Raw genomic sequence first — 55656 nt, forward strand, 5'->3', positions numbered from 1 at the left:
TCGATACCGAGGCCCTCTATGACGAGGAGTCGGCCGAGGAGATGGCCGACCTGCTCGAACCCCGACGGGGTTTTCCCTGGGTAGCGACCCTGTTGGGTGTGGTGGCGGTCACCTGGGTCACCATCAACTGGTTGCAGGCAATCTGGTGGGCGCACGCCGCTCATCCGGCGCTGGGCTGGGTGATCTTCGCCATCGGGGTGGTCGTGGGCGGGGTTGTTCTGGCGCTGGTCTGGCGGGCCTGGCGCCAGCGCCACCAGATCGATGCCATCACCCGATTGAATCGTCGACTGGCGCAGGCCGAACGCGAGGGCGAGATGGGCGAGTCGGTGGTCGAACTGCGTGAAGCGGCCGAGCACCTGCTCGCCGACAACCCGCTACGACGGACCTTCGAGGGGGCCCTGCTCGGTATCGATGCCGGCAGCCACGCCACCGAACTGGTGGTGGCGCTCGAGCGCGCTTACGCCGACCAGGATGCCCGTGCACGAGCCCTGATCCATCGCGAAGTGGTGCGTACTGGCCTGTTCATTGCTGCCAGTCCCTATCCCGCGCTCGACTTGTTGTTGGTGGCTTGGCGCAATGCGCGAATGGTCAATGCCATCGCCCGCATCTACGGGCTGACGCTCTCGTTCCCGGCCCGCTTGCGCCTCTATCGCATGATCCTGCAGAACATGGCTTTTGCCTCGGCCACCGAGACCGTGCTCGATTCGGCCAGTGAAGGTTGGGCCTCCAACCTGATGGTCAACCTTGGCGCCAGGGCCGGGCAGGGCGTAGCTGTGGCGCTGTATTCGCTGCGCATCGGTCGGCAGGCCATGCGTGCGTCCCGCATCGCCCCGGAGCACAAGCCGCTGGTCGACCGCAACCTGGCGAAACTGATCCTCGGCGCAATCCGCGAGCGCTCGTCGTCGGCACGATAGCCGGCAATCATCGGAGGGCAGGGGATGGAACAGCGATTGAGCGTGATCACCCTGGGCGTGTCCGATCTGACCCGCTCACGGGCCTTCTACGAACAAGGGCTTGGCTGGACGGTCGGTAGTGCCGCAGAGCAGGCCGTGTTCTTCCAGCTCAACGGCCTCATCCTGGCGCTCTACCCGCGCGAGGCGCTGGCGATGGATGCTGATGTGGCGGCCGAGGGCCACGGTTTTGCCGGGATTGCCCTGGCGCACAACGTGCGTCGGCGGGAGGAGGTCGACACGGTGCTGGCCATGGCCGAGCGGGCCGGCGGGCGGATCGCCAAGCCGGCGCAGGCGACTTTCTGGGGCGGCTATTCGGGCTACTTCGCTGACCCGGACGGGCACCTCTGGGAGGTGGCCCACAACCCGTTCTGGGGGCTGGATGCGGCGGGCAACGTGTCGCTGGCACGGGGACGGGGACGGGACGAGTAATGGCGGCGGAGAACGGGTGGTGGCTGCTGATCGGCGGGACCGTGCTGGTACTCGTCGCCTTGCTGCTCTCGGGCATCGATCCCCATGATCGAGTCACCTGGGTGCTCGAAGTCGCCCCGGCGGTGATCGCGCTGCCGATCCTGTGGTTCACGCGCAGGCACTTCCCGCTCACCCCCTTGCTCTACACGCTCGTCTTCCTGCACGCCCTGGTGCTGATCTACGGCGGCGCCTACACCTACGCCCGCGTGCCACTGGGCTTCGAGATCCAGGCCTGGTTCGACCTGTCCCGCAATCCCTACGACAAGATCGGGCATTTCTTCCAGGGACTGGTGCCGGCGCTGCTGGCCCGCGAGATCCTTATCCGAGGCCGCTTTGCCACGGGTTCGTGGATGGTCGGTTTTCTCGCGATCTGCGTTGCGATGACGGTGAGTGCCGTCTACGAGCTGATCGAGTGGGGCGCCGCCATGGTCGCCGGTGGCGGGGCGGTCGAGTTTCTCGGCACACAGGGCGATCCCTGGGATGCCCAGTCGGACATGGCGTTCGCGCTGCTCGGGGCATTGGTGGCGCTCACCACCTTCGCCCGGTGGCATGACCGGCAGATCGGGCGGCTTGCCGGTCGCGGTGGCCGAGACCCGCTCGCTACTTGAGCTGGCGGGCGATGTCCATGGCCGCGTAGGTGAGCACGCCGTCGGCGCCGGCACGCTTGAAGCTGGTCATGGTCTCCATGATGCACTTGTCCCAGTCGAGCCAGCCGCGCTCGGCGGCGGCCTTGAGCATCGCGTACTCGCCGGAGACATGGTAGGCGAAGGTCGGGACCTCGAGTGTTTCCTTTACCCGGTAGATGACATCCAGATACGGCATGCCCGGCTTGACCATCACCATGTCGGCACCCTCGGCCAGATCGGCGGCGACCTCGTGGAGGGCCTCGTTGCCGTTGGCCGGGTCCATCTGGTAGGTGGTCTTGTCGGCCTTGCCCAGGTTGGCCGCCGAGCCGACCGCGTCACGGAACGGGCCGTAGAAGCTGGAGGCGTACTTGGCGCTGTAGGCCATGATGCGGGTGTGGATGTGCCCGGTCGCTTCGAGGTTCTTGCGGATCGCGCCGATGCGCCCGTCCATCATGTCCGAAGGGGCGACGATGTCCGCACCGGCCGCCGCGTGGGACTCGGCCTGGCGAATCAGCACCTCGACGGTCTCGTCGTTCAGCACGTAGCCGGAGGCATCGATGATGCCGTCCTGGCCGTGGGTGGTGTACGGATCGAGGGCGACGTCGGTCATGATGCCCAGTTCCGGGAAACGCTCCTTGAGTGTCCGCACGGTGCGCTGGACCAGTCCGTCCGGGTCGTAGGCCGCCTCGGCGTGCTCGGACTTGGCTTGCGGCGGGGTGACCGGGAAAAGGGCCAGCACCGGGATGCCCAGTTCCAGTGCCTGCTCGGCCAGCCGCGAGAGGTTCTCGATACCAAGTCGCTCGACGCCCGGCATCGACTCCACCGGTTCGCGCCCGTTCGGGTCCTCGAGCACGAACACCGGCAGGATCAGGTCGTTGCTCGAGACCGTGTGCTCCTGCATCAGGCGACGGCTGAAGGCATCGCGGCGCATGCGGCGTGGGCGATGGGCGGGGAAGGCGCGCGAGAACGTCATGGACGGCTCCGGTTGGCGTTGCTGAATGAAGGCCCGTTAGGATAGCAAAAGGGTCTCGTCGCTCGTGGCGAGGCCTGCGACAAGCAGGAGGGAGGCATGTACGAGTTCACGTTTCTGACGCCGGATCGCGGCGCGGGGTTCGTCAAGCGTCTCGAGGCCGAGGGACTGTCGGTTCGCATGGCGCGCGACCCGATGGCCGAGGAGGCCACGACCATCTCGATTCCCGATGACATCAGCGATGAGCTGGTCGATCGGATCGAGGGCTGGTACGAGGAGGAAACGCAGGCGGCCGAGGCCGAGTTGTTCCGTGACGGCCGGGCAGAGGCGGCCATCTCCGCAGGGGTATGGGTGACGCTGGCGGACGGCCGGTCGAGCTTCGCCCCGATCGAGCCCTCGATCATGAGCCGGATGCTGTCGGTTCTGAGCCCGGATGAAGTGGGCGAGTTCGTCGACCGGGTGGCCAAAGCGGTCGAGCATCCCGACGATACCCCGGCCTGCGCGCGCCGCGAGGACTGAAAGCCCACGAACAAATCGCAAGGCGTTGTTTTCCCGGCAACGTGGTGCGAATGATGGCCTACCCTTTAATCGAGGGACATCCGGACCTTCCCTCGTCGATGTGGCTAGGGCTCGATGTCGCCAGCCGGCACATCGACTGCGTGGTCCGGCACGACGAGAGGTGGCCGTCATGAAACGCACGATCCTCCCCGCCTGGCATCTCGCGGTGCCGGCACTCCTGATGTGGTTGGCCCTCGCTCTTGCGGCGCTGGGTTCATCCGCCGTCTGGGCGCAGGCGAAGGTCATCACGCCCGACTACGAGCCGCCACGAGTGGTCTACGACTTCTACCTGGACGATCCCGGCAAGATCAACGCCGCCCTGTATTGGGTGCGCTCCCTGATCAATCCGCTGCAGGCCAGTCCGTACAACATGGACCCCATGCTGGACATGGATATCGTGGTCGTTATCCACGGCACCGAGATCGTCACCGTGGCGAAGAAGAACGAGGCGAAGTACGAGGACGCGGTCGCCCGCATGCGCTATTACGCTAACCTCGGGGTGGATTTCCACGTCTGCGGTCTGGCCGCCGAGGACTACGACTACGACCGTGAGGACTTCCAGGATTTCATTACCCTGGTGCCGTCGGCCTTCACCGATCTGGTCCATTACCAGCAGCAGGGCTACGCGGTGATCAAGCCCGAGGTGTTCCTGCGCACCCAATCGATCGAGTCGATGCGTTAGTCCTTCGGCCTGTTGGCCGACCGGACCGCCGGGCTTTTGCCGTATCCTTGGGAAGCCAGCCATGTTTCCCGAGGACAGCCATTTGGACCCGCACCAGATCCAGTCGATCGACGAACTCGAGTCCCTGTTCGACACGCCCGGCGAGGCGGCGATCAAGAAGGAGGTCGACCGCCTCGTGCCGGTCTACCGCCGGCTGATCGAGGCCTCGCCGTTCTACGTGATGGCGACCGAGGGGCCGGGCGGCCTGGATTGCTCGCCGCGCGGTGATCCCGCGGGTTTCGTGCAGGTGCTCGATGATCGGCACATTGCGCTGCCCGAGCGCCGGGGCAACAACCGCATCGACAGCCTGCGCAACCTGATCGAGGACCCGCGCGTCGGGTTGCTTTTCCTCGTGCCCGGCAAGAACGAGACGCTGCGGGTCAACGGCCGGGCCCGGATAACCACCGATCGGTCGCTGATGGAGCGGACCGCCATGAAGGGCAAGCCGCCGCAGTGTGTGATCGTGGTCGAGATCGAGACGGTGTATTTCCAGTGCGCCCGGGCGTTGCTGCGTGCCAGTCTGTGGGATCCGGACAGCCGGCAACTCGCCGAACAGACGCCGACGGCCGGCGAGATGCTTGCCGGTGTGCCCGAGTCGAGCATCGATGGCGCGGCTTACGACGACGGGCTCGACGAACGCCAGGCCCGCACGCTCTACTGAACAACTCGCCATGTGCCGGGTCTGATCGGTCGCCTCGTGTCGCGGCAATGGACAAGGGCCTTGTCCGTCAACCTGTTAGAATCGCGCGCCAAACACGCACCCCAGAATTATTCGGAGCTCATCCATGACCCAGGCCTCCACCACCGGCGCGACTCGCCGAAAGGCCCCCGAGCTGCTTTCCCCGGCCGGGACGATCAAGTCGATGCGCTATGCCTTCGCCTACGGCGCGGATGCCGTCTACGCGGGTCTGCCGCGCTACAGCCTGCGCACCCGTAACAACGACTTCCTCGAGGACAACCTGCGCATCGGCATCGAGGAGGCGCACGCCGCCGGCAAGCAGTTCTTCGTCACGGTCAACCTCTCGCCGCACAACAGCAAGTTGAAGACCTTCATTCGCGACATGGAACCGATCGTCGCGATGAAGCCGGATGCCTTCATCATGGCCGATCCCGGCCTGATTATGATGGTGCGCGAGGCCTTCCCCGAGATGCCCGTTCACCTGTCGGTGCAGGCCAACACGGTCAACTGGGCGACGGTGAAGTTCTGGGAGTCGGTGGGCGTGAGCCGCGTGATCCTGTCGCGCGAACTGTCGCTCGACGAGATCCGTGAGATCCGGGAGAAGTGCCCGAACATGGAGCTCGAGGTATTCGTCCACGGCGCCCTGTGCATTGCGTATTCCGGGCGTTGTCTGCTGTCGGGCTACTTCAACCATCGCGACCCCAACCAGGGCACCTGCACCAACGCCTGCCGCTGGGAATACACGCCGCAGAATGCCTCCGAGGACATCTCGGGCGTGGTGCGCCCGGAGCCGGCCGCCGAGAAGGACGAGCAGCCCCAGGAGCAGCCCATATCGCTGGATGCGCTCAATGCCGCCAACCCGATGACGGATGGCGCCATGGGCGACCAGGAACGTCACCCGCTGGCCGACCAGGTCTATCTGCTCGAGGAGAAGAGCCGCCCCGGCGAGCAGATGCCGATCGAGGAGGACGAGCACGGCACCTACATTCTCAACTCGCGCGACCTGCGCGCCGTCGAGCACGTCCAGGCGCTGGTCGACATCGGCGTGGATTGTCTCAAGATCGAGGGCCGCACCAAGTCGCACTACTACGTCGCCCGCACCGCGCAGGTCTACCGCCAGGCGATCGACGATGCCATGGCCGGTCGACCGTTCAACGAGGAGCTGATTGCCGATCTCGACAACCTTGCCAATCGCGGCTACACCGACGGTTTCTACAAGCGGCACCACACGCAGGAATACCAGAACTACATCGAGGGCGTCTCCAAGAGCCGTCAGCAGCAGTTCGTCGGCGAGATCAACGAAGTCGATGGCGACTGGGCGCAGGTGGAGATCAAGAACAAGATCAAGCTGGGCGACGAGATCACCTTCCTGCTGCCGGACGGCAACCGGGTCGACCAGCTCGCCGAGATGCAGACGCTGGAGGGCCAGCCGCTCGACGAGGCACCGGGCAGTGGCTGGCAGGTACGCCTGCGCCTGCCGGAGGGCGCGCAGGGCTTCGGCGATCGGCTGCGCTACGGGCTGATCGCCCGCAACCTGGCCGACTGACGGCGTGCGGCTCGGCGGTTACCTGCGTCGCGAGGCGCTCATCTCCATCGGCGCGGTGACCACCGTGCTGATGCTGATCATGGCCACCAACCTGCTGGCCCGCGCGCTGTCGCTGGCCGCCGACGGCACGTTGCCGGCCGCGCTGGTACCGAACCTGCTGGGTTTCAACCTGGTCAAGATGCTGATGTACGTCATTCCGGTGGCCACGTTCATCGGCCTGATGTTCGCGTTGGGGCGGCTCAATCGCGACAGCGAACAGACCATCATGCGCTCAAGTGGCTTCGGCCTGTGGCGGATCACGGGGGCGTTGCTGCCCGTCGGCATTCCGCTGGCGCTGCTGACCGGCTGGATCGCGTTGTTCGGCTGGCCGATGGCCGAGCAGGCGCGTGATCGCATGGTCGAGGGCGCACAAACGGACTATATCGGTCAGCAGGTGCCGGTCGGACGGTTCATCGAGGCCAACGAGGGTCGGCTGGTCGCTTACGTGGGTGCGTCCGAGAACGGTGGCTACCAGCGCATCTTCCTCTTTGACCGGGCCGAGGATGGCTCGATCGCGGTCGAGAGCGCGCCGAGGGGGGTGATGGTCGAGGAGGACGGTCAGCGCTATGTCGCCCTTGAGGACGGGAGGCGCATCGGCGGGACCGTCGGCATGGCCGACTGGAACCGCCTCGACTACGATCGCCACCTGATGCGCCTGCCGGGGCAACCCGAAATGGAGGGCGGCGAGGTGAGCGTGCGCTCGTCCGGCTCGTTATGGGCCTCCGGCAACCCGAACGATCATGCCGAACTGTTCGAACGCCTCTCGCAGGGCATCATCGCTCTGGTGCTGGTGCTGATCGCAGTCCCGCTGGCGCAGGCGCCGCCGCGCAGCGGGCGTTACGGACGCCTGTTCTGGGCATTCCTGCTTTACGCCCTGTATTTCAACGTCGTGCCGCTGGTCTCCGATGGCATCGAGGCCAACCATTACGGGTTGGCCGGGGCCGTTGCCTTGGCGCACGGTGGGTTCCTGTTGCTGTGGGGCGCGCTGTTCTGGTCGGCGCGTGGTGGCTGGGGACGATTGCGCAGCTTGTGGAAGGGACGCCGTGAATACGCTTGATCGCTACCTGATTCGCAGTGTCGTCCTCGGCGGACTTGGGGCCTCGGCGGCCTTCGGCGTGCTGATCCTCGTCTTCGGCATGATCGACGAGTTCAGCAAGATCGGCCCGGGCTACACCACCTTCCAGGCGTTGCGGTTCGTGGTGATGAGCACGCCGGGATATCTCTACGAGCTCTTTCCGGTGACGGTGCTGGTCGGCGGGCTGCTGAGCCTCGGCGCGTTGGCGGCCCACTCCGAGTTGACGGTCATGCGTGCGACCGGCATGTCGCTGCTGCGCCTGGCCCGCCCGGTGCTGGTCGCGGGGATCATCCTCGCCGCCCTGGGCACGGTGATGGGCGAGACGATCGGCGCCTGGGGTCAGGCGGCGGCCAACGAAATGCGTGCGTCTGCCACGGAAAAGCAGGTGAGCACCGATCTTGCCAGCGGGTTCTGGTTGCGTGAGGGCGATCGGATCGTGAACGTCGAACGGGCGCTGGTCGACGGCCAATTGCTGGGCCTGCGGGTGTTCGAGCTGGGGGCGGACAGTCGACCGCAACGGGTGCTCGAGGCCACGCGGGCGGCAAGCCTGGGCGGCGATCGCTGGCGCCTCGATAACGTGGTGGATACGCAGCTGTCGATCGAGGAACCGGCCGAACCGGTGAGCGTCCAGCAACGTGGCGAGGACGAGATGCGCCTGTTCGACCGCGAGGTGCTCGAGATCGCCGCGCTCAACCCGCGCTACATGAACGTCGCGCAACTGTCCGATTACGTCGGTTACCTCGAGCGCAACCAGCTGGATGCCTCGGTGTACGCCACGGCGATGTGGTCACGCGTGGTCCAGCCAATCTCGGTGCTGGCGATGCTGCTGGTCACGCTGCCGTTCGTGTTCGTCGCCCAGCGGGGCGGCTCGGCGGGGCGCTGGCTGTTCATTGCCATCCTGCTGGGCGTGGCCTATATGACGCTCACCCAGATCGTCTCGGCACTGGCACCGGCCTACGATATTTCACCGATTCTCAGTACGATTCTGCCGCCGGCCCTGTTCTCGATCGCCGGGGTGGTGGCATTGTATCGAGCGACCCCTCGCGTCCGCCGGGCGACCGGCTGACCGGCGGGACCCCGCCGAGACGTCCACGCGGCGCGGTCGGATACCGGGGCACGACGACTTCAACAAGGGACTCGCATGTTCGAAGACCAGAGCAGCAACGAATTCGAGCGCCAGTCGATCGGCGCCTTCACGGAGAAGGCGTACCTCAACTACGCCATGTACGTCATCCTCGACCGGGCCCTGCCGCATGTTGCCGACGGCTTGAAGCCCGTCCAGCGGCGCATCGTCTACGCGATGAGCGAGCTGGGACTCTCGGCATTGGCCAAGCACAAGAAGTCCGCGCGCACCGTGGGCGACGTGCTCGGCAAGTACCACCCGCACGGGGATTCGGCCTGCTACGAGGCCATGGTGCTGATGGCCCAGCCGTTCTCGTATCGCTATCCGCTGATCGACGGGCAGGGTAATTTCGGCTCGCCGGATGATCCGAAGTCGTTCGCGGCGATGCGCTACACCGAGTCGCGCCTGACCCGCTATGCCCAGACACTCCTGGCCGAGGCCGACCAGGGCACGGTCGACTGGGTCGACAATTTCGATGGGACGCTCACCGAACCGTCGCTGTTGCCCGCGCGCCTGCCCAACGTGCTGCTGAACGGCTCGACCGGCATCGCCGTCGGGCTGTCCACCGACATCCCGCCGCATAATCTCAGGGAAGTGGTCAATGCCTGTGTGGCGCTGATCGAGAACCCCGAGGCCGATGTCAGGGCCCTGTGCAAGCACGTGAAGGGACCGGACTTTCCCACCGAGGGCGAGATCATCACACCGCCCGAGGACATCCGCCGGATGTACGAGACGGGCACCGGCAACGTGCGCCAGCGTGCTCGCTACGAGATGGAATCCGGGCAGATCGTGGTCACCGCGCTGCCGTTCCAGGTGTCGGGTAGCAAGATCCTCGAGCAGATCGCCGGGCAGATGCACGCCAAGAAGTTGCCGCTGGTGACCGACCTGCGCGACGAGTCGGATCACGAGTCGCCCACGCGGTTGGTGATCGTGCCGCGCAGCCGTCAGGTCGATGTCGAGGCATTGATGGCGCACCTATTCGCCACCACCGACCTGGAGAAGAGCTACCGGATCAACATGAATGTGATCACGGCCGACGGTCGGCCGCGGGTGCTCAATCTCCGCGAGATGCTGACCGAGTGGCTGGCCTTCCGTCAGACGACGCTGCGTCGCCGGCTCGAGTGGCGGCTGGCCAAGATCGAGCGCCGCCTGGAGATCCTCGCCGGTCTGTTGATCGCGTTCCTCAACATCGACGAGGTGATCGCGATCATCCGCGAGGCCGAGGATCCCAAGGCCGAGCTGATCGCCCGCTTCGAGCTCACCGAGCTGCAGGCCGACTCGATCCTCGAGATCCGACTGCGCCAACTGGCCAAGATCGAGGAGATCGCGGTCAAGAAGGAGCAGGCGGAGCTCGCCGAGGAGGCCGAGGGCATCCGGACGCTGCTGGCCGACGAGCAGGCCCTGCGTGGCCTGATGCGCGACGAACTAATCCACGATGCGAAGGAGTACGGCGATGTGCGCCGCTCGCGGCTGGTCACGCGCGAATCGGCCCAGCCGCTCGACGAGACCCGTCTGATGACCGCCGAGCCGGTGACCGTGGTGCTGAGCCACAACGGCTGGATCCGGGCGGCCAAGGGCCATGATGTGGACCCCGAGTCGCTGTCCTACAAGTCGGGTGACGGTTACCAGGCGCATATCGCCGGGCGCTCGACCCAACCGACGGTGGTCTTCGACGACACCGGGCGCGCTTACACGCTGGCCACCCATACCCTGCCATCGGCGCGGGGGCAGGGTGAACCGGTGACTGGCCGGGTGACACCGCCCTCCGGGGCACGCTTTACCGCGCTGGCGATGGGCGAGCCCGAGCAGCGTGTGGTCCTGTGGTCACCGGCCGGGTTCGGTTTTGTGACCTCGGTCGGCGACCTGGTAGGGCGCCAGCGAGCCGGCAAGAAGGTCTTCTCCCTGCCCAAGGGTGCCGTCCCCGGGCACCCGGCCCTGCCGGGCAAGGGGTTTGCCTACCTCGCCGTGGCCACCAGCGATGGTCATGTGCTAGTGGTGGAAGCCGACGAACTGCCGGTTCTGGCCAAGGGCAAGGGCAACAAACTGGTGGCACTGAAAGCCGGTGCGGAGATCGTCGCCGTGGCCGCGCTGGGCGAGGACGACGGCCTGCGCGTCACCGCCGGGGCACGCACCATGACCATCAAGCCGGCCGATCTGGCCCTGTATCGCGGCAAGCGGGCCGCGCGCGGACGCAGCCTGCCGCGGGGGCTGACCCGCGTCGATGCCCTGGCCGCGGCCTCGGCGAACGGTTAGTGATCAAGCGGTAACCGTCGGCCGGCCTGGCGCTGGCTGCAGAGATTGGCTAACCAGTAGCGCGGCGTTGCGAAAGCGGCTTGAAAAACCCACCACCGCACCCCAGATTGGGGTAGGCTTCCCCGGGCGTCGCGATGGCGTTCGGCCCCGGCGCGTGGGCGCTGAGTCCACCCGTTGACGACCAACCACTCATACCTGAGGTAGAGATGAAACGCATCGGCTTGTTCCTGCTGACCAACCTGGCCGTGATCGTCGTGCTGATGATCGTCTGGTTCGTGATTTCCAGCGTCTTCGGTCTCGGTCGGACGATGGATTACCAGGCGGGTACCATCAACCTGACGTCCACGCTGGTGCTGGCCGCGGTGTTCGGCTTCGGCGGCTCACTGATCTCGCTGTTGATGTCCAAGTGGATCGCCAAGAGGAGTGTCGGCGCGCAGGTGATCGAGCAGCCGAGCTCCGAGGGAGAGCGTTGGCTGGTCGAGACCGTCCAGCGCCAGGCCCGCGAGGCCGGCATCGGCATGCCCGAGGTGGCCATCTACGACTCGCCGGAGATCAACGCCTTCGCCACCGGCGCAAGCCGTAACAAGGCGCTGGTGGCCGTCTCCACAGGGCTGCTCTCCAACATGACCCGTGACGAGGCCGAGGCCGTCCTGGGCCACGAGGTCGGTCACATCGCCAACGGCGACATGATCACCTTGACGCTGATTCAGGGCGTGGTGAACACCTTCGTGATCTTCTTTGCCCGCATCGTCGGTTTTTTCGTCGATCGTATGATCCTCAAGAACGAAGAGGGGCCGGGTATCGGCTTTTTCGTCACCACGATCGTCGCCGAGATCGTCTTCGGCATCCTGGCGAGCACCATCGTGATGTGGTTCTCCCGTCAGCGCGAATTCCGTGCCGATGACGCCGGGGCCCGTCTGGCCGGTCGCGAGAAGATGATCGCCGCGCTCGAGCGCCTGAAGCTCAACTACGATCGCCCGTCGGACATGCCCGCGCAGATGCAGGCCTTCGGCATCTTCGGTCGCGGTGGCAACTTCGGTCGGCTGTTCATGTCGCACCCGCCGCTGGACGAGCGGATCGCAGCGTTGCGTGCGGCCAGTGGCCAGGCGCAGGTTGCCTGATCAGCTGCGCTAGATCGCGATTTGATCCCCCGCTGACGGCGGGTGACAATTGCCGGCCCCGCGGGGCCGAAACCGAAGGCCCGCCATCTGCGGGCCTTCTTGTCGTTTGGCAGTCGAGATCGACGCAATGGCAACGACACCCTGATGGAGCAACGTGATGGAAGTCCTGTTTCTGTTCGTGCCGTTGAGCATGCTGGTGGTCGCGGGCCTGGTCTGGGCCGCATTCTGGGCCATCCGGAACAACCAGTACGACGACTTGGAAGGTCCGGCGCATCGCATTCTCATGGACGATGACGACCCGAAGATTCCGACCAACCAGTCGACGGACGAACCGGATGCGCCCGAAGCCGGGACCGATGACCGGACGCGTCACGAAGCGGTGGAGAAGTCATCCCATTCGGGCAGGGAATAACCCTGATCTGACTAGTGACATCGCCGTACGGCTGGTTTACGATACGTCCATCAACGGGAGGAACCAGACATGAAAGACTTCTTCAACTTCGACAACTTCGCGTTCACGTTTATCGTCGGCCTGATCGTGTTTTCCTGGCTGAGCTTCCTGAGCGTCGTCTTCTTCGGCTGATCGCCCGCGCGGTCAACGCGCCTGATCAGCAACGAAAAAAGCCACCGTTTAAACGGTGGCTTTTTTGTTTTCCCGTCTGGGCCAGATCGAGATCAGGCCGGCTGGGGCAGGGCGGTGCGCAGTTTCTTGAGCGCCGCCGTTTCGATCTGGCGGATCCGCTCGGCCGAGACGCCGTACTCGTCGGCCAGCGTCTGCAGGGTGGCCTTGGGCTCGTCCAGCCAGCGACGGGACAGGATGTCCCGGCTGCGGTCATCGAGCGTCGAGAGTGCAGCGGTCATCGCCTCGACCCGATCATCATCGTCGCGCTGCGAGGCGATGTCCTCGACCGAGAGCGCGTCCTGATCGACCATGATCTGCTCGTAGGACGGCCCGTCGCCATCTTCCGAGCCATCGTACGCTGGTGTGTCGAGACCCATGTCGCGCCCGTAGAGACGGGCCTCCATGGTCATGACCTCGCGCTCGGGCACGTCGAGTTCTTCGGCCATCGCCTCGGCTTCCGACTTGCTCAGCCAGCCGATCGAGTTCTTCATCTGGCGCATCTTGAAGAACAGCTTGCGCTGCGCCTTGGTGGTCGCGACCTTGACGATCCGCCAGTTCTTGAGGATGTACTCGTGAATCTCGGCGCGAATCCAGTGCACCGCGAAGGTCACCAGACGGACCTTCTGGTCCGGGTCGAAGCGTTTGACCGCCTTCATCAGACCGATGTTGCCTTCCTGGATCAGGTCGGCCAGCGGCAGGCCATAGCCCCGGTAGCCCCGGGCGACGTGCACGACGAACCGCAGGTGACCGAGCACGAGCTTCTGCGCCGCCTCGATGTCACCGGTCTCTTTCAGCCGCCGGCCCAGCACCTGTTCTTCCTCGACGGAGATGACGGGCAGACGACGCACCTCGTTGAGGTATTGCGACAACGAATCGCCGATCACCGGCATGGTCATGCCGGCTGACGGGGTCTGAGCCGACAGAGTCGGGCCCCGCGATTTGCTGTCTGTCATCTGGTTGCCTGCTGTGTGCATTCTCTCGCCTCGCTGCAAGTATCCCAATCGTGTCGTAGCCTCGTATTTTAGCACTCGCGAGATGAGAGTGCTAAAAGCGGGGCAAGTTCCACCGACCGCGGGTCAGACTGGAAAGACTAATGCACCAATCGAAAAAAATCATGGCGTGCTCAGCCGACCGATATAGAACCGACCGATGACTTGGGCCGACAGCCAGCCGAGCAGGGCGCCGGCGGTCATCAGTAGCAGAACCAGCGCGGGGTCGATCTGGGGCGAGATGGCCGCGCCGTAGGAGGCGGCGAAGCGTTCGATCGGGCCCGAGGTGACCGAAAGGGCCAGGCCGACCAGCCCGCTGGCCACGACCCCGCCGAGCAGGCCGCTGAGCGTGCCGTCATACAGCAGAGGGCGCAGCATGTAACGTTCCGTGCCGCCGATCAGCGCGATGAGCGCGATCTCGCGGCGGCGCTCGTGTAGTTCGAGGCGCAGGGTGTTGCCGACGACGAATACCACGGTCAGGCCCAGCAGGCCCAGGAGCCACCAGCCGAGGTCGTCGAAGAAGGCCCGGATTTGCTCGAGGCGCTGAATCCAGTCGTCGCCGGAGGAAAATTCGGCCACCGCCGGCTGCTCGCGTAGCCCCTCGGCCAGGGCCAGGCGGGTGTCGGCGCGCGCGTCGCTTAGGGTCAGTTCGATCACCCAGGGCAGCGGGTTGGACTCGAGTGTCTCCAGGCCATCGATGTGCAGTCGTTCGGTCAGTGCCTCCAGGCCTTCTTCGGGCGGGATGACGCGTTGCTCGGCCACCGTCGCCTGCCGGTCGAGCCAGTCGCGCAAGGTCTGGCGGGCGGCCTCGTCGGCATCGGTGGCGAGGTAGATGTCCATGCGGGCGGCATCGCTCATCCAGATGGCCCCCAATCGCTCGACCTGGTGGCCGAGGGTCATCACCAAGGCGGGCAGGCTAAGCACCACGCCCAGTACCAGGATGGTGGCCCAGGCGCCGACCGGGCGGCGGATCAGTCGCGAAAAGGCCCCGCGCAGGCACTGGCGATGGTGGCGCCGCCAGGCCGCGAGCGGACGGCGAGCCTTCTCGCTGTTGGCGCGAGCTTCGTTGATTGTCGGCCCGCTCATGATTCGGCCTCCTCGAAGGCGCTGATGCGTCCCTCGTTGAGTGCGATGCGCGGCACCGGGTATTGCTTGAGCAACTCGACGTCGTGACTGGCGATCAGCACGGTCACACCGACGGCGTGGAATTCGAAGAAACGGTCGAAGATGTCGCGTGACAGGTCGGGGTCGAGGTTGCCGGTCGGCTCGTCGGCCAGCAGGATACGTGGCCGGTTGACCAAGGCGCGGGCGATGTTGACCCGCTGCTGCTCGCCGCCGGAAAGCTCCTCGATGCGGGCGCGTTGACGACCCAGCAACCCGACCTTGTCGAGTGCTGCATCCACGCGCCGTCGGACATCACCGGGCAGATAGCCGGAGACCTGCAAGGGCAGGGCGACGTTGTCGAACACGAGCCGGTCGGTCAGTAGGTGGTGGTCCTGGAACACCACCCCGATCTGCCGGCGCAGCTTGGGGTATTGGTGGCGCCCCATCTTGTTGAGATCGTAGCCGCCGATCAGCACCTTGCCCGAGGTCGGGCGGTCGAGCGCCGGGATCAGGCGCAGCAGCGTCGACTTGCCGGCCCCGGAATGGCCGGTAAGGAATGCCATGCGCCCGGTGGGCAGGCGGAAGTTGATGTCCTGCAGGCCGAATTGCCCGTTGGCGTAGCGGCGGGACACGTTGGCGAACTCAATCATTGCAGCGGGCACCTCGAAAACCTATTGCGCCGTTCGATTGCGGCGTCGCGTGCTCGTTCGCTCTTACCGCTTTGCGTGGAGCAAAAGCGGGGCGCGCGGGGCGCGTGCGAAGCAGGCAGGCCATGGAGGGCCTGCATCCGCCTATCAATTTGATATGTCTCGTCGCTCACTCCGCGGCTCCTTGCACTCGAACTTGCTCATGACGGTTTTGGAGGCACCCGTGCCTCAGTCCGGTTGACGGTCGAGCAGGGCGTCGACGAAGGCGCGCGGGTCGAATGGGCGCAGGTCCTCGGCCTTCTCGCCCACGCCGATGAAATGAATCGGCAGGCCGAGTTCGTCGGCGATGGCGAATACGATGCCCCCCTTGGCCGTGCCGTCGAGTTTGGTGACGATCAGGCCGGTGAGTTTCACCGCCTGGTTGAACTGGCGGGCCTGGACGAGCGCGTTCTGGCCGATGCTCGCATCGATCACCAGCAGCACCTCGTCGGGGGCCTCGGGTTCGGCCTTGGAGATCACGCGGATCAGCTTGCCAAGTTCGTCCATCAGGCCCGATTGCGTGTGCAGGCGCCCGGCGGTGTCGACGATCAGCAGGTCGCTGTTGCGGGCCTTGGCCGAGCTGACCGCGTCGAAGGCGACCGAGGCGGGATCGCCGCGGCCCGGTTCGCCGATCACGCGCACGTCATTGCGCTCGCCCCAGCTGATCAGTTGCTCGACGGCAGCGGCGCGGAAGGTGTCCGCCGCCGCCAGTGTCACGTCGCGGCCCTCGGCCTTGAAGCGATGCGCGAGTTTGCCGATGCTGGTGGTCTTGCCGCCGCCGTTGATGCCACAGACCACCATCACGTGCGGCCGACCCGGTTGCCGGCGTGCCGGCGGCTCGGCTGGCTGCACCGCCTCGAGGCGCTCGACCATCAGGCGGTAAAGGGTTTCGAACAGGTGTTCGGGGTCGTTGACGTGCTTGCGGCTGACCTCGTCGGTCAACTCGTCGATCAGGGCGGCGGTCGTGGCCTGACCGACATCGGCCATGATCAGGCGCGTTTCCAGTTCCTCGATCAGCTCATCGTCGATCTGTTTCTTGCCCAGGAACAGGTCGCCCAGCCCCTCGGTCAGTCCCGACCGGGTCTTGGCCAGTCGACTGAACAGCGAGCCGGACTGCTCCGGCTTGGGCGTCGCCATGGCGGGCGCTTTGCCGGCGGATGGCGACTCGGCGACGGATTCCTGACGCCCGCCGCTCTCTTCCGGTACCGGCGTGGCGGTCGGTTCCTCGGCGACGGCAGGCTCGGTCGGTCGGGCGGTTTCCGGCGCCGGCTCAGGTGCTGGCTGAGCTGGTTGATCGTTTTCGGTTGCTGGTTCGCCTGGGCCAGTGTTGTCGGCCCCGGCCGAATCGACCGCGGGGAGGTCCTGAGGGATGTCGTCATGGACCTTGGCGGCTTCGTTCTTGCGCTTTTTGCGTCTGAGAAATCCGAACATGAAATCGATGGTACCTAGGTTCGCGGCCGATGTTTGGCAGGGCGCAGCGGTGCCCCGCATGGCGCCGACGGAGTTTATCATGCAGGCCATGCCCGGCGGCTTCGGTCACCGGCCACCGGCGGCAGCCACCCGGCGTCGCCCCATCATCCATCAGTGATCGGCAAGGAGAGTCTTCATGCCCAGCACCCCCAAGGGGCGAGGCCCGGCACGCGGCGAGCAGGTGCGCATTATCGGTGGGGAGTGGCGCTCGCGGCGTCTGCGCTTCCCGTCGGCGCGTGATCTGCGCCCGACACCGGACCGCGTGCGCGAGACGTTGTTCAACTGGCTGGGGCAGAGCTTGCCGGGATGGCGGGTGCTCGATCTGTTTGCCGGCAGCGGCGTGCTGGGCATCGAGGCGCTTTCACGCGGAGCCGCGTGGGTGGGATTCGTCGAACGATCGGCGCGGGTGGCGAAAGCGCTGGAGGAAAACCTGGCCCGCATGGATGCTTCACCCGAGCGATTCTCGGTGTGGGCCATGAATGCCCGCCACTGGTTGTCGGCGGTGCCCGAGGCGCTGGACGGGCCGATCGACCTGGTCTTTCTCGACCCGCCGTTCCGTCAGCCCGAGTTGTTGCAGGGGGCACTGGACGCCCTGGCGGAGGCGCCCTGGCTGGCCGAGGATGTGCGGGTGTTTGTCGAGGGCGCGGCGCTCGAGTCGCTCAGGCTTCCGGATGGTTTCATCGTGAGCCGTGAGACGCGAGCCGGGGAGAGCCGTTCGCTATTGCTCGAACGGCGGGCCTGATGTCTCAGGCATCGCCCAGCGTCCGGCCACGGTTGCCGGCGTTGTGCTCGGTGCCGCCGGCGGTGTAGAGCGAGCCTGCCGGCTCGTCGCGCTGGGTCAGGAAATCGATCCGTTCACCGAGGAAATGATCGATGCGCCGCAGGGCCATCAGGTTGGTCTCCGAGAGGTCACGAAAGTGGCGGGCGGTGCTCTTGAGTTCGTCCCAGGTGGCGTTCGCGGATGCGTTCTCGCGTTCCAGTGCCGTTTGGGTGTCGGTCTCGCCCACAGCCGCCAACCACTCCAGCCGAGCCTGTTCGGCCTCGGCCAGTGCCTGATTGTGTTCGCGGATCTGGCGGAAGACCTCGTCGAACTCGTCGAGTGACGGGGTTTCCTGGCGTCGCAGCAGGGCGGCGAGTGCCTGGTGGTCGTCGAGCAGCGCCCGTGCCGGCTCGAGCATGTCGGCCAGCCAGCCGGTGGGCGAGGGGTTGTTATTGGCGGGGGCGCTGGTATCGAACTGGGTCATTTTGGGTGCCTGCTTGGCGTTCCTGCTTGATGTTCACGAATAACGGGAAGTCAGCATGAGCATACGAATTGTCCGCGCCCAATAGAAGCACCCCGGTCGGGTCATCCCGCCGGGGTGTCTTGTGCCGCGCCTGGCCGGCGCCCTGGTCATCCAGGGATTAGAGCGATTAGAGCGTCTCGAACTGGCGCAGCTTCTCGGCGATCCGGCCGGAATCGATCTGGTATTCGCCCTGGCTGATCAAATCCTTGATGCGATCGACCTTGGCTTGATCGAAGGGGGCGGATTCGGCCAGCGCCTGACCCATTTCCTGGAGCTGGGAAGCCCCGCTGGAGAGCGTCACGGCGTCATCCTCCTTGATGCCCGTCGTCGCGCTGCCGGCTGCTTGTTGGCCCTCGCCCTTGGCCTCGGCCCGATTACGGGACGAGTCCAGCGAGGAATTCGGGCCCAGATTGCGCGGGCCGAAGCCGTTGATTTCGTTTGCCATGGTGATTGATCCTTCCTGTCTCGGACAACGTGTCCGCGCCGTGGCACGGGCCCGACTGGCAGGCGTCTAGGTTAACTCAAAATGTCCCGTCGCCCTTGAGCATCGGCCGGTCAACGCAAAACTTTAGCGCCAACTGAAATACTTTTGAAAATTGACGATCATCGTCGGATTCCTGTCACCCGTTTAGCGGCCGATCGCCTCGACGGTGCGACTGTCGACCACGACGGTCTCGATCACGTTGCCGGAGCCGGTGTTCTTCACCTTGACTCGCTGCCCCACACCGGCGCGGCCCTGTACCTCGCCGGTCGAGCCGACCACGAACCCGCCATGGCCGACCTGGATGGAGACGATGTCGCCACGCTCGACCACCGCGTTGATGCCCAGGTTGTGCGCGGTCACCAATTGCCCCGACTGTAGAGGTTGAGTCGCCATCATGCCGACAAGTTCCGCCGGGTCGGTGTAGTACTGACGGCGGGCGCGGTTGGCATCTACGGTGGCCAGATCCAGATCCTCGATGCTCAGCACGTCACCGGCGGCCAGTGGCCGGGCGGCAACCACCGCCTGCTGACGGCGGGAGAGTTCGACCGGGACGTAGATGCGCCAGGGCGAGTTGCCGTGACAACTGACCTTCACCGTCTGGCGGCCGCGATTGAGGTTGAGCGGGCGGCCCTCGTTGATCTCCAGTGCCTGATCGCACACACCCAGGCGTAGCCGCGGATCGAGTCGCCCGGCTCGCAGGGTGAGCTGATCATTGCCGCTTTCCTGCGCGTCGAGGAACGCCTCCATGGCCTGGCTGACCTGCATCTGAACGGTCTCGGGGGCGTCGCCCGGCTCGGCTTGCGCCAAGACCGGTGCCAGTAACCAGCCGGCCAGCATCAGCATCGAACACAGCAAGGCCTTGCTGGCTGGTGTGCCTTTCGGTCGGGCGATAACGCGGGAATTACTCATCGGGATGCAATCATGACCTCGGGTTGCTTGCACCGCGTTGTTAAGCACTTACCATGCCACTCCCTGCGTCCGGCGTCCTTCTCTCCGACGCTGCGGCGGGGTGGGCGCAACCCTCGGACGACTGCGCTACCATGCCGGTACGACGTCGTTGCCGAATCGTTGAAGCGGATCGGTCAGATCAGCCCGGTCGAAGGGGCGGGATTGAGTGCGATGCTAAAGATTGCGTCGACCGGGCCGATACCACGTCTGATTAACAAAGACTCCCCGCCACTTTCTGCGTCACCAGGACAGGACTAGCCGTGAAAAGCAACGTGATGTCATCAGTCGATTCCCGTACCCAGCTGGCCGGTCGCAACCGACTGGAGTTGCTGGTGTTCGGTCTGGGCACCGATCAGCGTTTCGGGATCAATGTCTTCAAGGTCCGCGAGGTGATTCGTTGTCCCAAGCTGACTGACGTGCCGCACTCGGACAGCTCGATTCGCGGGATTGCCGACGTGCGCGGGCACACGATCACCGTCATCGATCTGTCGGAGGCGATCGGCAAGGGGCGCATGACCGACGAGCAGGTGCAGAACGCCTTCGTCATCATCACCGAGTACAACCGTGCCGTGCAGGGGTTCCTGGTGCATTCGGTCGACCGGATCGTCAACCTGTCCTGGAAGGAAGTGCTGACCCCGCCGAGCGGGACCAACAACTCAAACTTCCTGACGGCCGTGGCGCGGATCGACAAGCAGCTGGTCGAGATCATCGACGTCGAGCAGATTTTCGCGCGCGTCGTCGGCGTGGCCGATACAGTCTCCGACGACGTGATCGGCGAGTACGGCGAGATCGCCAAGGGGTCGGATCTGGTGCTGGTGGTCGATGACTCGGTGGTCGCGCGCAAGCAGGTGGAAAGTACGCTCGAGCAGATGCACTTGAAATCGGTGGTCACCAAGAACGGTCAGGAGGCGATCGACACGCTCCGGCGCTGGAAGGAGAAGCAGCCCGAGCAACTCGAGCGGCTGGCCATGGTGGTCTCGGACATCGAGATGCCCACGATGGACGGTTACACGCTGACCTCGCTGATCCGCCAGGACTCGCAGCTCAAGGGCATCTACGTGATCCTGCACTCCTCGCTCAGTGGCGTGTTCAACGAAAAGATGGTCAAGCAGGTCGGTGCCGACCGCTTTATCCCGAAGTTCCACCCGGATGACCTGGCCCGGGTCGTGGGTGAAGCGCTTCGCCGCCACGAGGTGCACCACGCCGTGGACGAGGCTTGACCCGCGGCATGAAGGCCGAAACGTTCGACCGGTTCTGCGCGTTCCTGGAGCAGCACAGCGGTATCCTGCTGAGCCGTGACAAGCAGTACCTGGTGGAAACCCGGCTCTCGCGCGTGGCCCGTTCCAAGGGTCACGCGTCGGTGGAGTCGCTGATCGAGACATTGCTCTCGCGGCGAGATCGCATGCTCGCGCGCGACGTGGTCGATGCCATGACCACCAATGAGACGCTCTGGTTTCGTGACGGCTATCCCTTTGCCGCACTGGAAAAGAAATTCTTCCCCGAGGCGGTCGCCGCAAAGAAAGCCACCTACCGGATCTGGTCGGCGGCCTGTTCCACCGGTCAGGAGGCGTTTTCGATCAGCATCATTGCGGACGAGCAGCGGGTGCCCTTCAATCTCGAGATCGTCGGCACCGACATCTCCGAGGCGGTGGTCGAGAAGGCCCGTCAAGGCGTTTTCGATGACCTTTCCCTGGGGCGTGGGCTGTCGCCGGAACGGAAGCGTCAATATTTCGTCAAGGCGAATGATGGCTGGAAGATCTCGCCCCAGATCAGCCGCCGGACGCAGTTTCGCGTCGGCAATCTGCTTGAGCTGCGTCCCGAATCCCGTCGCTACGACATGGTCTTCTGCCGCAATGTCCTGATCTATTTTTCCCGCGAAACCAAGGCCAAGATCATCGACCGCATCGCCGACACCCTGGTGCCGGGCGGCTATCTGATCCTCGGCGCCTCGGAGTCGCTCACCCAACTCTCCGACCGTTTCACCCCCGAGCGGTTACCCACCGGTGGCACCGCCTACCGACTCAAGAGTTGACACCAACGGACGGGTCCCCCTGTCGGTTATCCAAAAAACTGGCACGCTTATCGCATAAGCCCTCGGCACTGACATTGTGTCGAGGGTTTTTTCATGTCGATCATCAATGACCGCCTGCTTGGCATCCACGACGATGCCCTGATTTTCCAGGAGCGCAGCCTCAAGATGCGCGCCGAGAACATCGCCAATGCCGACACCCCGGGCTACAAGGCGCGGGCGATGTCGTTCGATCAGGCGATGGAGACCGCGTTGCAGAGCAAGTCCTCGTCTGCCGGTAGCGCCGGGCGCCTCAAGACCGAGGACCCGCGCCAGATCGGTGGCGGCGGCGTGTCGTCGGGGATCCGGGAGGGGTTTTCCGTGCCGGATGCGCCAGCACTGGATGGCAACACGGTCGATCTCGACAAGGAGCGGGTGGGCTTTACCCAGGACGCGGTGGGTTACCAGACGACGCTTTCGTTTCTCAACAGCCGTGTTTCCGGCATCAAGAAGGCCCTGAGTGGCCAGTGATGACTGCGCCGGATTTCCGCGAACTACACTTTTCAGTCAAGGCAGGTGAAGCATGAGCTTGTACGACGTTTTCAATATTTCTTCCTCCGCGATGGCGGCGCAATCGACGCGCCTGAACACCACCGCATCGAACCTGGCGAACGCCAACGTGGATGCCTCCTCGCCGGAGGAGGCCTACAAGGCGAGACAGCCGGTCTTTCAGACCGTGCTCGAGGCCAATGGCGGTCGCGGCGTGAAGGTGGTGGGGGTAACCGAGTCCCAGGCTCAACCGGCGCCGAAGCATGATCCCGGCAACCCGCTGGCGGACGAAAACGGCTATGTCTATAGCTCGAACGTCAACCCGGTCGAGGAGATGGTCAACATGTTGTCGGCCTCGCGCACCTACCAGACAAACGTCCAGGTAATGGATACGACCAAGCAGCTCGCCATGCGCACGTTGCAGTTGGGTCAGAGCCAGTAAGCCCTAGAGCGCAGGAGACACGACATGGCTAGTTCAGTGACCAGTGATATCTATTCCGATCTGGGGCTTGCGGCGAACAAGAGCAGCAAGGGCGAGGACAAGAAAAACCTCGATCAGACGGATTTCCTCAAGCTTTTGACGAAACAGATGGAGCAGCAGGATCCGTTCGAGCCGATGGATAACACGCAGTTCATCGCCCAGATGGCGCAATTCAGCTCGCTTGAAGGGATAAATCAGCTGAATGAGACGGTTTCCGGATTCGAGAATTCGGTGCAGTCCAACCAGGTAATGCAGGCCTCCTCGCTGGTGGGCAAGGCGGCTCTCGTCAAGGGGGACACCGCTCAGCTCTACCACATGCAGCAAGCGGACGGCAGCACAGCACCGTCCGGAGTGCTTGGCTCGGTCGATGTGCCCAGTGGGGCCTCGAAGATGAGTGTCGAAATCACGAACGCCAGCGGGCAGGTGGTCAAGAGCATCGATGTGCCCGTCGACGGTTCGGATCGTCCGTCCTTCTCCTGGGATGGGCGTTTGAAAGACGGGCGTATGGCGCCCGAGGGCAACTACAAGGTGAACGCGACGGCCACGGTGGATGGTAAGGGGCAGGCGCCCCAGACCTACGTCGGGGCGGTGATTAGCAGTGTGGGCGTGACCAAGAATGGTCCCGAATTGAATCTCGACGGTTTGTCTGCGGTCAAGCTCTCGGATATCGTTGAAATCATTAACTAATCGGAGGACGAGTCATGTCGTTCAATACCTCCATCAGTGGCCTGAACGCCGCACAGAAGGATCTCTCGGTAACGGGGAACAACATTGCGAACGCCAAGTCGACCGGCTTCAAGAAGTCGCGCGCGGAGTTTGGCGATATCTATGCGGTCAGTGCGTTCGGTAACAGCAAGACCGCCGTGGGTCAGGGTGTCATCAACCAAGCGGTGACCCAGCAGTTCTCCCAGGGCAACCTCGAGTTCACCGACAACTCGCTTGATCTGGCGGTTTCCGGTCAAGGGTTTTTCGCCTTCCAGCCGTCCCTGGATTCAAGTGAGTCAGTCTTCAGTCGGGCTGGGGCATTGGGCGTGAACAAGAATGGTTATCTGGTCAACCAGGCGGGTGAGTATCTCAAAGCATTGCCGGTGAACGAGAACGGGACACTGCAATCGACCTCGCTGGCAACTTCCAGCCCGGTGCAGTTGCCGGTTGCCGCCGGTGCCCCGCAGGCCACCACAGAGGGCAGTTTGTCACTCAACCTGCCCGCAGGTGCCGAAACCCCACCGGTGACTACCTTCGATCCGGACGATCCAGATTCCTACAATCAAGCTAACTCGCAGCGGATTTATGACTCCTTGGGCAATCCGCACACGATGACGAGTTATTTCGTGAAGACTGGGACGCCTAACGAGTGGGATGTTTACTACCAGATCGATGATCAGCCAGTAGCGGACATGACCCAGCAGACGGTGACATTCAACACGGATGGTTCGTTCGACACGGCTAGTGCCAACCCGGTTACCGTGACGGAGACCGGTGCGAATTTGGGCACGGGGGCTGGAGATCTGAGTATCGACATGACTTTCCGCACTGATTCGACTCAATACAATGGGCCGTTCAACGTCGCGGATCAGTCGGCCGACGGCAATACCACGGGTCAGTTGACCGGCATCTCGGTCGGGACCGATGGCCTGATTCGAGCCAGCTATACCAATGGTGAGTCGATCCCCTTGGGTAAGGTGGCCTTGGTGGATTTCCGTAATCCGCAGGGTCTCAAGCAGGTCGGTGACAACCAGTGGATCGAGTCGATTGATTCGGGCGAGCCCCTGGCGGGTGAGGCTGGTACCGGGACCTTCGGTGCCATTCAGGGCGGTGCCCTGGAAACCTCGAACACGGATCTGACCCAGGAGCTGGTCAACCTGATCACCGCGCAGCGGAACTTCCAGGCCAACTCGCGGGCGATCGAGGCCAACAAGGCATTGAGCGACACCATCATCGGCATCCGCTGATCACTCTCTGCGAGTGACCGACCCAAACGGGCGGCCTGCGGGCCGCCTTTTTCGTGCCCGCAAGTATTTCAATCGGCACGTCTTTCGCCAGTTTTCTTCTCTTGGCACACCTCCTGCATTACCCATGACAACGGGGCATTTTCCCCGGTTGTGATTCGTGAATCGTGGAGGTGTTGTGATGGATCGTTTGGCTTATATCGCCATGAGCGGTGCCTCGCAGACATTACGGGCCCAGGCCACCAACGCCAATAATTTGGCGAACGTGAACACCCAGGGTTTCAAGGCAGACATCGATGCCTTTGCCGCGCTACCGGTCTACGGCCCGGGTCAGGCATCGCGTGCCTATACCGAGGCGCAGGGCAAGGGCGCGGATTTATCCGCCGGTCCCCTGATGACCACCGGTCGGGATCTCGATATCGCCGTCAAGGGTGAGGGGTTCATGGCCGTGGAAGCGCCTGATGGCCGGGTGGCTTACACCCGCCGCGGTGATCTTCACCTGACGGCCAATGGCCAGTTGCAGACTGGGCAGGGCGATCCGGTCATGGGCAATGAGGGCCCGATCGCCATACCCCCGGCCGAGAAGATCGACATTCATGCCGACGGCAGCATCAGCATCATCCCGGTGGGTGGCCAGGCCAATGCCCCGGCGATGGTCGATCGCATCCGGCTGGTCAATCCGGACCAGGCCGATTTGACCAAGGGCCAGGACGGGCGCTTCTCGCTGCGTGAAGGCGCCGAGGAACCGCAGGCCGATGCCGCCGTGCAGGTGGCCAGTGGCGTGCTCGAGGGCAGCAACGTCAATGCCGTCGAGGCGATGGTCAACATGATCGAGTACGGCCGCATGTTCGAGACACAGAGCCGAATGATTCGCACGGCGGACGAGAACGGCGAAGCCGCAGACCGCCTGATGCGCCTCGGTTAATTCAGTTAGGGGAGAGACACCATGACCACACCCGCACTTTGGACCGCCAAGACCGGCCTGGACGCGCAACAGACGCGCATGTCGGTGATTTCCAACAACCTCGCCAACGTCAATACCACCGGCTTCAAGCGTGACCGGGCGGTGTTCGAGGACCTGATCTACCAGAACTACCGCCAGGTCGGCGCGGCGAACAACCAGCAGGACGAGGTGCCCACCGGCCTGAACGTCGGCACGGGTGTCCGCGTGGTGGCCACCGAGAAGCAGCACACCCAGGGCAATATCCAGCAGACGGACAACGCCCTGGACATGGCCGTCAACGGTCGCGGTTTTTTCCAGGTGCTCCAGCCGGACGGCAACATCGCCTACACCCGTGACGGCGACTTCTCGCTCAACAGCGATGGTCAGCTGGTCACTGCCAACGGTCAGCCGGTGCAGCCGGCGATCAACGTCCCGCAGGGTGCCCAGTCGATCACCATCGGCACGGACGGCACCGTCAGTGCGCAGCTGGCCGGCCAGGCCGAACCGGTCCAGTTGGGCAACATCCAGCTGGCGGATTTCGTCAACCCGGCGGGCCTGCAGCCGATCGGTAACAACCTGTTCGTCGAGTCCGGTGCCAGTGGGGCGCCGCAGTTGGACACGCCGGGCCTCAACGGGCTGGGCGCGATTCAGCAGGGGGCGCTGGAGAGTTCAAACGTCAACGTGGTCGAGGAGCTGGTCAGCATGATCGAGACGCAGCGCTCCTACGAGATGAACTCCAAGGCCATCTCCACGACCGACGGCATGCTCCAGTACCTCAACCAGAACGTCTGATGACGCCGATCCGCGGAGGCACGTCATGAAACCGTCAATCCAGTCGCTTTTCCGGGCACCGGTGCTGGTCGCATTCGCGCTGCTGGCCGGCTGCGCCAGTCAGCCGCCGATCAAACCCGATCCGCAGTTCGAACCCTCCATGCCGCCGGAGGCATCCCAGCACAACCCGGTACAGAGCAACGGCGCCATTTTTCAGACGGGGCAGGTGGACAACATGTTCGCCGACTCACGCCCTTACCGCGTCGGCGACATCTTGACGGTGGTTCTCGAGGAGCGCATGCAGGCTTCCAAGAGCGCACAGACCTCGACCGGCAAGAGCCAGGAGACGGGAATCACCCCGCCGAATGTGCTTGGGCTGACCGGCCCGGCGATCGAGCGGCTCAATGCCCAGATATCCGGCGAGCGCGACTTCGCCGGTGACGGCGAAAGCAGTCAGCAGAACACCCTCAACGGTCAAATTACCGTCACGGTGGCCCGCGTGCTCTCCAACGGCAATCTGGTGATCCGGGGCCAGAAGTGGATCGGTATCAACCAAGGTAGCGAGTTCATCAAGCTGGCCGGGATGGTCCGCCCGCAGGACATCGCGGCGGACAACACCATCATGTCCACGCGGGTAGCTAATGCCCAGATCGCCTATGGCGGTGAAGGCGTGATCAACGAATCGAACAACATGGGCTGGCTGGCTCGTTTCTTCAACAGCCCGGTCTTCCCCTTCTGATGGTGGGACGCATGAACATCAACACATCCATTCGAGCCTTCCTTGTCGGTTTTCTGCCCTTGCTGCTCGCGGCGGGGGCGACCGGCTTCGCCCCGCAGGCGGGTGCCGAACGCATCAAGGACGTGGCGAGCTTCGCCGGGGTGCGTGACAACCAGCTGATCGGTTACGGCATCGTGGTCGGCCTGGCCGGTACCGGCGATCAGACCACGCAGGTGCCGTTTACCCGCCAGAGCATCCAGAACATGCTCGAGCGTCAGGGGCTTTCCCCCGACGGGGGCAACGTGCAGTTGAACAACGTCGCGGCGGTCATGGTCACTGCCGACCTGCCGCCATTCGCCAAGCCGGGTCAGACGATCGACGTCACGGTCTCGTCGATCGGCAATGCCGACAGCTTGCGGGGCGGTGAGCTTCTGATGACGCCGCTGAAGGGCGCGGACGACAACATCTATGCCGTCGCCCAGGGCAGCCTGATCGTTGGTGGGCTGGATGCCTCGGGGCGCGATGGCTCGCGCGTGACCGTCAACATCCCCACGGCCGGGCGCGTGCCCAACGGCGCGACCGTCGAGCGCAGCGTGCCAAGCAAGATGGGCGGTGCCGGGGCGGTGTTCCTCAACCTGCACCAGCCGGACTTCACCACGGCTCGCCGCATGGAAGAGGCGATCAACGGGATGCTCGGCGGTGGTGTGGCCGAGGCGGTTGACGGGGGCACGGTCAAGATCCGTGCGCCGGATTCGCCCGACCAGCGTGTCGGCTTCATGTCGGTGCTGGAGAACGTCGAGTTCGAGCCTGGCGAGGGGCCGGCCCGCGTGGTGGTCAATTCGCGTAGCGGCACGGTGGTGATCGGTCAGAACGTGCGCATCGAGGCGGCCGCCGTCTCGCACGGAAATCTCACCGTCACCGTGGATGAGGATCTGGATGTTTCCCAGCCGGGACCGTTCTCGCAAGGCGAGACCGTGGTCACCCCGGATTCGGACGTGGCGGTTCAGGAGGAAAACAGCCGGGCCTTCCTGTTCGACCCGGGCGTGAAGCTCAACGACATTGTCAATGCCGTGAACGCGGTCGGCGCTTCGCCCTCGGATCTGGTCGCCATTCTCGAGGCGCTCAAGAGTGCCGGGGCGCTCAAGGCCCAGTTGATCGTGATCTGAGGTGACGTGATGGTCAGTCCCGCACAAATCAACTCGTATAGCGACTTCCAGGGCCTCAACCAGCTCAAGGCCCAGGCCGGCAACGATCCGGGCCAGGCGCTCAAGCAGGTCGCCTCCCAGTTCGAGACGCAGTTCGTCAAGATGATGCTCCAATCGATGCGCGAGGCCACGCCGCGTGATGGCCTGTTCAACAGCGAGCAGACCAAGACTTTCGAGGGCATGTTCGACCAGGAAATCGCGCAGAAGCTGTCCAGCCGCGCCGGCGGCATCGGGCTGGCCGAGATGATCGAGCGCCAGTTGTCCAAGCAGGCCGGTGGCATGGACGGCGAGCGGCCATCGGAAGGCTTTCCTTTGAAGGTCGCCGAGGACGGTGGCGTGGTCGAACAGGCGCCGCGTGCCTACCCGTTGCCCGATGCCTCCGAATGGACTCTGCGTCCGCACGCCTGGATGCAGAAGGACAAGGAGACCGACGGCGCCACCGCGGACGACGAGAAACTGGCGCAGCCTGGCCCGACGAAAGAGCGGTTGGCCGCGCTGAATTCCTCGGACGCTGCCGGCAGCAAGAAGCAACCGGCCTACTGGGAATCGCCGGAACGGTTCGTCGAGGCCATCCTGCCGCATGCCCGCGAGGCGGCGGAGAAGCTCGGCGTCTCGCCGAAGGTGCTGGTCGCGCAGTCGGCGCTGGAAACCGGCTGGGGCAAGCACGTGCCGCATGACGGCGGTGGCGCGGCGAGCAACAACTTCTTCGGCATCAAGGCCGATCGCAGCTGGGACGGCGAGCGTCAGGTCCACGGCACCCTGGAATTCGAATCCGGCAGCCTGGTGCGCCGACAGGCGGCCTTCCGCCAGTACGACTCGATGGCCGCCTCCTTCAACGACTTTGCCCGCTTCATCCAGGAAAACCCGCGCTACGGCAAGGCGCTGGAGGCCCGAGATGATCCCGAGCAGTTCGCCCGTGAGCTGCAGCAGGCCGGCTATGCCACCGATCCCAAATACGCCGACAAGCTGATCTCCATTATGAACTCGCCGGCGATGAAGGACGCGGTGTGATCGAGTCGAGTCGGCGCTCAAGTTTTCCCTCAATCGGCCGATAAGGTCGGCAGTAAACCCTTCGAGGCCTCAACATGGCGGACATCCTCAGCAACTCGGTCAGCGGCCTGCTCGCGGTGCAACGTGCACTGACGACGACCGGGCACAACGTCTCGAATGCCAACACCGAGGGCTACTCGCGCCAGACGGTCAACCTCAGTGCGCGCACACCGCAGTTCATGGGGAACGGTTACGTCGGCACGGGCACGCAGGTGCAGTCGATCACGCGAAGCTTCGACCAGTACGTCGAGAACCAGCTGCGCGATGTGACCAGTGACAACAGCCGTCTCCAGTTTGTCAGTGACATCGCCAGCCAGGTGACCACCGTGCTTGGGGATACCGAGTCGGGCATTGCACAGAGCACTCAGGCATTCTTTGGGGCGGCGAGCGACGTCGCGGCTAATCCGACCGACACTACCGCTCGACAGGCCTATCTCAACGAGGCCTCGGCACTGACCGACCGATTCAACCAGCTCGACGGGCGACTCGCGGATCTCAATTCGAGCATCGGCCAGCAGGCCAACGCGATCTCTCGCGAGGTAAATACCTTCGCCGAAGAAGTTGCGAATCTGAACGACAAGATCAGTCGGGCCTATGCGCAGGACCCGAACGCCTTGCCGAACGACTTGCTCGATCGTCGCGACCAGTTGATTCGCGATATCGCGGAACGCGTGAACATCCGTGTGACGGATGACAGTGCGGGCTCGCTGAACCTGGCGGTAGGCTCCGGACAATCCTTGGTCACGGGCAGCGCGGCTACCGAGCTCCAGGCGATCAACGGTGCGGCCGGCCTGACAGTCAAGATCGGTGACAAGACCATCACCGAGCGAGTCACGGGTGGTGAGTTGGGCGGCATGATCGAGACGCAGAAGGAGTTGGTCACGCCGCTGCGTAATGAATTGGGGCGTGCTGCCATGGTGCTGGCGCAGGAGGCCAATGCCATCCAGGAGGCTGGATACGATCTAGATGGCGATGCGGGGAAGCCACTGTTCACGGAAATCAGCAGTTTCTCACCCAGCGTTGCGGTGGATGGTAGGAATGATGGCGATGGTTCGGCGGCCGGCAGCGTCGTCGATGCCACGTTGCTCGAAGCGGCGCGTTATGAAGCGCGGTTCGATGGCACCAATTGGATTGTGCGCAGCCAGGATGATCCCGGTACGCAGATCGCTAGTGTCGGCTCCGGGGGGAACACCATGGCCATCCCCGGTCTCGATATAACGTTCTCCGGTACCCCGCAGGCGGGCGATGTGTTGTATATCGACCCAGCAGCCGGTGGCGCCGGTCAGATTGCGACCCAGTTGAGTGACGCGCGAGACGTGGCGGCAGCAGGTGATGACGGTGCTGGCAATTCACTGGGTAGTCGTGACAACACCCAGATCGAGGCGATGGCCGCGCTTGCCAATGAGCGCCTGGTTGGTCAGACGGATTCGGCCGGTCCTGGAGCGGATGGTACCGATGCCCTCGATGGGCAGACCATCGGCGGGGCGCTTTCTTCGGCCGTGAGCAATGCTGGTTCCGTGGCTCGAACCGCCCAAATGCAGGGAGAGTCGTCACAGGCCTCAATCGACAATCTGGTGGCGCGCCAGCAATCGGTTTCTGGCGTGAATCTGGATGAGGAAGCCGCCAACCTTCTCAAATACCAGCAGCAATACCAGGCGTTGGCGCGCTCCATTTCCATATCGGGCGATCTGTTTCAGTCCGTCCTCAATGCCGTGGGTTAAGGCCCGTGCGGGAGTAAGACGATGCGCGTTTCGACATCAATGATCTTTCAGCAGGGGCTGCAGAGCCTGCAGCGGCAGCAGTCCGAGATGATTCGGGCGCAGACGGACATTGCCACCGGCGTGAAGTTGCGCTCGGCGGATCGCGATCCGGTGGCATTCGGCCAAGCCAGCCAGCTGACCAGCCAGCAGGCGCGCGTGGATCAGTTCCTGCGTAGCAACGATATGGCGACCGGCAAGATCGAAGCCCAGGAGACGTCGCTGGCGGCGAGCACCGACATTCTGCAGCGGGTGCGCGACGTTGCGATCCAGGCGAACAACGGGGCGCAGGACGCGACGTCTCGTGCGGCGCTGGCCGACGAGCTCGCCTCGCTGCGCGAGGCGTTGGCGGGGCAAGCCAATGCCAAGGACGAGCGTGGCGAATATGTGTTTTCCGGCACGCAGGCGGGCCAGGTGCCTTACGCCCCCGACGGGGTCGGCCAGCTGGCTGATTCGGTCCAGGCAGTCGATCTGCAAGTTGGGGAAAGCGATTCGGTCGCCGTGAACCGGGTGGCAAGCGACATCTTCGACACCGCCGCGGGCTCGGGGCGTTCGGCGATGCAGGTGATCGACGATCTCGAAGCAGCCGTACGGGCGGGAGACGACACCGCCTACGGTGGCCTTCAGGATGAGGTGGATCAGGTGCTCGAGCGCGTGATCACCACACAGGGCGAGATGGGCAACGATCTCAACAAGCTCGAGCGCCTGCGCGATGACCAGAACGCCTGGAGCCTGAGCAACAAGGAATCGATCTCCAAGCTGCGGGACACGGACCTCGCCGAGGCGATCACGCGCCTCAATCAGAACTACCTGACCCTCCAGGCCACGCAGCAGAGCATGGCCAAGACCCAGCAGCTATCGCTGTTCAACAACCTCTAACCTGATCACGATTGTCGCCGACTTCTCCGGCTCCTTTTGGGGGAGCCGATTTGTCGCGTCTGGTTGTCCGTCGCTGTGGTCATCAATCGGCGTCTCGTGGCGCTGTGATACCATCCCCGCGATTTTCAATCGGCGAGACATGAATATGATTGCAGGGGTGTTTCCGGGGCAGGGTTCCCAGTCCATCGGCATGGCCAGCGGCTGGGGCGAACACGAGGATATCGCGCAGGCGGTCTTCGATCGCGCGGGTGATGTGCTCGGCTACGACCTCTGGGCGCTGGTCGCCGAGGGCGATCCGGCCCAGCTCAACCAGACGGAACGCACCCAGCCGGCCATGCTGGCCGCCGACGTGGCGGCCTGGCAGATCTGGCGTCACAACGACGGCGCCATGCCCGCCGCGCTCGCCGGCCACAGCCTGGGCGAGTACGCCGCGCTGGTGGCCGCGCAATCCATCGATTTCGAGGCGGCGGTCGCCCTGGTCGCCCGGCGTGGCCAACTGATGCAGTCGGCCGTGGCCGAGGGGCAGGGTGCCATGGCCGCCGTGCTGGGGCTGGAAGACGATGCCGTGCGTTCGGTCTGCGAGAAGGCTGCCGACGGCGAGGTCTGCGAGGCGGTGAACTTCAATGCCCCGGGGCAGGTGGTGATTGCGGGTGACCGCGCGGCCGTCGAGCGAGCCGAGGCGATTGCCGGCGAGGAGGGCGCCAAGCGTTTCGTCCTGCTGCCGGTGAGCGTGCCGTCGCATTCCTCGCTGATGCGCGAGGCCGGCGAACAGTTGCGTGACGAGATCGCGCAGGTCGACATTCGTCCCCCGCAGATCCCCGTGATCCACAACGTGGATGCCCTGACCCACGACAAGCCCGAAGCCATCGCCACCGCACTGGTCGAGCAGTTGTTCCGGCCGGTCCAGTGGGTGGCCTGCGTTCAAGCCATGCAGGCCATGGGTGCTGGCGACCAGGTCGAGTTCGGCCCGGGCAAGGTGCTCACCGGCCTGGCCCGCCGCATCGATCGCAAGATGGGCGCCAAGACCGTCTTCGACCAGGCCACGCTGGAAAAGGCACTGGGCGCCGAGTAAGGCAAGCCGATCGAACAAGAAACACCACGAGGAATATCCATGTCAGAACAAGCGACCCAATTTGCCAACCTCGACGGCCGTGTTGCCCTGGTCACCGGCGCATCGCGCGGGATCGGTGCAGCGATTGCCAACGCCCTGGTGGCAGCCGGGGCGACGGTCATCGGGACGGCCACCTCCGAGAAGGGCGCCGCCGCGATCGGCGAGCGTCTGGGCGAGAATGGCGCGGGCATGGCGCTGGACGTGACCGATGGCGCGCAGGTCGATGCGGTGATCAAGGAGATCGAGTCGCGCTTCGGGCCGGTCGCCGTGTTGGTCAACAACGCCGGCATCACCCGTGACACGCTGCTGATGCGCATGAAGGAAGACGACTGGGATGCAATCATCCAGACCAACCTCACGTCGGTCTTTCGTCTGTCGCAGAAGGTCATGCGCTCGATGGCCAAGGCCCGCTGGGGGCGCATCATCTCGATCGCCTCGGTGGTCGGCTCGATGGGCAATGCCGGGCAGACGAACTACGCGGCAGCCAAGGCCGGCATCATGGGCTTTTCCAAGTCGCTGGCGCGCGAGCTCGGCCCGCGCGGCGTGACGGTCAACGTGGTCGCCCCGGGGTTCATCGAGACCGACATGACCCGCGACCTGCCGGAAAAGCAGAAGGAAGCCCTGCTGGGCAACATCCCCAACGGCCGCCTGGGTCAGCCCGAGGAGATCGCCTCGGCGGTACGTTTCTTGGCCGCTCCGGAGGCCGCTTACATCAACGGTCAGACCATCCACGTCAACGGCGGGATGTACATGGCGTAAGGCCCGCCTTGGCGGGTTTTAGCTCGCCGGGGCATTTTTATTTGGCCTGCCGGACGGTTTTCACTAGAATGCCGGGCAGTGTTGGCCGGGGTTGCCTGGCCAAAATGTTTAATTGATTAGTGTTTGTACCAGAAGAGGTTCGATACGAATGAGCACCGTTGAAGAACGCGTCAAGAAGATTGTTGTAGAGCAGTTGGGCGTCAAGGAAGAAGAAGTTACCAACGAAGCTTCATTCGTTGACGACCTCGGCGCGGATTCCCTCGACACCGTCGAGTTGGTCATGGCCCTGGAAGAAGAGTTCGAGTGCGAGATTCCGGACGAAGAGGCCGAGAAGATCACCACCGTTCAGCAGGCCATCGACTACGTCAACAACCACAAGGACGCCTGAATCGGGCCCTTGTGCGTTTCACAGGCCGCTGGCCTGTGACCTGAAAACCGTGTTTCGGCCTTCCTTTCGGGGGGTTGATCGCGGTTTTTTACTAGGGGGCTCAGCCCGATTCGATCGACCTGAGTTTCCCTCGGGATTCGCCAAGCCGATCGGCAGCCCGCCCGGCCGTCAGCCAACGAACTGGAAAAGAGCATCATGAGCAAACGTCGCGTCGTGATCACCGGCCTTGGGCTGGTGACCCCGCTGGGGAACAACGTCAAGGATTCATGGGACGGCATTCTTGCCGGGCGGTCGGGTGTGGCCCCCATCGATCGCTTCGATACCGAGAAGATGGCGGTCAAGTTTGCTGCCACGGTCAAGGATTTCGATCCGACCACGGTCATCCCGGCGAAGGACGTGAAAAAGATGGAACCGTTCATCCACTACGCGATGAGCGCATCCATCGAGGCGATTGAGGACGCGGATCTGATCAGCGATTCGCTCGATCTCGACCGGGTGGGCACCTTCATCGGTTCGGGCATTGGCGGACTGGGCGGCATCGAGCGCAACACGCTGGCCCTGGAGAATCAGGGGCCGCGTCGCGTCTCGCCGTTCTTTATCCCCGGCGCGATCATCAACATGGCCTCCGGTCAGCTGTCGATCCGCTATGGATTCCGTGGCCCGAACCTCGCCACGGTGACCGCCTGCACCTCGGGCACCCACAGCATCGGCCAGGCCGCCCGCCTGATCTCCTACGGCGATGCCGACGTGATGATTGCCGGCGGCACCGAGGGTGCCGTCTCGCCGCTGGGCGTGGCAGGCTTCGCCTCGGCGCGCGCGCTGTCGACTCGCAACGACGATCCCGAGCGCGCGTCGCGGCCGTGGGACCGTGATCGTGACGGCTTCGTGCTGGGCGAGGGCGCCGGCGTGGTGGTGCTCGAGTCGCTGGAACATGCCCAGGCTCGCGGTGCCCACATCTACGGTGAGGTCAAGGGCTTCGGCATGAGTGCGGACGCCTATCACATGACCTTGCCGGCCGCCGACGGTGACGGCGCGCATCGCTGCATGAGGGCGGCTCTCAAGGACGCCGATCTTCAACCGAGTGATTTGGGCTACATCAACGCCCACGGGACCTCCACGCCCGCCGGTGACGGTACCGAGGTAAAGGCGATCAAGAAGCTCTACGGCGACCAGCCGGTGGCGTGCCCGGTCAGCTCCACCAAGTCGATGACCGGGCACCTGCTTGGCGCGGCCGGTGCAATCGAGGCCGTGTTCTCGGTACTCGCCCTGCGTGATCAGGTGCTGCCGCCGACGATCAACCTCGACAACCCCTCCGAGGACTGCGATCTCGACTTCGTGCCCCACGAGGCACGTCGCGTCGAAGGTTTCGAAGTGGCGATGTCCAACTCCTTCGGCTTCGGCGGGACCAACGGCACGCTCATCTTCGGTCGCACGATCGACTGATGGACGCGGGGCGACGCTCGAACCAGCCGGGCGTCCGTCGGTCCTGTCCGGGCCGGCCGCCAGTGGATTGCATCCGTCAAACGACCCTCGCGTGAACCGCTCGTGAGCGAGCCTGTCATCCAACGCCTCGAATCGGAGCCGGGCAGGGCGGCGTCATCGCTCGCCGAGGTGCTGACAGCCGCGGGCAAGGACGCCAGCCACCTGTTCGAGAGCGTTACTGCCGGCGGCCCCCTGAGCCGTTGGTCGATCCTGTTCTCCGCAGCCGACGAGCGCCTGAGCGCGCCACCCATGCCGTCAGCCGATGCGCCACGCTTTCTCGATGCCTTCCAGCAGGCCGTCTCTCGCCGGCAGCCCCTGAACGATGGCTTTGCAGCCGACGGTTGGCTGGCGGCACGGGGCCTGCCACCGGCGTTCCCTTTTCTCGGCGGCTGGAGTTTCTTCCTTGCCTACGAGATGGCCGCGGAGATCGAGCCCACGCTCGACCTGCCGCCATTCGAGCTCGGGGCCGAGAGTGGCTTTCCGCGCGCGATCGCCGAATATCACCCGGCCGCCCTGGTGCGGGATCACGACTCGGGCGAAGATATCGTGGTTCACGACGGTAGCGCCCGAGGCGCGAAGCTGGCCGAAGGCCTGATCGCCGCGCGGGTACAGGCGGTTAAAACCGCTGGCAGGGATCGTCGTGGCGGGGTCGAGCTGGCGGAACTGCTCCCACCGGCGGGCGCGCCCCACCGCGAACGGGTGGCCCGGGTCCGTGATTACCTGTTCGCCGGCGATGTCTTTCAGGCCAACCTCTCGCATGCCTGGCGCTTTCGGCTCGCGCCGGGTGTGTCATCGCAGGCGGTCTACGAGTCCTTGTGTCGGCGCAACGCGGCACCGTTCGCCGCCTGGTACCGACAGCCGGAAGGCGAGATCATCAGCTCCTCCCCGGAGCGGCTTCTGCGCGTGGCCGACGGCCGTGCCGAGACCCGCCCGATTGCCGGCACCCGCCGGCGCGATCCGGACCCCGAGCGTGACCAGGAGCTGATCGAGCAATTGCGCGCCCACCCCAAGGAGCGCGCCGAGCACGTCATGCTCATCGATCTCGAGCGCAACGACCTCGGCCGGGTCTGTGAGCCCGGCTCGGTGCGGGTCGACGAGTTGATGGTGGTCGAGTCCTACGCCCAGGTACATCACCTGGTCTCGAATATCGTCGGGACACTTCCCGCGAGCACCTCGCCACTGGCGGCGCTGGCTGCCTGCTTCCCCGGCGGGACGATCACCGGCTGTCCGAAGGTCCGTTGCATGGAAATCCTCGCCGAGCTGGAGCAGGCCGGTCGCGGGCCCTACACCGGCAGCCTCGGTTACCTGAGCAACCACGGGCGGCTCGACAGCAACATCCTGATCCGCAGCGTCTTTCTGAGCCCGGACGGACGCGGCGAATTCCGCACCGGCGGCGGCATCGTGGCGGACTCGGATCCGGCGCGCGAGCTCGACGAGACCTACCAGAAGGCCCGAGGCGTGCTCGATGCCCTCGGTGGCGAGGCGGCCCTGACCGCCGGGGTGCCGGTCGGATGAATCCCGTCGAGTTGCCCGTCACCGATCGTGGCTGCGCCTTTGGCGACGGCCTGTTCGAGACGCTGTTCGTCCGCGAGGGGCGGGTGATTCGGCTTGCCGATCATCTTGCCCGGCTGCGCTTCGGGCTGGCGAGGCTCGGTCTGCCGGAGCCGTCCGGCGAGCGGGTGCTCAAAGCACTCGACGAGGCGGTCACGCCGGGCTCGACCGGCGTGTGCAAATTAATGGTCACGGCCGGCTCGGGGCCCCGCGGTTATCGTCGTCCCGAACATCCTGAACTGACCGTGGCGGCCACCTTCGGCCTGCTGCCGCCGGTCCCGGCCGCGCCACTGACCCTCGACCCGGTCCCGGTGGCACTTGAGGGATCAAACGCGCTGCGTGGCCTCAAGCACCTCAATCGGCTGGTGCAGGTGCTGGCCCAGCAGTCGCTCCCGGGTGGCCGGGTCGAGGGGCTGATGCTGGACCCGGCCGGGCGGGTGGTTTCCGGTACGATGGGCAACGTTTTCTGGCGTGAACGCGATGGCTGGCATACGCCGCCGCTGGTCGGTGGCGCGATTGCCGGCACGCGTCGCGCCTGGTGGATCGAGACCCTGGGCGCTCGCATCACCCCCTGCGCCCCGGGTCGGTTGGCGTTGGCCGAGGCGGCGTTTCTCTGCAATGCCGTCTCCGCCTGGCGGCCGGTCGGCACGCTGCTCGGACGGGCGCTTGCCGAGACCGATGGCCCACCCGACGAGGGGCTGGAATGCGTCGAGGGCTGCTGGCAACCGCCGGCCGACGTCGCGACGAACGCCTGGCCAGAGGTCTTGTCCGAGGCCTTGGCCGACAGCGCTTGGGGGCGGGTCGCCCGTCGCGAGCTTGGCGCCGAGCGCGCGTGGGGCTCGCCGAGCCCATCATCACCGGAATCGATCGAGAGTTAGGAGTTGCGGATGCGGCGAGCCATGGGTGTGTTCTTGATCTGGGCGGCTGGCATGGGCCTGCTCGCGGCCCTGCTTGTCGGGGCGGGGCTGGCCATGCACTACTGGAAGCAGCCGCTCGCCCAAGAGGCAACCACGGTCACCGTGGAGTCCGGGCAATCCATGCCGGGGATCGCCGCGTCCATCCACGAGGTGCAGCCGGCCATTCCGGCCCGGGCGATCGACTGGACCGCTCGTTTCCGTGGTCAGGCCCGCTCCATTCAGGCCGGTGAGTACGAAATCCGTCCCGGCGAGCGTCTGGCCTCGCTGCTCGATCGCATGGTGGCCGGCGACGTGATCGAATATCGTTTCACCGTGCCGGAGGGCATCACCGCGCAAGGTTTCCTCGACCGGCTGGCCGAGGCACCGCGCATCCGCCGTACGATCGAGGAGCTGACGCCCGAGGCGGTAATCGAGTCGCTCGACCTGCCCGTCGATCACCTCGAGGGCTGGCTTTACCCGGACACCTATCAGTACCCCGCCGGCACCAGCGATCGCACCCTGATCAAGCGGGCCTTCCGTCAGATGCGTGAGGCACTCGATGCCGCCTGGGCGGCCCGTGCCGATGATCTGCCGCTGGACGACCCGTACGAGGCCCTGATCCTCGCCTCGGTGATTGAGAAGGAGACCGGGATCTCCGGTGAGCGCGGCGAAGTTGCGGGCGTATTCGTCAATCGCCTCCGGCGCGGCATGCGCCTGCAGACCGACCCGACCGTCATCTACGGCATGGGCGACGACTACGACGGTCGCCTGTACAGCCGGCACCTGCGCGAGGACACGCCCTATAACACCTACACCCGCGACGGGCTGCCGCCGACACCGATCGCCCTGCCATCGGCCGCCTCGATCGAGGCCGCGACCCGGCCAGCCGAGACCGACGCGTTCTACTTCGTTGCCGACGGCACCGGCGGGCACGCCTTCTCGCGCACGCTCAAGGAACACAATCGGGCCGTCGCGCGTTGGCGGATCCATCAGCGTGAACAGGGAGACCGTCCATGACCGATCCGCGTGCCACGCCGCGCTTTGTCACCCTTGAGGGGCTGGAAGGCGCGGGCAAGTCGACCGCGATGGACTTCGTGCGCGAGTGGTTCGAGGCGCGTGGCGAGGCGGTGCTGTGCACCCGCGAACCCGGTGGCACCCCGTTGGCCGAGGAATTGCGTTCGGTGCTCAAGGCCGTGCGCGAGGAGCCGGTTGCCGCCTCGACCGAACTGCTGCTGATGTTCGCCGCGCGTGCCCAACACGTCGAGCGGGTGATCCGTCCGGCCCTGGCTGAGGGTCGGGTCGTAATCTGCGACCGGTTCACCGATTCCACCCGTGCCTACCAGGGCGCCGGCCGCGGATTGCCGATGGCGACCATCGACCAGTTGGCCGAGGTGGCACATTCGGGCTGTGATCCCGAGCTGACGCTCTGGCTGGATGTGCCGGTGGTGCTCGGTCTCGAGCGGGCGGCGAGCCGCGAGGCGGCGGATCGATTCGAGCAGGAAGCGCTCACCTTCTTCGAACGGGTGCGTGGCGGTTTCGAGTCGCTTTGTAAGCGGGAACCGTCACGGGTACGACGAGTGGATGCCACATGCCCTCTGGACGAGGTGCGTGGACAGATTGAAAGCGTACTGGAGGCCGCTCATGGTGGCTGACACGATGGACACCAACCTGTCGGGGCTGGCCGAACAGCGGCTGATCAGCGACCCGGCCACCATCCAGAGCGCCGGCTGGCTGAACGATGCCTGGTTGCAGCTCGAGCGGATGATTGCCGCCGGGCGCCTGCCACACGGCCTGTTGCTACACGGACGATTGGGCGCGCCGATGACGGCCCTGCTCGAGACACTGGCGCGCCGCCTGATCTGCGAGGCGCCGCGAGATGGCTGGCCCTGCGGCGAGTGTCCCGCCTGCCGTCAGGCGGAGCAGGGCAGCTTTCCCGACCTGCATCGGCTGGCGGATGATCCCGACCATCGCGATATCCCGGTCGATGCCATCCGGACGTTGATCGACGGCGCGTTTATCACCCGCTACGGCCGCATGCGTCTGGTGTTGATCGAGCGTATCGAACGACTCAATCGCGCCTCGGGCAATGCCCTGCTCAAGCTCCTGGAAGAGCCGCCAGAGTCGATGCAGTTTCTCTGCACGGTCGAGCAGGTCGACCGCTTGCTGCCCACGATCCGCTCGCGGTTGCAGCGCGTCCGCCTGCGCGAGCCGCGGCCCGAGGAACTGGCCGCGTGGTGGCGGCAGGCCAGCGGCTGTTCGCCCGAGCGGGCCGAGTTGCTGGCGTTCATCGACGATCCCACGCTGGTCGATGGCAGCGATCCCACGTTCGACTGGCAGGCGGTCACCAGTGCCTGGGTGCAGCTGGCCGAGCAACCCCGCTCGCCGTTGGCCCCGATCGCGCCGTGGCTGGCGACACCCCGGCCGGTGCTGGCCCGCTGGCTGTTACGGCTCTGGCCGGCGGTGGCGCGTCGCCAGGCCGGTCTGGCCGATACGCTGCCGGCGGCGATTGTGCCGATGATCGAGCGGCTCGCTAGGGCCCACGATAGCGAGCGGTGGCTGGCGGTGCAGACCCGGCTGATCCAGTTCGCCCGCGAGGCGGGGCATCCGCTGCATCCCGAGCTTTCGGTTGAGCAGCTGGCGCTCGATCTGGTCGATCCGCGGCTGGCCCGGCGTCTCGAGCCGGTCGGCTAAGGAAACTCTGCATCAATCGGATATCGCTCTGCGCGCCTTGATCACGAACGGCTCACCAGGCCAGAGTGACATCTGATTCGTGCAGAGTTTCACCAACTTCGACCGTCCCGCGATTGCCGGTAGACTGTTCATCCGAATTCCCGCGTTCCGATCCGGCCTACCCGGGCCGGGCCGATCGACCAACCGTGACGAGGTAGCGTGCAATGGCAGCAGGAGGCGGCCTGGGTGGAGGCATGATCCACCACAACATCCCGGACAAGGACACGCTCTACAAGTCCTACATGCCGTTCGTGAAGAATGGCGGACTGTTCATTCCGGGGCACACGCAGATACCGATGGGCAAGGAGATCTTCCTTACCCTGACGCTGATGGGCAGTCCCGAGCGGCTTGCCGTGGCCGCGAAGGTTATCTGGGTCACCCCGCAGGGTTCGCAGGGCGGCAAGGTGGCCGGCATCGGCGTGCAGTTTGGCCGCATGGACCAAGGCCGCACGCGCCAGCAGATCGAGACCTACCTTGCCGGGGCGCTGGAGAAGGAAACACCGACTTACACCATGTAACGGAAGCTCTACAGGGTGCAATGGCATCTCTGCGGACGCGCCAAGGGCTCCGCGTTTTAACGGCCTTCGCCCTTTGATGAGGGTGGTAACGTCAAAGATGGGTCCTTGGCGGCCCGCCCAAATGGGGCATGCGGGTTTGTCCGCACTCGGCGCTGCCGTCGCTCGGCGGGCCCGGGTGATTGCTCTGGGCCCGCCTTCGGTCCGGCGCCTTGATTGCGAACAAACCCGCAAGCCAGAGATGCCATTGCACCCTGCAGAGCTTCCTCCTCGTTCTTTGTGTCCTTATCTCGGAGCACCATGCAACTGTTCGACTCGCACTGCCACCTCGACCGGGTGGAACTCGACGCCTTCGACAACGACTTCGACCGCTTCATGCACACCGCCTGGCTGGAATCGGTCACGCGGATGCTCTGTGTCTCGATCAAGCCGTCGAGCTGGCCGGCGATGACCGAGCTGGTCTCGCCGTATCTTGCCGGCAACCCCGAGCGGCGGGCCGAGCGTCCGGAGGTATTCCTCTCCTACGGTCTGCACCCCACCGACGATGCCGGGGCCGTGATTCCCACCGAGGAGTTGGTGCGGGCGATCCGCCAGGACCAGCACGCCGATTCCATTGTGGCGGTGGGCGAGACCGGGCTGGACTATTTCCACTGCGAGGAAGGCGAGCGCTGGCAGCACGACCGCTTCGTCAATCATATCGAGGCGGCCAAGGCCGTGGACAAGCCGGTGATCATCCACACGCGCGGGGCACCGGGTGACACCATGGACGTGCTCGAGCGCGAGCATGCCGAGGAGTGCGGCGGAGTGATGCACTGCTTCGCCGAGGACTGGGAGACCGCACGCCGGGCACTGGACCTGGGGTTCTATATTTCCTTCTCCGGCATCGTTACCTTCAAGTCGGCCGCCTCGTTGCGCGAGGTGGCGAAGAAGGTGCCCGGTGACCGGATCCTGGTCGAGACCGATTCCCCCTACCTCTCGCCGGTCCCGTTCCGTGGCAAGCCCAACAACCCGATCCGCGTTCGCCACGTGGCCGAGGTCCTGGCCGACCTGCGCGGCGAGAGCCTGCCGGAAATGGCCGCCCGCGCACACGAGAACACGCGGCGCTGGTTGAAACTCGATCGCTGAGTGGCGATCGTCGTTCGATTGACTGCCAATGAAAAAGGGGCCCTTGTCGGGCCCCTTTTCGCGTCCGGTGCGTCCGCTGGTCTGGCACTCAGTTACTCGCGACCGACAGCTCCTGCCCGGGCTTGAGCGCGGCATCCGGTCCGATGCGATTGAGCGCGGTGAGCTCTTCGACGGTCGTGGAGAACCGCTGCGCGAGTTGCCAGAGCGTGTCGCCCGGCTGGACCACGTACTTCGAAGGAGCATCGTCGTTGCCACCCGAGACTTCGGCACCGACGATCACCTCGTCGCCCGGACGCAGCACCGGGTTGTCGCCGTAGGCGTTCATGCGACGCAGCTCGGCGATCTTGACGCCGTGCTTGCGCGAGATGGCCCAGAGCGATTCACCCGGCTGGACCGTATGGGTGCGCGCATTGCCCGAGGCGATCGCGCTGTCCACACGCCCCAAGGGGACGAGGATTTCCTGTCCGGGGCGGGCGACGGCCGACTGGCGGCGATTGATTGCCAGTAGCTCATCGACCGAGCTGCCATAGCGCTGCGCGACCCGATAGAAGCTGTCGCCGCGCGCGAAGGTGTAGCGTTGCCACTCTTCGGCAGCGCTGGCCGCGGAGTTCAGCGTGTCGACATCGAAGCGCCCCTGGGCCTCGCGTGGGACCAGCAGTTGCCGCGGCGTGTCGCCGGTGATCGACCGTTCGAAGCCGGGGTTGAGGCGATAGAGCTCGTCGTGGTCCATCCCGGTCATGTCGGCCAGCTTGACCAGGCTGACGGAGCGTTCCAGTTCCACCTGCGCGAGCGCCGGGCGATTCTCGATCGCGTGCGGGGTGAAGCCGTACTTCTCGGGGTCGGAGAAAATCTTGACCAGGGCGAACAGGCGGGCCGGGTAGTCCTGGGTTTCCTTGCGGATCTGCTGGAGGCTCCAGAAGTCGGTGGCATGACCGCGCTGTTCGTTCTGACGGATGGCATTGAGCAGGGTGCCCTGGCCACCGTTGTAGGCGGCGATCACCGTGGGCCAGTCATCGTCGAACATGCCGCGCAGCTGGCTGAAATAGGTAACGGCGGCGTCGGTGGAGGCCTCGATGTCCCGTCGGCCGTCGTAGAACGCGTCACGATCCAGCTCGAAATAGGTGCCGGTGGAGGGAATGAACTGCCAGATGCCCGCCGCCGAGCTCGACGACAGGGCCTGCGGCAGGTAGGCGCTCTCCACGATCGGCAGCAGGGTCAGCTCCAGTGGCAGGTTGGCCGCCTCGAGCTTCTCCACGATCATGTAGAGATACGGTTCGGCGCGTTCGCTGACCTCGCGCAGGTACTCCGGGTGGCGGGCGTAACGACGGATCTCCGCATCGACGCGGGCATTGTCCGGCACCGGCAGGGTGAAGCGACTGGCGACCGCGCCCCAGAGGTCGTGTTCGTGATCCGTGGCCTGCTGCTCCTCACCGTCCTGGCGGCTGATCGCCGGCAGGGTGGAGAAACTCGGTCGACTGCTTTCCCGCTCGTCGACGCCTTGCCGGTCGGCCGGCGGCACCAGGCCGGCACAGCCATGCAGCAGCAGGACGGTCACGGGCAGAAGCAGGCCGCGCAGCAGTCTCGACGACAAGGCGAGCTGCCGGGAGGAAATCGGGGGAGTCGGCTGTGTAGGCATTGGGTCGTTCGGCTATCCGTAGTTGTTGACCAGCATCAAGGGAGTCACAGGCGTGCCAGGCCGTCGAAGTCGTCCTTCCAGTGACGCAATTGGGCGAAGGCGTCGATGTCGTCCTCGATGCGTTCGCCGACGTAGGCCTCGATCGCCTTGCGCAGGGCCGGCACACGCACGCGCAGGAACGGGTTGGTGCGCTTCTCGAGGTCCATCGAGGCACTCGCCGTCGGCTCGCCATTCGATCGCTTCTCCGCGACCTCGCGGACCCGGGCGGCAATGTCGGGGTTGTCGGGTTCGGCATGCGCAGCGAAGCGCAGGCTGTCGGTGGTGTATTCGTGGCCGCAGTAGATGGTCATGTCGCCATCCTTCTCATCACCAAGGGATGCCAGACGGTCGAGCGAGTGCAGCATCTGTGCCGCCGTGCCCTCGAACAGTCGCCCGCAACCCGCGGTGAACAGTGTGTCGCCGCAGAAGATGGCCTGCCCCCTGATATAGCTCAGGTGATCCTGGGTGTGACCGGGGGTGGCCATCACCGAGAACTCGCCCACGCCCGGAACGGTGAACCGATCGCCTTCGCCGACGACCGTGTCGACACACACCCGCCGGCAGCTGTCGGGGCCGTAGACCGTCATGGGAAAGCGCTGGGTCAGCTCGGCCAGGCCCTGGACGTGATCGCCATGGTGATGCGTGATCAAGGTGGCCACCGGCTTGAGCCCACGGGCCTCGATGGCCTCGATCACCGGGCCGGCCTCACCGGCATCCACGATCACCGTGGCGCGGTCATCCCCCTCGATCAGCCAGACGTAGTTGTCCGATAGGACGGGAAGGCAATGGATGGTCGGGGCGGTTGCAGTGCTCATGGCGGCATCTTAACGTAGTCGGACTGGGGCAAGGAATGCCCGTGTGCCGAATGCGGATGGACCGAAGGGTGACCGTGCGGCATGGCACGTCAGCGGGGACGCGACAACGATGGACAGGGAAGTCATTTCGCCGGGTGAGGGCTCGGCGTCCGGGGGAGCATGCGCAGGCTTATCGCGGCGGCGTCTGGCCGCTCGCTGGCTGTTGCTGGCCTGGGCCGGCGCGGCGCTGCTTGCGTGGTTTGTGCCGTGGCCGGTGCTGGTCGGCTCGGGCCTGGCCGCCGTGGGGATCGGCTGGGCCGGGATGCTTGCCTTCGGTCTTGCCCTGCTGGCGCTGGTCGCGTGGCGGCAGGATCTCTCGGGCTGGGCCTTGCTGGCGATCGGGCTGGCCGGCGTGTTGCATACGCTGGTGCCGGTGGCGAGCCTCGTCGATCGAACCCCGGTGTTCGCCGACCGGGTCGATTGCCGACTCGAGGCAGCGATCGTCGGTCTGGTCGATGACCGGGTCGATCGCCGCCGCTTTACCGTTGCAGTGCATGCCGCCCGGGCGGCAGACCCGGATGACAGCGTCGCTGCCCGGATCTGCCAGCAATTGCCTGGGGGCGGGCGCCTCAAGCTCAGCGACTACACCCCGCTTGCCGAGCGCGTCGACCTGGTTGCCGGTGTCGACTATGACCTCATCGCGCGCCTCAAGCCCCTGCGCGGCCACGCCAACCCCGGTGGCTTCGACTACCGCCGCTACCTGTTTCGTCACCAGATACTCGCCACGGGCTACCTGCGCGATCGTCAGCCGAGCGACATCGGACGGGCGCCGGGCTGGCGGGCGCAGATCGACCGCTGGCGGGATGCCGCACGCTCACGGTTACAGGACTCCCTGGCGGTTGCGGAGAGACGCGCCGCCGGCGGGCCATTGTCGGCCGGGGCGGCGCTGCTGCACGGGCTGGCACTGGGCGATCGCGGCGAGCTGAGCGACCGACAATGGGAATCGCTGCTGGCCTCCGGCACCAATCATCTCTTGGCGATCTCCGGGTTGCACGTCGGCATGGTGGCCGCACTGGTGGCATGGCTGGTACGTGTCGGGTGGGGGCGCTTGGCGATCAGCCGGGGCTGGCCAGCCCAGCGAGTGGCGGCGCTGGTGGCCGTGTTGGCCGCCTGGAGCTACGCCCTGATTGCCGGGCTGTCGATCCCCACCCTGCGCGCCGCGCTGATGCTGACGGTCCTGTTGCTCGGAGTGCTGATGCAGCGGCGCTGGCGGCTGCTCGATCTGTGGCTGATCGCCTTCGTGCTGGTGATGGTGATCGATCCATTCGCCCCGCTGGACATGGGGTTCTGGTTGTCGTTTGCCGCGGTGCTCCTGATCATCGTCATGATTCGCGGCCGCGACGGGCTCTGGCGGCCCTGGGAACTGCTGCGGATGCAATGGCTGCTGACCCTCGGGTTGCTGCCGCTGACCTGGGGGCTGTTCGACCGGGTCGCCTTCGCCTCGTTGCCGGCGAATCTCCTGGCCGTGCCGCTGGTCTCGATGCTGATCACCCCGCTGGCACTACTCACCCTGTTTCTGGCGATCATCAGCCCGGCGGCTGCCGCCTGGCCCGCGTGGCTGATCGACGGGGTCGGCCAGGGGCTGTTTGCGGTACTGGGCTGGCTGGTGGCGGTATTCCCGGATTCCAATCACGCGCCACCCGGTCCGTTTGCGCTGGCCCTGTTCGCCTCGGGTGTGCTCTGGCTGGGGTTGCCGCGGCGGTTTCCGGGACGGGGACTGGCGATCTTGTTGTTGCTGCCGGCCCTGATGGTGGGATCGTCGCGCCCCGCGCCCGGGCAGTTCGAGGCCGTGGTGCTGGATGTGGGGCAGGGCATGGCGGTGTTATTACGGACCGCTCGCCACGACCTGTTGTATGACGCCGGGCCAAGGCACGGGCGTTTCGATACCGGCGAGGCGATCGTGCTGCCGGCCTTGCGAGCGCTGGATGTCTCACAACTCGACCGGATCGTGATCAGCCATGCCGCCATGGATCACGCCGGTGGACTCGCCTCGATCCGGCAGGCCTTTCCGCAGGCCGCGGTTGTCGGCTTGGCGGAGGGTCGATTCGGTGTCGATGGGGAGCTCATGGCGTGTCGGCACGGTACGCAGTGGCTGCTTGACGGGGTGCGGTTTTCGCTGCTGCGCGCCCCACGCGGGTCCACCAACGATCGCTCTTGTGTGCTGCGCGTGGCCGGCCAGTCGGGGAGCCTTCTGTTGACCGGTGACATCGAGGCGGCCGCGGAGCAGTGGCTGCTGCGACATGCCCGCGTTGATGCCGAGACCGTACTGGTGCCGCATCACGGCTCGGCCAGTTCGTCGGCCGCCCCGTTCGTCGATGCCACCGGTGCTCGGCAAGCACTGGTCAGTGCCGGTTTTCTCAATCGCTGGGGCCATCCCCGTGCGGAGGTCGTGGACCGTTGGCAGGCGGCGGGCGCGACGGTCTGGCGGACCGATCGGCATGGGGCATTGCACCTTGAGCGCGGCCGCGTACGTAGCGAGCGTTCCGGGCTGTGGCCGTTTCCTTGGCGTCGCCCTGCGGCGCTGATGGACTTCTTGCCTCCTTGATCGATTATCGGCACACCCGGTTCGCTCAACAGACGGCATCGTAGCGGTATCGGTTGGTGGCATGACTTCTGCTAACCTTCCTATCGAAATGACAATGTCCTGACGCGTTCTGGATCAAAGAGGCGTTGTTGAGGTAACCACACCATCGACGTGGCAAATCCACGTACAGTGAGCGGGCATGGCCACGGAATCGGCTCAACGGGCAGGGATGCACGGCCCCAGAGGTAAGACCGGTCCCTGATGAAATCGACCAGCCTGTATTCCGAGGAGCAGATCCGCGCCGCCGAGCAATACCTCAAGGAGGTCGGTGCCGAGGACATGAGCCTCGACAATCGCAATGGCCGCAACGGCCAGCCGGAGTCGGTGCGGGCGCTGAATCCGGACGAGCGAGGCATTCGCATTCTCGAGGGTGTCTATCTCGATTTCTTCGCCAAGGATCGCCTCGCCCTGATCGTGCCGCGTTACGCCCAGCAACTGCCGTTGACCTGGGCCAAGGAAGGGATGCGCCTGGTGATCATGCGCCGCTACGCCGACGAGCAGCTCGGTATCCGCCAGATTCTCGAAGGGCTGGTCGTCAAAACCACCGAGGCACGACGCGACGACGATCCCAATCAGGCGCTGGTTCTGATCATGCACATCAATCGACAGCGCCAGTTCGATCCGGGTGAAAATCCGGGTTGATCCATGGCAGCCGCCGCTGGATCCGAGGGGAGCCGCATCGCATCCACTCCTGACTTGTTAATTCCACCCCTCTGACCTATCTAAGGGTTTGGGGTCTCGTTGATCGAGCGGTCACGGGTCGTGAGCCGTGGGCGAGACCGAAGACAGAGCGGAGGAATCGCCATGAGTAGTCGGGATGAACTGGTCGACAAGTACGCGGACGAGATTCAGGAAAAATGCGGCGAGTCGCCGGATCGTGACTTGCTGGCGCGCGTGGTCGCCGGGCTGGGGCCCGCAGTCTACAACGCCGATGCCTCGGTGGTCGCGGCAAGTGATCCGGACGAGGTCGAAAGTATCAAGAAGAATTTCCTGGTCAAGAAGCTGGGGCTGACCGACGGGCCCGATCTGGACGCGGCACTCGACAAGGTGTTCGATCAGTACGGCCGGTCCAATCGGCACAAGTACCGTGCCGTCGTCTATTACCTGCTCACGCGACACTTCGGCCGGGAGGCGGCTTACGCCTGAACGGCAACCTCGGTAACACAACAAAAAACCCCGGCCTGCGAACAGGTCGGGGTTTCTTCGTTTCACGGCAACCGGAAGTCGGCCGTGATCAGTCGTCCAGGCTGAGTGCCGGGTAGACGCCGTTCTCGTCGTGGACTTCCCGGCCGGTCAGCGGCGGGTTGAACACGCAGATCAGGCGCATGTCCTCGCTGCCACCGCGCAGGTAGTGCTTGTCGGCCGCCGGATCGTTGAGGAGATACATCATGCCGTCGCGGATCGGGTAGGTGACATCGTTGTTGATGTCGTGGATCTCCCCGTTGCCGCCTACGCAGTAAACCGCTTCGATGTGATTCTGGTAGTGGATGAAGGTCTCGGTGCCGGCGCGGATGATGGTGTCGTTGTAGGAAAACCCCACCTTGTCGTCGGCGAGAATCAGGCGACGGCTGACCCAGTTGCCGTTTTCGGCCTCGACTTCGCGGTCGGTGCCGATGATGTCTCGATCAAGATAACGTACGAGCATGTTTGACTCCGTAACTGGTTGATGGCCCCGTCGGCAAGACGGGGCGACGTCATTGGCGTGATCAGCCCTTGCGAGCGGCCGCGGCGGCGTCGACGGACTCGTCGAGCAGGTCCAGGCCCTTGTCCAGCTCGGCCTCGCTGATGGTCAGCGGGGCGAGGAACTTGATCACCTGGTCGTCGGCGCCGGCGGTCTCTGCCAGCAGGCCGCGCTTGAACGCCTCGGCGGAGACCTCGTTGCAGAAGTCCTCGGCCTCGGACTGGAGGCCCCAGATCATGCCCAGGCCGCGCACGTCGGAGATGAGGTCCTTGTGGCGCTCGGCGATGGCCCGGAAGCGCGCCTCGACCTTCTTGCCCTTCTCGACGACTTCCTTGGAGAACTCGTCGGTCTCCCAACGCTCCAGCGCGGTCGCGCCGGCGATGAAGGCCAGAGAGTTACCGCGGAAGGTGCCGGTGTGCTCGCCCGGCGACCACTCGTCGATGTCCGGACGCATCAGCACGATCGCCATCGGCAGGCCGGTGCCGATCGACTTGGAGATGGTGACGATGTCGGGTTTGATGCCGGCACGCTCGAAGCTGAAGAAGTTGCCGGTGCGGCCGTTGCCGACCTGGATGTCGTCGACGATCAGCAGGATGTCGAGATCCTTGCACATCTTGTCGAGCTTCTTGAGCCACTCGACCGAGGCGACGTTGATGCCGCCTTCACCCTGGATGGTCTCGACGATGATGCCGGCCGGCAGGTCGTAGCCCGAGCTCGCATCCTCGTAGTACTGGCGCATCATGTCGATGCTGTCCATCTGGCCTTCGCCGGTCGGATCGAAGTAGTTGTCGTACGGCATCTTGGTGACGTTCAACGGCACGCCGTAGAAGTCGTCGTGGTAGAACTCGTTGCCGGTAACCGCGAGCGCACCCAGGGTGTGACCGTGGTAGGCGTTGGTGAAGGAGACGATCTTGGAGCGCTCCTTGACCTTGCGTGCCAGCTTCAGCGCCGTCTCGACGGCGTTGGTGCCGGTCGGACCGACGAACTGGACCTTGTAGTCCAGGCCGCGCGGCTGAAGGATGGTTTCCTGCAGCTTCTTGATAAACAGGTACTTGGCGTCGGTCGCTTTGTCGAGCGCGTTGGTGACGCCGTCACGCTCGATGAAGTCGATGATCGCGCGCTTGATCGCCGGGTCGTTGTGACCGTAGTTCAGCGAGCCGGCGCCGCCGAAGAAGTCGATGAACGCCTTGCCGTGGTGGTCCCACATCGTGGCGTTCTTGGATTTGACGAAAATGGTCGGGAACGAGCGGATGTAACCGCGAACGTTGGACTCGTATTTCTCGAACAGGTCGATGTTCATCACAGGTCCTCGTCTAGAGCTTGAAAAGGAAATCGGGATCGAAAAGAAAATAGCACCGCCGGTGGGAATCGCACCGGGCGGTGATGTCGTTGATCAGAGATCGATGACGTAGAGGTCTTCCGGCTGATGGCCATCGCCGAGAAGCTCGCTGGAGAGATAGGGCTCGTTGCGGATCGAGCGACCCAGCTTTTCCGCCCAGCGGGTGAACAGGGCCTGGGAGGCCGGGTTGTCCGGGGCGATGGTCAGTTCGATGCGCTTGATGTCGCTGAACCAGTCGCGCTCCTGGAGTGCGCTCAGCAGGCGGGAAGCGACGCCCTGACCGCGTGCCGAGGCATCGACGCCGATCTGCCAGACAAACAGCGAGTCGGGGTTGTCCGGCAGGCGGTAGGCAGTGACGAAACCGACAAGGTCATCACCGTTTTCCGCGATGGCGCAGGTCGAGCGGAAATGGTCCGCAAGCAGAAAGTAGAGGTAGGCCGAGTTGAGGTCGAGCGTGCCCGCTCGCTGGATCAGTTGGTGAATCCGACCCCCATCCTCGAGGCGCGGTTCACGAAAATGAATCGTCATGCTTTTTTGCCTGTCCGCGTTAAGTTTCCAGCCGCGATCAGGTCCGTATAAGTGAGCGCCCATTATAGGGCATGAGGCGCAAAGCTCAACCGGGCACCCCGGTCGGACCGGCCTGTCGACCACGCTGTAATGGCGCTGTCATGCGATTTGTGGTGTCCATGCGTCGCCCCGATTTGGCACGGAATCCTTTCGCAGGAGCGTGGTGGGCTGATTGGTACAAGGGGGCGAGACGACGGCATGGTGCGGCCGTCGCGGGGCCAGTTGTCCGGCCACGTGTGGCACGCGCTTGGCCGAGGCGGGTGGGTTACTGCGTGCGTTGTGGCGGCTGACGGTGAAAGGTCAGTGGAGTCTCACCGGGCGGCAGGTGGGCGATGTCGGCAAGGGTATAGCGATCGAGCACCGCCCAGAATGCCTCGAGGGCCTCGCCGAGGATCGGTGCCAACCGGCAACTCGCGGTGATCCGGCAGTCGCCGGCCTTCCCGAAGCACTCGACTAGTTCCCAATGACCTTCCATGTCGCGGGCGACTGCTCCCAGCGAGATGGACGACTCGGGGCGGGCGAGCGCCAAGCCGCCACCCTTGCCGCGGCGCGCCTTGACGTAGCCGCGCGCGGCCAGCGTGTTCGCCACCTTCATCAGGTGGTTGTAGGAGATGCCGAAGTAATCGGCGATCTCGCGGATCTTCGGCAGGGCAGTCGGTGCCGTAGCCCCATCCGTGGTGGTCTCCGACGCGGTGTTACTGGCGGCATGGTCGGCCAGATACATCAGGAGTCGAAAGGCGAAATCGGTCTGTTGGTTGAGCTGCATGGCGTCCGTTCTCAGGGGTGGCTCAGGGTAGGGTCAAGGGTTTGTAATATGCAAGCAGTATGCATATTCTGATCGGCCAGTACCAGTCACGCGGGAGGAGCCCCGATGCAACGTCACGAAAGCCTGCAGCCCCTGTCTCGCGAACACCATCAGACTTTGAAGATCGCACGGCGATTGCAGTGGGGCGAGCCGGATGCCGACCTGCTTCGGGATTTGGCCGAACACCGCGGCGAGCTCGAGGCGCATTTCGCCACCGAAGAGTCCATTGGGCGTCAGGCGTTAAGGCAATGTCCGACGGATACAACCCTGGCAGGGCAGCTCGATCGGATGCAACGCGAACACCGCCAGATCGAGGAGCTCTTGACCGAGGTGCTCGATGGCGACGGCGAGCAATCGAGCTGCCATCGCTTGGGTGAATTACTGGTCGCCCACGTGCGGTTCGAGGAACGTGAGTTGTTCAATCACTTGCAGGAAGGCTGTCTGCCGGGGCAGGCGGGAGAGCCGGCATGAGCGATTGGCGCCACTGGCCCGTGCTCTCGATCGGGTTTCGGCCCTGGTTTCTACTGATGCTGGGTTTCGCCACGCTGGCGATGGGACTCTGGGCCGGCGTCTGGATCGTCGGTGGTTGGGGTGGGGCCATGCAGGGGCTGTTCGACGGCGGGCAGCTCGACTGGCGCTGGCACGCCCACGAGATGACCTTCGGCGTCGGCGTGGCGCTGGTTGCCGGTTTTCTGACCACCGCCGCGCAGAACTGGACCGGTCGGCGCGCCTGGCACCCGGCCGGTTTGCTGGTGGTGCTGGGGCTCTGGCTCGCCGCGCGGCTCGCGTTTCTGCTCATGGGGGGCAATCCGCTTTGGCCGTACCTCCTATCGATTGCCGCCGAGCTGGGCATCCTGTTCGTCGTCGCCCGGCTGATCCTGCTTTCCCGGCAATGGCACAACCTGTTGTTCGTGCTTGCGCTGAGCGGGATTGTCCTGGCGGATGCGCTATTCGCACTGGATCGGTATGACGGCGGGCTGGCTGGCATTCATGGTTGGTTGGGTCTGTTGCCGATCGTCGCGATGCTGCTGTTCATCGCCCAGCGCGTGGTGCCGCCGTTCTCGGCCAATCGGTTGGGCATAGCTCCACGCCGGACCGGCCGTTACGTGGCGTTCATCCTCGGCGGTGGTCCAGTGCTGCTGTTCGCTGTCTTGCTCGCCAAACCGATCTTGCCGAACGCGGTGGCGCTGGTCGGAGCGACGATCGCCGCCGTGGTCGTCGTGACCGGCGGCTACGCCCTGACTCGCTGGTGGCACCGTTTAGTGCTTACCGAGCCGATGTTGTGGTTGCTGTTCCTGGGGGTCTCGGTGGTGCTGCTCGGGCTGGCGTGGCTGGCGGCAGTCGTCGCCGGCTTGCCGGTCGGCGGGCTGGACGGGCCGGTGCACGCCTTGGGTCTGGGCATGCTGGTGGTCATGGCGATGGGCATGATGACGCGGGTCAGTGCCGGGCACACGGGGCGCCCGATCCACCTGCCCCGATGGCTTCGGCCGATGCTGGTGCTGATGCTGGCGGTGGTGGCCGGACGGCTGCTGTTGCCGATCTGGCCGGGGCTGGAGCCGGTCTGGCTCGCGGTCACCGCCGGTGGGTTGGCGCTGGTCTACCTGGCAATGCTGGTTGTCATCGGCCCCTGGCTGGTCGCCGAGCGGGCCGATGCCCGTCCGCCGGTGCGCCGGAGTTAAGTGCCTCAGATCACCTTGGAGAAGCGCTGACCATCGAGGGTGCCGTGGTACTCGTCGAAGGCCATGCAGACGTTGCGGATCAGTAGTCGTCCGCGCGGTTGAACCTCGATCGACTCGGGCGTGATGGTAACCAGTTCGTCGCGGGCCATGTCGGCCAGGTCGTCCAGGGCGTCGGCGAAATGCTCGGCGAAGTCAATGCCGAAACGCGCCTCGACCGCGGGGATCGACAACCGGAAGTGGCAGATCAGCTCGGTGATCACGTGCCGGCGCAGCACGTCCTCCTCGGTAATCACCACGCCCTTCTCGATTGGCAGGCGGCCCTTGACCAGTGCCTCGTGGTAGGCGGTCAGGTCCTTGACGTTCTGGCTGAACGCGCCGCCCACCTGGCTGATCGACGAGGCGCCCATCGCCACCATGTCGCACTCGGCGTGGGTCGAATAGCCCTGGAAGTTGCGCTGCAACGTGCCCTCGCGCTGGGCGATCGCCAGCGGGTCGTCAGGCTTGGCGAAATGGTCCATGCCGATCAGCACGTAGCCGGCCTGTTGCAGGTAGCGGATGGTCGAACCGAGGATGTCGAGCTTCTCGGCCGGACTGGGCAGGTCGTCGCCCGCGATCCGGCGCTGCGGCTTGAAGCGCTGGGGCAGGTGGGCGTAGTTGAAGATCGACAGGCGGTCGGGGTCGAGTTCGATCACCCGGTCGAGCGTGGCCATGAACCGCTCACGCGACTGGTGCGGCAGCCCGTAGATCAGGTCGATGCTCACGCCGTGGAAGTCCTGTTCCCGGGCGGTTTCGATCACCTCGCGGGTCTCCTCGAAGCTCTGTATGCGGTTGACCGCCTTCTGCACGTCCGGGTCGAAATCCTGGACGCCGAGGCTGATGCGGTTGAAGCCGATCTCGCGCAGCAGGCGGATGGTGGCGGCGTCGGCCTCGCGCGGGTCGATCTCGATCGAGTATTCGCCGGTATCGTCGGTCTTGAGCGCGAAGTGCTCGCCGGTCTTGGCCATCAGCTCGCGCATCTCGTCGTGCGAGAGGAAGGTGGGCGTGCCGCCGCCCCAGTGGAGCTGGTCGACCGGGCGGCCGTCGTCGAACAGCGCCGACTGCAGCGCCATCTCGCGGTAGACGTCCTCGAGGTAGGGGCGCGCCTTGGCGCGGTCCTTGGTGACCACCTTGTTGCAGGCGCAGTAGTAGCAGACCGTGTCGCAGAAGGGGATGTGCACGTACAGCGACAGCGGCCCGCCGGCGGCGTTCGAGCGCGCGGCGGCCTGTCGATAGTCCGCTTCCGTGAAGCCGTCGTGGAACTGCACGGCGGTCGGGTAGGAGGTGTACCGTGGTCCGCTGGTGTCGTAACGGCGGATCAGTTCGGCGTCGAAGGGGATTTTAATCTGGCTCATGGGCGGCGGTCGGCGATTGGTTGTACGGGTGGAATCACAATTGGAGTCTAGCGCTACCCGCGGGGGCTCGTCCCCCGAGTAGAATGCTCAGAAATTGGATCGGTTGTGTCAGACCGGGCTTTTTTCCCGGCGGCCGACTGGCTATCCTCCGCGATCTTCCGCGCCAGAGGGGCGGATGGTCGGGTACGGGACAGGGTGGACACGGGAGACGGGCATGATCGGCGAGGTGTTGCAGGGACTGGATTACTTCGGGACGGCGGTGTTCGCCGTCACGGGCGCCCTGGTGGCCGATCGCAAGCGCATGGACCTGATGGGGTTCCTGATCCTGGCGACCGTCACCGGCATCGGTGGCGGCACGTTGCGGGATCTTTTGCTCGACCGGCCGGTCTTCTGGTTGACCCAATGGGAGTACCTGGTGATCGCCGCGGTGACGGCGATCATCACCTTCTACGTCAGCAAGCCGTTCCACCAGCGCGCCAACTGGCTACCCTGGGCC

General features: G+C 64.9%; 58 protein-coding genes (2 of these 58 running past the window's edge). 43 read left to right on the top strand and 15 right to left on the bottom strand.

Annotated elements, in window-relative coordinates; all coding sequences use genetic code 11:
• The 3 genes in view from VWP12_RS05700 to VWP12_RS05710 are tightly spaced (at most 24 nt apart) and all read left to right on the top strand, a layout consistent with a single transcriptional unit that may run on beyond the window.
• A protein-coding gene (locus VWP12_RS05700; RefSeq protein ID WP_410473335.1) for a DUF697 domain-containing protein crosses the window boundary here: on the top strand, nucleotides 1-914 show its 3' portion. Its footprint begins 76 nt before the window's first position; 914 of the gene's 990 nt are visible here — the last part of the coding sequence; its start codon lies off the left edge, out of view; it ends in the stop codon at nucleotides 912-914.
• A 24-nt stretch (nucleotides 915-938) separates the two neighbouring features.
• Nucleotides 939-1382, top strand: a complete 444-nt coding sequence (locus VWP12_RS05705) for a VOC family protein (RefSeq protein ID WP_410473336.1) — start codon at nucleotides 939-941, stop codon at nucleotides 1380-1382.
• Nucleotides 1382-2029 (top strand): DUF2238 domain-containing protein, encoded by a 648-nt coding sequence (locus tag VWP12_RS05710; protein WP_410473337.1) that lies wholly within the window; start codon nucleotides 1382-1384, stop codon nucleotides 2027-2029. Before VWP12_RS05705 ends, VWP12_RS05710 begins: the two co-directional genes overlap by 1 nt.
• On the opposite strand, the gene hemB is transcribed toward VWP12_RS05710, so the two are convergent.
• Complete coding sequence (gene hemB / locus VWP12_RS05715; protein WP_410473338.1) at nucleotides 2022-3020, bottom strand: porphobilinogen synthase; 999 nt, start codon at nucleotides 3018-3020, stop codon at nucleotides 2022-2024. The genes VWP12_RS05710 and hemB overlap by 8 nt on opposite strands.
• A 96-nt stretch (nucleotides 3021-3116) precedes the next feature.
• Between hemB and VWP12_RS05720 the strand changes: the two genes are divergently transcribed.
• The 9 genes from VWP12_RS05720 (at nucleotide 3117) to ccoS (ending at nucleotide 12544) form a co-directional block, all read left to right on the top strand.
• A complete protein-coding gene (locus tag VWP12_RS05720; RefSeq protein ID WP_410473339.1) occupies nucleotides 3117-3536 on the top strand; it encodes a hypothetical protein in 420 nt (139 codons plus the stop codon).
• 169 nt (nucleotides 3537-3705) lie between these two features.
• Entirely contained in the window at nucleotides 3706-4257 is a 552-nt protein-coding gene (locus VWP12_RS05725) for a DsrE family protein (protein ID WP_410473340.1), read from the top strand.
• 61 nt (nucleotides 4258-4318) lie between these two features.
• On the top strand, nucleotides 4319-4957 hold the full coding sequence (locus VWP12_RS05730; RefSeq protein ID WP_125198361.1) for a pyridoxamine 5'-phosphate oxidase family protein: 639 nt from the start codon (nucleotides 4319-4321) through the stop codon (nucleotides 4955-4957).
• Between the two features lie 124 nt (nucleotides 4958-5081).
• Nucleotides 5082-6521, top strand: coding sequence for a tRNA 5-hydroxyuridine modification protein YegQ (gene yegQ, locus VWP12_RS05735; protein ID WP_410473341.1), 1440 nt, complete (start codon nucleotides 5082-5084; stop codon nucleotides 6519-6521).
• Nucleotides 6522-6525: 4 nt separating this feature from the next.
• Nucleotides 6526-7617, top strand: a complete 1092-nt coding sequence (gene lptF, locus VWP12_RS05740) for an LPS export ABC transporter permease LptF (protein ID WP_410473342.1) — start codon at nucleotides 6526-6528, stop codon at nucleotides 7615-7617.
• A complete protein-coding gene (gene lptG, locus VWP12_RS05745) occupies nucleotides 7604-8701 on the top strand; it encodes an LPS export ABC transporter permease LptG (protein WP_410473343.1) in 1098 nt (365 codons plus the stop codon). Before lptF ends, lptG begins: the two co-directional genes overlap by 14 nt.
• A gap of 75 nt (nucleotides 8702-8776) precedes the next feature.
• Entirely contained in the window at nucleotides 8777-11011 is a 2235-nt protein-coding gene (gene parC, locus VWP12_RS05750) for a DNA topoisomerase IV subunit A (protein ID WP_410473344.1), read from the top strand.
• A gap of 206 nt (nucleotides 11012-11217) precedes the next feature.
• Nucleotides 11218-12132 carry a protease HtpX gene (htpX, locus tag VWP12_RS05755; RefSeq protein ID WP_125198366.1) on the top strand — a complete coding sequence of 305 codons (915 nt, stop codon included), beginning with the start codon at nucleotides 11218-11220 and terminating at the stop codon, nucleotides 12130-12132.
• A 157-nt stretch (nucleotides 12133-12289) separates the two neighbouring features.
• Complete coding sequence (gene ccoS / locus VWP12_RS05760) at nucleotides 12290-12544, top strand: cbb3-type cytochrome oxidase assembly protein CcoS (RefSeq protein ID WP_410473345.1); 255 nt, start codon at nucleotides 12290-12292, stop codon at nucleotides 12542-12544.
• Nucleotides 12545-12807: 263 nt separating this feature from the next.
• Here ccoS and rpoH read toward each other — a convergent pair whose 3' ends face one another.
• From rpoH to ftsY, 4 genes are all read right to left on the bottom strand, one after another.
• On the bottom strand, nucleotides 12808-13650 hold the full coding sequence (rpoH, locus tag VWP12_RS05765) for an RNA polymerase sigma factor RpoH (protein ID WP_410474947.1): 843 nt from the start codon (nucleotides 13648-13650) through the stop codon (nucleotides 12808-12810).
• Nucleotides 13651-13866: 216 nt separating this feature from the next.
• Nucleotides 13867-14829 (bottom strand): cell division protein FtsX, encoded by a 963-nt coding sequence (locus VWP12_RS05770; protein WP_410473346.1) that lies wholly within the window; start codon nucleotides 14827-14829, stop codon nucleotides 13867-13869.
• On the bottom strand, nucleotides 14826-15497 hold the full coding sequence (locus VWP12_RS05775) for a cell division ATP-binding protein FtsE (RefSeq protein WP_125198369.1): 672 nt from the start codon (nucleotides 15495-15497) through the stop codon (nucleotides 14826-14828). Before VWP12_RS05775 ends, VWP12_RS05770 begins: the two co-directional genes overlap by 4 nt.
• 225 nt (nucleotides 15498-15722) lie before the next feature.
• Complete coding sequence (gene ftsY / locus VWP12_RS05780) at nucleotides 15723-16964, bottom strand: signal recognition particle-docking protein FtsY (protein WP_410473347.1); 1242 nt, start codon at nucleotides 16962-16964, stop codon at nucleotides 15723-15725.
• 175 nt (nucleotides 16965-17139) lie between these two features.
• On the opposite strand from ftsY, the gene rsmD reads away from it, so the two are divergent.
• Entirely contained in the window at nucleotides 17140-17745 is a 606-nt protein-coding gene (gene rsmD, locus VWP12_RS05785; RefSeq protein WP_410473348.1) for a 16S rRNA (guanine(966)-N(2))-methyltransferase RsmD, read from the top strand.
• Between the two features lie 4 nt (nucleotides 17746-17749).
• Here the strand turns inward: rsmD and flgN are convergent, their stop codons facing one another.
• From flgN to flgA, 3 genes are all read right to left on the bottom strand, one after another.
• Nucleotides 17750-18247, bottom strand: a complete 498-nt coding sequence (gene flgN, locus VWP12_RS05790; RefSeq protein WP_410473349.1) for a flagellar export chaperone FlgN — start codon at nucleotides 18245-18247, stop codon at nucleotides 17750-17752.
• Nucleotides 18248-18413: 166 nt separating this feature from the next.
• Nucleotides 18414-18731 carry a flagellar biosynthesis anti-sigma factor FlgM gene (gene flgM / locus VWP12_RS05795; protein WP_410473350.1) on the bottom strand — a complete coding sequence of 106 codons (318 nt, stop codon included), beginning with the start codon at nucleotides 18729-18731 and terminating at the stop codon, nucleotides 18414-18416.
• Between the two features lie 183 nt (nucleotides 18732-18914).
• Nucleotides 18915-19679 carry a flagellar basal body P-ring formation chaperone FlgA gene (gene flgA / locus VWP12_RS05800; RefSeq protein WP_410473351.1) on the bottom strand — a complete coding sequence of 255 codons (765 nt, stop codon included), beginning with the start codon at nucleotides 19677-19679 and terminating at the stop codon, nucleotides 18915-18917.
• Between the two features lie 299 nt (nucleotides 19680-19978).
• Between flgA and VWP12_RS05805 the strand changes: the two genes are divergently transcribed.
• The 24 genes from VWP12_RS05805 (at nucleotide 19979) to VWP12_RS05920 (ending at nucleotide 42585) form a co-directional block, all read left to right on the top strand.
• The gene (locus tag VWP12_RS05805; RefSeq protein WP_370271297.1) at nucleotides 19979-20938 is read left to right on the top strand and encodes a chemotaxis protein; all 960 of its coding nucleotides are present in this window, start codon (nucleotides 19979-19981) and stop codon (nucleotides 20936-20938) included.
• Between the two features lie 8 nt (nucleotides 20939-20946).
• Nucleotides 20947-21750, top strand: a complete 804-nt coding sequence (locus VWP12_RS05810) for a CheR family methyltransferase (RefSeq protein ID WP_410473352.1) — start codon at nucleotides 20947-20949, stop codon at nucleotides 21748-21750.
• A gap of 93 nt (nucleotides 21751-21843) precedes the next feature.
• Nucleotides 21844-22257: a flagellar basal body rod protein FlgB gene (gene flgB / locus VWP12_RS05815; protein ID WP_410473353.1), complete on the top strand. Its 414-nt coding sequence runs from the start codon at nucleotides 21844-21846 to the stop codon at nucleotides 22255-22257.
• Between the two features lie 52 nt (nucleotides 22258-22309).
• A complete protein-coding gene (gene flgC, locus VWP12_RS05820) occupies nucleotides 22310-22717 on the top strand; it encodes a flagellar basal body rod protein FlgC (protein WP_410473354.1) in 408 nt (135 codons plus the stop codon).
• Between the two features lie 24 nt (nucleotides 22718-22741).
• Nucleotides 22742-23443, top strand: coding sequence for a flagellar hook assembly protein FlgD (locus tag VWP12_RS05825; RefSeq protein WP_410473355.1), 702 nt, complete (start codon nucleotides 22742-22744; stop codon nucleotides 23441-23443).
• A 14-nt stretch (nucleotides 23444-23457) separates the two neighbouring features.
• The gene (flgE, locus tag VWP12_RS05830) at nucleotides 23458-24708 is read left to right on the top strand and encodes a flagellar hook protein FlgE (protein ID WP_410473356.1); all 1251 of its coding nucleotides are present in this window, start codon (nucleotides 23458-23460) and stop codon (nucleotides 24706-24708) included.
• A 178-nt stretch (nucleotides 24709-24886) separates the two neighbouring features.
• Nucleotides 24887-25630, top strand: coding sequence for a flagellar basal-body rod protein FlgF (gene flgF / locus VWP12_RS05835; RefSeq protein WP_410473357.1), 744 nt, complete (start codon nucleotides 24887-24889; stop codon nucleotides 25628-25630).
• A 21-nt stretch (nucleotides 25631-25651) separates the two neighbouring features.
• A complete protein-coding gene (gene flgG, locus VWP12_RS05840) occupies nucleotides 25652-26440 on the top strand; it encodes a flagellar basal-body rod protein FlgG (protein WP_410473358.1) in 789 nt (262 codons plus the stop codon).
• Between the two features lie 25 nt (nucleotides 26441-26465).
• Complete coding sequence (gene flgH / locus VWP12_RS05845) at nucleotides 26466-27158, top strand: flagellar basal body L-ring protein FlgH (RefSeq protein ID WP_410473359.1); 693 nt, start codon at nucleotides 26466-26468, stop codon at nucleotides 27156-27158.
• Nucleotides 27159-27169: 11 nt separating this feature from the next.
• Nucleotides 27170-28303 (top strand): flagellar basal body P-ring protein FlgI, encoded by a 1134-nt coding sequence (locus tag VWP12_RS05850; RefSeq protein ID WP_410473360.1) that lies wholly within the window; start codon nucleotides 27170-27172, stop codon nucleotides 28301-28303.
• Between the two features lie 9 nt (nucleotides 28304-28312).
• Nucleotides 28313-29353 carry a flagellar assembly peptidoglycan hydrolase FlgJ gene (gene flgJ, locus VWP12_RS05855; protein WP_410473361.1) on the top strand — a complete coding sequence of 347 codons (1041 nt, stop codon included), beginning with the start codon at nucleotides 28313-28315 and terminating at the stop codon, nucleotides 29351-29353.
• Nucleotides 29354-29427: 74 nt separating this feature from the next.
• The gene (flgK, locus tag VWP12_RS05860; RefSeq protein WP_410473362.1) at nucleotides 29428-31113 is read left to right on the top strand and encodes a flagellar hook-associated protein FlgK; all 1686 of its coding nucleotides are present in this window, start codon (nucleotides 29428-29430) and stop codon (nucleotides 31111-31113) included.
• 21 nt (nucleotides 31114-31134) lie between these two features.
• Nucleotides 31135-32028: a flagellar hook-associated protein FlgL gene (flgL, locus tag VWP12_RS05865; RefSeq protein WP_410473363.1), complete on the top strand. Its 894-nt coding sequence runs from the start codon at nucleotides 31135-31137 to the stop codon at nucleotides 32026-32028.
• Between the two features lie 145 nt (nucleotides 32029-32173).
• The gene (gene fabD, locus VWP12_RS05870; protein WP_410474948.1) at nucleotides 32174-33100 is read left to right on the top strand and encodes an ACP S-malonyltransferase; all 927 of its coding nucleotides are present in this window, start codon (nucleotides 32174-32176) and stop codon (nucleotides 33098-33100) included.
• Nucleotides 33101-33139: 39 nt separating this feature from the next.
• Nucleotides 33140-33898, top strand: a complete 759-nt coding sequence (gene fabG, locus VWP12_RS05875; protein ID WP_410473364.1) for a 3-oxoacyl-ACP reductase FabG — start codon at nucleotides 33140-33142, stop codon at nucleotides 33896-33898.
• Nucleotides 33899-34046: 148 nt separating this feature from the next.
• The gene (acpP, locus tag VWP12_RS05880) at nucleotides 34047-34286 is read left to right on the top strand and encodes an acyl carrier protein (protein WP_058575544.1); all 240 of its coding nucleotides are present in this window, start codon (nucleotides 34047-34049) and stop codon (nucleotides 34284-34286) included.
• A 195-nt stretch (nucleotides 34287-34481) separates the two neighbouring features.
• Complete coding sequence (gene fabF, locus VWP12_RS05885) at nucleotides 34482-35729, top strand: beta-ketoacyl-ACP synthase II (RefSeq protein WP_410473365.1); 1248 nt, start codon at nucleotides 34482-34484, stop codon at nucleotides 35727-35729.
• Nucleotides 35730-35831: 102 nt separating this feature from the next.
• Nucleotides 35832-37283: a chorismate-binding protein gene (locus VWP12_RS05890; RefSeq protein ID WP_410473366.1), complete on the top strand. Its 1452-nt coding sequence runs from the start codon at nucleotides 35832-35834 to the stop codon at nucleotides 37281-37283.
• Nucleotides 37280-38197 carry an aminotransferase class IV gene (locus tag VWP12_RS05895; protein WP_410473367.1) on the top strand — a complete coding sequence of 306 codons (918 nt, stop codon included), beginning with the start codon at nucleotides 37280-37282 and terminating at the stop codon, nucleotides 38195-38197. The genes VWP12_RS05890 and VWP12_RS05895 overlap by 4 nt, the downstream gene beginning before the upstream one ends.
• Before the next feature lie 9 nt (nucleotides 38198-38206).
• Nucleotides 38207-39232, top strand: coding sequence for an endolytic transglycosylase MltG (gene mltG, locus VWP12_RS05900; RefSeq protein WP_410473368.1), 1026 nt, complete (start codon nucleotides 38207-38209; stop codon nucleotides 39230-39232).
• Complete coding sequence (gene tmk / locus VWP12_RS05905) at nucleotides 39229-39867, top strand: dTMP kinase (protein WP_410473369.1); 639 nt, start codon at nucleotides 39229-39231, stop codon at nucleotides 39865-39867. Before mltG ends, tmk begins: the two co-directional genes overlap by 4 nt.
• On the top strand, nucleotides 39857-40906 hold the full coding sequence (locus VWP12_RS05910) for a hypothetical protein (RefSeq protein ID WP_410473370.1): 1050 nt from the start codon (nucleotides 39857-39859) through the stop codon (nucleotides 40904-40906). Before tmk ends, VWP12_RS05910 begins: the two co-directional genes overlap by 11 nt.
• 203 nt (nucleotides 40907-41109) lie before the next feature.
• Complete coding sequence (locus VWP12_RS05915; protein ID WP_125198393.1) at nucleotides 41110-41463, top strand: PilZ domain-containing protein; 354 nt, start codon at nucleotides 41110-41112, stop codon at nucleotides 41461-41463.
• 297 nt (nucleotides 41464-41760) lie between these two features.
• Nucleotides 41761-42585 (top strand): TatD family hydrolase, encoded by an 825-nt coding sequence (locus VWP12_RS05920; RefSeq protein WP_410473371.1) that lies wholly within the window; start codon nucleotides 41761-41763, stop codon nucleotides 42583-42585.
• 88 nt (nucleotides 42586-42673) lie between these two features.
• On the opposite strand, the gene VWP12_RS05925 is transcribed toward VWP12_RS05920, so the two are convergent.
• Nucleotides 42674-44176: a LysM peptidoglycan-binding domain-containing protein gene (locus VWP12_RS05925; protein ID WP_410473372.1), complete on the bottom strand. Its 1503-nt coding sequence runs from the start codon at nucleotides 44174-44176 to the stop codon at nucleotides 42674-42676.
• A gap of 89 nt (nucleotides 44177-44265) precedes the next feature.
• On the bottom strand, nucleotides 44266-45075 hold the full coding sequence (gene gloB / locus VWP12_RS05930) for a hydroxyacylglutathione hydrolase (RefSeq protein WP_410473373.1): 810 nt from the start codon (nucleotides 45073-45075) through the stop codon (nucleotides 44266-44268).
• 109 nt (nucleotides 45076-45184) lie between these two features.
• Between gloB and VWP12_RS05935 the strand changes: the two genes are divergently transcribed.
• From VWP12_RS05935 to VWP12_RS05945, 3 genes are all read left to right on the top strand, one after another.
• The gene (locus VWP12_RS05935) at nucleotides 45185-47659 is read left to right on the top strand and encodes a DNA internalization-related competence protein ComEC/Rec2 (RefSeq protein ID WP_410473374.1); all 2475 of its coding nucleotides are present in this window, start codon (nucleotides 45185-45187) and stop codon (nucleotides 47657-47659) included.
• Nucleotides 47660-47899: 240 nt separating this feature from the next.
• On the top strand, nucleotides 47900-48340 hold the full coding sequence (locus VWP12_RS05940; RefSeq protein ID WP_410473375.1) for a hypothetical protein: 441 nt from the start codon (nucleotides 47900-47902) through the stop codon (nucleotides 48338-48340).
• A 162-nt stretch (nucleotides 48341-48502) separates the two neighbouring features.
• Nucleotides 48503-48844, top strand: coding sequence for a DUF2853 family protein (locus tag VWP12_RS05945; protein WP_125198399.1), 342 nt, complete (start codon nucleotides 48503-48505; stop codon nucleotides 48842-48844).
• An 88-nt stretch (nucleotides 48845-48932) separates the two neighbouring features.
• Here VWP12_RS05945 and VWP12_RS05950 read toward each other — a convergent pair whose 3' ends face one another.
• From VWP12_RS05950 to VWP12_RS05965, 4 genes are all read right to left on the bottom strand, one after another.
• Nucleotides 48933-49343, bottom strand: a complete 411-nt coding sequence (locus tag VWP12_RS05950) for an ectoine synthase (protein ID WP_125198400.1) — start codon at nucleotides 49341-49343, stop codon at nucleotides 48933-48935.
• Between the two features lie 61 nt (nucleotides 49344-49404).
• Nucleotides 49405-50679, bottom strand: coding sequence for a diaminobutyrate--2-oxoglutarate transaminase (ectB, locus tag VWP12_RS05955; RefSeq protein WP_410473376.1), 1275 nt, complete (start codon nucleotides 50677-50679; stop codon nucleotides 49405-49407).
• A gap of 93 nt (nucleotides 50680-50772) precedes the next feature.
• A complete protein-coding gene (ectA, locus tag VWP12_RS05960) occupies nucleotides 50773-51246 on the bottom strand; it encodes a diaminobutyrate acetyltransferase (protein WP_410473377.1) in 474 nt (157 codons plus the stop codon).
• A 304-nt stretch (nucleotides 51247-51550) separates the two neighbouring features.
• A complete protein-coding gene (locus VWP12_RS05965; RefSeq protein WP_410473378.1) occupies nucleotides 51551-52051 on the bottom strand; it encodes an RrF2 family transcriptional regulator in 501 nt (166 codons plus the stop codon).
• 105 nt (nucleotides 52052-52156) lie between these two features.
• Here VWP12_RS05965 and VWP12_RS05970 point away from each other — a divergent pair, with 105 nt between their 5' ends.
• Nucleotides 52157-52561: a hemerythrin domain-containing protein gene (locus VWP12_RS05970; protein ID WP_410473379.1), complete on the top strand. Its 405-nt coding sequence runs from the start codon at nucleotides 52157-52159 to the stop codon at nucleotides 52559-52561.
• Nucleotides 52558-53769 (top strand): NnrS family protein, encoded by a 1212-nt coding sequence (locus VWP12_RS05975; protein ID WP_410473380.1) that lies wholly within the window; start codon nucleotides 52558-52560, stop codon nucleotides 53767-53769. The genes VWP12_RS05970 and VWP12_RS05975 overlap by 4 nt, the downstream gene beginning before the upstream one ends.
• Before the next feature lie 5 nt (nucleotides 53770-53774).
• Here VWP12_RS05975 and hemN read toward each other — a convergent pair whose 3' ends face one another.
• On the bottom strand, nucleotides 53775-55160 hold the full coding sequence (hemN, locus tag VWP12_RS05980) for an oxygen-independent coproporphyrinogen III oxidase (RefSeq protein WP_410473381.1): 1386 nt from the start codon (nucleotides 55158-55160) through the stop codon (nucleotides 53775-53777).
• A gap of 214 nt (nucleotides 55161-55374) precedes the next feature.
• On the opposite strand from hemN, the gene VWP12_RS05985 reads away from it, so the two are divergent.
• Nucleotides 55375-55656: the start of a trimeric intracellular cation channel family protein gene (locus VWP12_RS05985; RefSeq protein ID WP_410473382.1), read on the top strand. 327 nt of this gene lie beyond the right edge of the window; 282 of the gene's 609 nt are visible here — the first part of the coding sequence; the start codon lies at nucleotides 55375-55377; the stop codon falls past the right edge of the window.

The organism is Guyparkeria sp. TX1, from assembly GCF_046523965.1.
Classification (GTDB): Bacteria; Pseudomonadota; Gammaproteobacteria; order Halothiobacillales; family Halothiobacillaceae; genus Guyparkeria.

Bases quoted from the DNA above. Each gene is read 5' to 3' on its own strand.
- VWP12_RS05705 (WP_410473336.1), top strand. From the start codon at position 939: ATGGAACAGCGATTGAGCGTGATCACCCTGGGCGTGTCCGATCTGACC.
- VWP12_RS05710 (WP_410473337.1), top strand. From the start codon at position 1,382: ATGGCGGCGGAGAACGGGTGGTGGCTGCTGATCGGCGGGACCGTGCTG.
- hemB (WP_410473338.1), bottom strand. From the start codon at position 3,020: ATGACGTTCTCGCGCGCCTTCCCCGCCCATCGCCCACGCCGCATGCGC.
- VWP12_RS05720 (WP_410473339.1), top strand. From the start codon at position 3,117: ATGTACGAGTTCACGTTTCTGACGCCGGATCGCGGCGCGGGGTTCGTC.
- VWP12_RS05725 (WP_410473340.1), top strand. From the start codon at position 3,706: ATGAAACGCACGATCCTCCCCGCCTGGCATCTCGCGGTGCCGGCACTC.
- VWP12_RS05730 (WP_125198361.1), top strand. From the start codon at position 4,319: ATGTTTCCCGAGGACAGCCATTTGGACCCGCACCAGATCCAGTCGATC.
- yegQ (WP_410473341.1), top strand. From the start codon at position 5,082: ATGACCCAGGCCTCCACCACCGGCGCGACTCGCCGAAAGGCCCCCGAG.
- parC (WP_410473344.1), top strand. From the start codon at position 8,777: ATGTTCGAAGACCAGAGCAGCAACGAATTCGAGCGCCAGTCGATCGGC.
- htpX (WP_125198366.1), top strand. From the start codon at position 11,218: ATGAAACGCATCGGCTTGTTCCTGCTGACCAACCTGGCCGTGATCGTC.
- ccoS (WP_410473345.1), top strand. From the start codon at position 12,290: ATGGAAGTCCTGTTTCTGTTCGTGCCGTTGAGCATGCTGGTGGTCGCG.
- rpoH (WP_410474947.1), bottom strand. From the start codon at position 13,650: ATGACCATGCCGGTGATCGGCGATTCGTTGTCGCAATACCTCAACGAG.
- VWP12_RS05770 (WP_410473346.1), bottom strand. From the start codon at position 14,829: ATGAGCGGGCCGACAATCAACGAAGCTCGCGCCAACAGCGAGAAGGCT.
- VWP12_RS05775 (WP_125198369.1), bottom strand. From the start codon at position 15,497: ATGATTGAGTTCGCCAACGTGTCCCGCCGCTACGCCAACGGGCAATTC.
- ftsY (WP_410473347.1), bottom strand. From the start codon at position 16,964: ATGTTCGGATTTCTCAGACGCAAAAAGCGCAAGAACGAAGCCGCCAAG.
- rsmD (WP_410473348.1), top strand. From the start codon at position 17,140: ATGCCCAGCACCCCCAAGGGGCGAGGCCCGGCACGCGGCGAGCAGGTG.
- flgN (WP_410473349.1), bottom strand. From the start codon at position 18,247: ATGACCCAGTTCGATACCAGCGCCCCCGCCAATAACAACCCCTCGCCC.
- flgM (WP_410473350.1), bottom strand. From the start codon at position 18,731: ATGGCAAACGAAATCAACGGCTTCGGCCCGCGCAATCTGGGCCCGAAT.
- flgA (WP_410473351.1), bottom strand. From the start codon at position 19,679: ATGAGTAATTCCCGCGTTATCGCCCGACCGAAAGGCACACCAGCCAGC.
- VWP12_RS05810 (WP_410473352.1), top strand. From the start codon at position 20,947: ATGAAGGCCGAAACGTTCGACCGGTTCTGCGCGTTCCTGGAGCAGCAC.
- flgB (WP_410473353.1), top strand. From the start codon at position 21,844: ATGTCGATCATCAATGACCGCCTGCTTGGCATCCACGACGATGCCCTG.
- flgC (WP_410473354.1), top strand. From the start codon at position 22,310: ATGAGCTTGTACGACGTTTTCAATATTTCTTCCTCCGCGATGGCGGCG.
- VWP12_RS05825 (WP_410473355.1), top strand. From the start codon at position 22,742: ATGGCTAGTTCAGTGACCAGTGATATCTATTCCGATCTGGGGCTTGCG.
- flgE (WP_410473356.1), top strand. From the start codon at position 23,458: ATGTCGTTCAATACCTCCATCAGTGGCCTGAACGCCGCACAGAAGGAT.
- flgF (WP_410473357.1), top strand. From the start codon at position 24,887: ATGGATCGTTTGGCTTATATCGCCATGAGCGGTGCCTCGCAGACATTA.
- flgG (WP_410473358.1), top strand. From the start codon at position 25,652: ATGACCACACCCGCACTTTGGACCGCCAAGACCGGCCTGGACGCGCAA.
- flgH (WP_410473359.1), top strand. From the start codon at position 26,466: ATGAAACCGTCAATCCAGTCGCTTTTCCGGGCACCGGTGCTGGTCGCA.
- VWP12_RS05850 (WP_410473360.1), top strand. From the start codon at position 27,170: ATGAACATCAACACATCCATTCGAGCCTTCCTTGTCGGTTTTCTGCCC.
- flgJ (WP_410473361.1), top strand. From the start codon at position 28,313: ATGGTCAGTCCCGCACAAATCAACTCGTATAGCGACTTCCAGGGCCTC.
- flgK (WP_410473362.1), top strand. From the start codon at position 29,428: ATGGCGGACATCCTCAGCAACTCGGTCAGCGGCCTGCTCGCGGTGCAA.
- flgL (WP_410473363.1), top strand. From the start codon at position 31,135: ATGCGCGTTTCGACATCAATGATCTTTCAGCAGGGGCTGCAGAGCCTG.
- fabD (WP_410474948.1), top strand. From the start codon at position 32,174: ATGATTGCAGGGGTGTTTCCGGGGCAGGGTTCCCAGTCCATCGGCATG.
- fabG (WP_410473364.1), top strand. From the start codon at position 33,140: ATGTCAGAACAAGCGACCCAATTTGCCAACCTCGACGGCCGTGTTGCC.
- acpP (WP_058575544.1), top strand. From the start codon at position 34,047: ATGAGCACCGTTGAAGAACGCGTCAAGAAGATTGTTGTAGAGCAGTTG.
- fabF (WP_410473365.1), top strand. From the start codon at position 34,482: ATGAGCAAACGTCGCGTCGTGATCACCGGCCTTGGGCTGGTGACCCCG.
- VWP12_RS05895 (WP_410473367.1), top strand. From the start codon at position 37,280: ATGAATCCCGTCGAGTTGCCCGTCACCGATCGTGGCTGCGCCTTTGGC.
- mltG (WP_410473368.1), top strand. From the start codon at position 38,207: ATGCGGCGAGCCATGGGTGTGTTCTTGATCTGGGCGGCTGGCATGGGC.
- tmk (WP_410473369.1), top strand. From the start codon at position 39,229: ATGACCGATCCGCGTGCCACGCCGCGCTTTGTCACCCTTGAGGGGCTG.
- VWP12_RS05910 (WP_410473370.1), top strand. From the start codon at position 39,857: ATGGTGGCTGACACGATGGACACCAACCTGTCGGGGCTGGCCGAACAG.
- VWP12_RS05915 (WP_125198393.1), top strand. From the start codon at position 41,110: ATGGCAGCAGGAGGCGGCCTGGGTGGAGGCATGATCCACCACAACATC.
- VWP12_RS05920 (WP_410473371.1), top strand. From the start codon at position 41,761: ATGCAACTGTTCGACTCGCACTGCCACCTCGACCGGGTGGAACTCGAC.
- gloB (WP_410473373.1), bottom strand. From the start codon at position 45,075: ATGAGCACTGCAACCGCCCCGACCATCCATTGCCTTCCCGTCCTATCG.
- VWP12_RS05935 (WP_410473374.1), top strand. From the start codon at position 45,185: ATGGACAGGGAAGTCATTTCGCCGGGTGAGGGCTCGGCGTCCGGGGGA.
- VWP12_RS05940 (WP_410473375.1), top strand. From the start codon at position 47,900: ATGAAATCGACCAGCCTGTATTCCGAGGAGCAGATCCGCGCCGCCGAG.
- VWP12_RS05945 (WP_125198399.1), top strand. From the start codon at position 48,503: ATGAGTAGTCGGGATGAACTGGTCGACAAGTACGCGGACGAGATTCAG.
- VWP12_RS05950 (WP_125198400.1), bottom strand. From the start codon at position 49,343: ATGCTCGTACGTTATCTTGATCGAGACATCATCGGCACCGACCGCGAA.
- ectB (WP_410473376.1), bottom strand. From the start codon at position 50,679: ATGAACATCGACCTGTTCGAGAAATACGAGTCCAACGTTCGCGGTTAC.
- ectA (WP_410473377.1), bottom strand. From the start codon at position 51,246: ATGACGATTCATTTTCGTGAACCGCGCCTCGAGGATGGGGGTCGGATT.
- VWP12_RS05965 (WP_410473378.1), bottom strand. From the start codon at position 52,051: ATGCAGCTCAACCAACAGACCGATTTCGCCTTTCGACTCCTGATGTAT.
- VWP12_RS05970 (WP_410473379.1), top strand. From the start codon at position 52,157: ATGCAACGTCACGAAAGCCTGCAGCCCCTGTCTCGCGAACACCATCAG.
- VWP12_RS05975 (WP_410473380.1), top strand. From the start codon at position 52,558: ATGAGCGATTGGCGCCACTGGCCCGTGCTCTCGATCGGGTTTCGGCCC.
- hemN (WP_410473381.1), bottom strand. From the start codon at position 55,160: ATGAGCCAGATTAAAATCCCCTTCGACGCCGAACTGATCCGCCGTTAC.